Annotated in this window: 48 protein-coding genes (2 of these 48 cut by a window edge); 28 read left to right on the top strand and 20 right to left on the bottom strand. The window is 65.8% G+C overall.

What is annotated here, in order from left to right; genetic code table 11:
* A protein-coding gene (locus DCM79_RS07620) for a feruloyl-CoA synthase (protein ID WP_257179355.1) crosses the window boundary here: on the bottom strand, positions 1 to 1,853 show its 5' portion. The gene continues 1 nt to the left of window position 1, outside the view; 1,853 of the gene's 1,854 nt are visible here — the first part of the coding sequence; it begins with the start codon at positions 1,851 to 1,853; its stop codon straddles the left edge of the window (only 2 of its three bases are visible, at positions 1 to 2).
* Between the two features lie 151 nt (positions 1,854 to 2,004).
* Between DCM79_RS07620 and DCM79_RS07615 the strand changes: the two genes are divergently transcribed.
* Positions 2,005 to 2,499 carry a MarR family winged helix-turn-helix transcriptional regulator gene (locus DCM79_RS07615; RefSeq protein ID WP_257179354.1) on the top strand — a complete coding sequence of 165 codons (495 nt, stop codon included), beginning with the start codon at positions 2,005 to 2,007 and terminating at the stop codon, positions 2,497 to 2,499.
* A gap of 194 nt (positions 2,500 to 2,693) precedes the next feature.
* Positions 2,694 to 4,502: an allophanate hydrolase gene (gene atzF, locus DCM79_RS07610; RefSeq protein ID WP_257179353.1), complete on the top strand. Its 1,809-nt coding sequence runs from the start codon at positions 2,694 to 2,696 to the stop codon at positions 4,500 to 4,502.
* A gap of 118 nt (positions 4,503 to 4,620) precedes the next feature.
* Here the strand turns inward: atzF and DCM79_RS07605 are convergent, their stop codons facing one another.
* The 10 genes from DCM79_RS07605 to ugpB all read right to left on the bottom strand — a co-directional run bounded on the left by DCM79_RS07605 (position 4,621) and on the right by ugpB (position 16,142).
* Entirely contained in the window at positions 4,621 to 5,343 is a 723-nt protein-coding gene (locus DCM79_RS07605; RefSeq protein WP_257179352.1) for a GntR family transcriptional regulator, read from the bottom strand.
* Positions 5,340 to 5,735, bottom strand: a complete 396-nt coding sequence (gene hpxZ / locus DCM79_RS07600; RefSeq protein WP_257179351.1) for an oxalurate catabolism protein HpxZ — start codon at positions 5,733 to 5,735, stop codon at positions 5,340 to 5,342. Before hpxZ ends, DCM79_RS07605 begins: the two co-directional genes overlap by 4 nt.
* A 1-nt stretch (position 5,736) precedes the next feature.
* Positions 5,737 to 7,131 carry an AtzE family amidohydrolase gene (locus DCM79_RS07595; protein WP_257179350.1) on the bottom strand — a complete coding sequence of 465 codons (1,395 nt, stop codon included), beginning with the start codon at positions 7,129 to 7,131 and terminating at the stop codon, positions 5,737 to 5,739.
* 7 nt (positions 7,132 to 7,138) lie between these two features.
* Positions 7,139 to 7,318, bottom strand: coding sequence for a DUF4089 domain-containing protein (locus DCM79_RS07590; RefSeq protein WP_194404923.1), 180 nt, complete (start codon positions 7,316 to 7,318; stop codon positions 7,139 to 7,141).
* A gap of 30 nt (positions 7,319 to 7,348) precedes the next feature.
* Complete coding sequence (locus DCM79_RS07585; protein WP_257179349.1) at positions 7,349 to 9,175, bottom strand: ABC transporter ATP-binding protein; 1,827 nt, start codon at positions 9,173 to 9,175, stop codon at positions 7,349 to 7,351.
* Positions 9,176 to 9,269: 94 nt separating this feature from the next.
* The gene (locus tag DCM79_RS07580) at positions 9,270 to 10,169 is read right to left on the bottom strand and encodes an ABC transporter permease (protein ID WP_257179348.1); all 900 of its coding nucleotides are present in this window, start codon (positions 10,167 to 10,169) and stop codon (positions 9,270 to 9,272) included.
* Positions 10,170 to 10,384: 215 nt separating this feature from the next.
* On the bottom strand, positions 10,385 to 11,398 hold the full coding sequence (locus DCM79_RS07575) for an ABC transporter permease (RefSeq protein ID WP_257179347.1): 1,014 nt from the start codon (positions 11,396 to 11,398) through the stop codon (positions 10,385 to 10,387).
* 209 nt (positions 11,399 to 11,607) lie between these two features.
* The gene (locus tag DCM79_RS07570) at positions 11,608 to 13,230 is read right to left on the bottom strand and encodes an ABC transporter substrate-binding protein (RefSeq protein WP_257179346.1); all 1,623 of its coding nucleotides are present in this window, start codon (positions 13,228 to 13,230) and stop codon (positions 11,608 to 11,610) included.
* Positions 13,231 to 13,636: 406 nt separating this feature from the next.
* Positions 13,637 to 14,596, bottom strand: coding sequence for a phosphotransferase (locus DCM79_RS07565; protein WP_257179345.1), 960 nt, complete (start codon positions 14,594 to 14,596; stop codon positions 13,637 to 13,639).
* Positions 14,597 to 14,819: 223 nt separating this feature from the next.
* A complete protein-coding gene (gene ugpB, locus DCM79_RS07560) occupies positions 14,820 to 16,142 on the bottom strand; it encodes a sn-glycerol-3-phosphate ABC transporter substrate-binding protein UgpB (protein ID WP_257179344.1) in 1,323 nt (440 codons plus the stop codon).
* A 202-nt stretch (positions 16,143 to 16,344) separates the two neighbouring features.
* Here ugpB and DCM79_RS07555 point away from each other — a divergent pair, with 202 nt between their 5' ends.
* From DCM79_RS07555 to DCM79_RS07510, 10 genes are all read left to right on the top strand, one after another.
* Positions 16,345 to 17,340, top strand: a complete 996-nt coding sequence (locus DCM79_RS07555) for a TRAP transporter substrate-binding protein (protein ID WP_257179342.1) — start codon at positions 16,345 to 16,347, stop codon at positions 17,338 to 17,340.
* A 63-nt stretch (positions 17,341 to 17,403) separates the two neighbouring features.
* Positions 17,404 to 19,425 (top strand): ATP-binding protein, encoded by a 2,022-nt coding sequence (locus DCM79_RS07550; RefSeq protein ID WP_257180715.1) that lies wholly within the window; start codon positions 17,404 to 17,406, stop codon positions 19,423 to 19,425.
* A complete protein-coding gene (locus tag DCM79_RS07545) occupies positions 19,395 to 21,140 on the top strand; it encodes a DUF3369 domain-containing protein (protein ID WP_257179341.1) in 1,746 nt (581 codons plus the stop codon). Before DCM79_RS07550 ends, DCM79_RS07545 begins: the two co-directional genes overlap by 31 nt.
* Before the next feature lie 10 nt (positions 21,141 to 21,150).
* Positions 21,151 to 21,888: a response regulator gene (locus DCM79_RS07540; protein ID WP_257179340.1), complete on the top strand. Its 738-nt coding sequence runs from the start codon at positions 21,151 to 21,153 to the stop codon at positions 21,886 to 21,888.
* A 438-nt stretch (positions 21,889 to 22,326) separates the two neighbouring features.
* Complete coding sequence (locus DCM79_RS07535) at positions 22,327 to 22,938, top strand: sigma-70 family RNA polymerase sigma factor (RefSeq protein ID WP_126257197.1); 612 nt, start codon at positions 22,327 to 22,329, stop codon at positions 22,936 to 22,938.
* 489 nt (positions 22,939 to 23,427) lie between these two features.
* Positions 23,428 to 24,126: a cytochrome c biogenesis CcdA family protein gene (locus DCM79_RS07530; protein ID WP_257179339.1), complete on the top strand. Its 699-nt coding sequence runs from the start codon at positions 23,428 to 23,430 to the stop codon at positions 24,124 to 24,126.
* Positions 24,127 to 24,157: 31 nt separating this feature from the next.
* A complete protein-coding gene (locus DCM79_RS07525) occupies positions 24,158 to 24,721 on the top strand; it encodes a thioredoxin family protein (RefSeq protein WP_257179338.1) in 564 nt (187 codons plus the stop codon).
* Between the two features lie 103 nt (positions 24,722 to 24,824).
* On the top strand, positions 24,825 to 25,796 hold the full coding sequence (locus DCM79_RS07520; protein ID WP_257179337.1) for a hypothetical protein: 972 nt from the start codon (positions 24,825 to 24,827) through the stop codon (positions 25,794 to 25,796).
* A gap of 351 nt (positions 25,797 to 26,147) precedes the next feature.
* The gene (locus DCM79_RS07515) at positions 26,148 to 26,741 is read left to right on the top strand and encodes a L,D-transpeptidase (RefSeq protein ID WP_257179336.1); all 594 of its coding nucleotides are present in this window, start codon (positions 26,148 to 26,150) and stop codon (positions 26,739 to 26,741) included.
* A gap of 130 nt (positions 26,742 to 26,871) precedes the next feature.
* Positions 26,872 to 27,909, top strand: coding sequence for an amino acid ABC transporter substrate-binding protein (locus DCM79_RS07510; protein ID WP_028133885.1), 1,038 nt, complete (start codon positions 26,872 to 26,874; stop codon positions 27,907 to 27,909).
* Positions 27,910 to 28,187: 278 nt separating this feature from the next.
* Here DCM79_RS07510 and DCM79_RS07505 read toward each other — a convergent pair whose 3' ends face one another.
* Together DCM79_RS07505 and DCM79_RS07500 are read right to left on the bottom strand one after the other, a co-directional pair.
* On the bottom strand, positions 28,188 to 29,327 hold the full coding sequence (locus DCM79_RS07505) for an acyl-CoA dehydrogenase family protein (RefSeq protein ID WP_257179335.1): 1,140 nt from the start codon (positions 29,325 to 29,327) through the stop codon (positions 28,188 to 28,190).
* Positions 29,328 to 29,478: 151 nt separating this feature from the next.
* Positions 29,479 to 30,678 carry an acyl-CoA dehydrogenase family protein gene (locus DCM79_RS07500; protein ID WP_257179334.1) on the bottom strand — a complete coding sequence of 400 codons (1,200 nt, stop codon included), beginning with the start codon at positions 30,676 to 30,678 and terminating at the stop codon, positions 29,479 to 29,481.
* A gap of 138 nt (positions 30,679 to 30,816) precedes the next feature.
* Here DCM79_RS07500 and DCM79_RS07495 point away from each other — a divergent pair, with 138 nt between their 5' ends.
* Positions 30,817 to 31,362, top strand: coding sequence for a carboxymuconolactone decarboxylase family protein (locus tag DCM79_RS07495; RefSeq protein WP_257179333.1), 546 nt, complete (start codon positions 30,817 to 30,819; stop codon positions 31,360 to 31,362).
* 195 nt (positions 31,363 to 31,557) lie between these two features.
* Here the strand turns inward: DCM79_RS07495 and DCM79_RS07490 are convergent, their stop codons facing one another.
* Together DCM79_RS07490 and DCM79_RS07485 are read right to left on the bottom strand one after the other, a co-directional pair.
* Positions 31,558 to 32,793 carry an MFS transporter gene (locus DCM79_RS07490; RefSeq protein WP_257179331.1) on the bottom strand — a complete coding sequence of 412 codons (1,236 nt, stop codon included), beginning with the start codon at positions 32,791 to 32,793 and terminating at the stop codon, positions 31,558 to 31,560.
* Positions 32,794 to 32,979: 186 nt separating this feature from the next.
* A complete protein-coding gene (locus tag DCM79_RS07485; protein WP_257179330.1) occupies positions 32,980 to 34,227 on the bottom strand; it encodes an MFS transporter in 1,248 nt (415 codons plus the stop codon).
* A 198-nt stretch (positions 34,228 to 34,425) separates the two neighbouring features.
* On the opposite strand from DCM79_RS07485, the gene DCM79_RS07480 reads away from it, so the two are divergent.
* Positions 34,426 to 36,495 (top strand): prolyl oligopeptidase family protein, encoded by a 2,070-nt coding sequence (locus DCM79_RS07480; protein WP_257179329.1) that lies wholly within the window; start codon positions 34,426 to 34,428, stop codon positions 36,493 to 36,495.
* Between the two features lie 207 nt (positions 36,496 to 36,702).
* Here the strand turns inward: DCM79_RS07480 and DCM79_RS07475 are convergent, their stop codons facing one another.
* The gene (locus DCM79_RS07475) at positions 36,703 to 37,374 is read right to left on the bottom strand and encodes a class I SAM-dependent methyltransferase (protein WP_257179328.1); all 672 of its coding nucleotides are present in this window, start codon (positions 37,372 to 37,374) and stop codon (positions 36,703 to 36,705) included.
* Between the two features lie 239 nt (positions 37,375 to 37,613).
* Between DCM79_RS07475 and soxX the strand changes: the two genes are divergently transcribed.
* The 10 genes from soxX to DCM79_RS07425 all read left to right on the top strand — a co-directional run bounded on the left by soxX (position 37,614) and on the right by DCM79_RS07425 (position 45,449).
* Positions 37,614 to 37,964 carry a sulfur oxidation c-type cytochrome SoxX gene (soxX, locus tag DCM79_RS07470; RefSeq protein ID WP_028133876.1) on the top strand — a complete coding sequence of 117 codons (351 nt, stop codon included), beginning with the start codon at positions 37,614 to 37,616 and terminating at the stop codon, positions 37,962 to 37,964.
* A gap of 24 nt (positions 37,965 to 37,988) precedes the next feature.
* Positions 37,989 to 38,471, top strand: a complete 483-nt coding sequence (soxY, locus tag DCM79_RS07465) for a thiosulfate oxidation carrier protein SoxY (protein ID WP_257179327.1) — start codon at positions 37,989 to 37,991, stop codon at positions 38,469 to 38,471.
* 13 nt (positions 38,472 to 38,484) lie between these two features.
* Positions 38,485 to 38,796, top strand: a complete 312-nt coding sequence (gene soxZ / locus DCM79_RS07460) for a thiosulfate oxidation carrier complex protein SoxZ (protein WP_126257185.1) — start codon at positions 38,485 to 38,487, stop codon at positions 38,794 to 38,796.
* Positions 38,796 to 39,659 carry a sulfur oxidation c-type cytochrome SoxA gene (soxA, locus tag DCM79_RS07455; protein WP_257179326.1) on the top strand — a complete coding sequence of 288 codons (864 nt, stop codon included), beginning with the start codon at positions 38,796 to 38,798 and terminating at the stop codon, positions 39,657 to 39,659. Before soxZ ends, soxA begins: the two co-directional genes overlap by 1 nt.
* Positions 39,656 to 39,961, top strand: coding sequence for a hypothetical protein (locus DCM79_RS07450; RefSeq protein WP_257179325.1), 306 nt, complete (start codon positions 39,656 to 39,658; stop codon positions 39,959 to 39,961). Before soxA ends, DCM79_RS07450 begins: the two co-directional genes overlap by 4 nt.
* Positions 39,962 to 40,016: 55 nt before the next feature.
* Positions 40,017 to 41,768, top strand: a complete 1,752-nt coding sequence (soxB, locus tag DCM79_RS07445; protein ID WP_257179324.1) for a thiosulfohydrolase SoxB — start codon at positions 40,017 to 40,019, stop codon at positions 41,766 to 41,768.
* Positions 41,765 to 42,220 (top strand): hypothetical protein, encoded by a 456-nt coding sequence (locus DCM79_RS07440; protein ID WP_257179323.1) that lies wholly within the window; start codon positions 41,765 to 41,767, stop codon positions 42,218 to 42,220. The genes soxB and DCM79_RS07440 overlap by 4 nt, the downstream gene beginning before the upstream one ends.
* A gap of 291 nt (positions 42,221 to 42,511) precedes the next feature.
* Positions 42,512 to 43,549, top strand: coding sequence for an MBL fold metallo-hydrolase (locus tag DCM79_RS07435; protein ID WP_257179322.1), 1,038 nt, complete (start codon positions 42,512 to 42,514; stop codon positions 43,547 to 43,549).
* Between the two features lie 88 nt (positions 43,550 to 43,637).
* Positions 43,638 to 43,808 carry a hypothetical protein gene (locus DCM79_RS07430; RefSeq protein ID WP_257179321.1) on the top strand — a complete coding sequence of 57 codons (171 nt, stop codon included), beginning with the start codon at positions 43,638 to 43,640 and terminating at the stop codon, positions 43,806 to 43,808.
* Between the two features lie 432 nt (positions 43,809 to 44,240).
* Positions 44,241 to 45,449: an MFS transporter gene (locus DCM79_RS07425; RefSeq protein WP_257179320.1), complete on the top strand. Its 1,209-nt coding sequence runs from the start codon at positions 44,241 to 44,243 to the stop codon at positions 45,447 to 45,449.
* A 193-nt stretch (positions 45,450 to 45,642) separates the two neighbouring features.
* On the opposite strand, the gene DCM79_RS07420 is transcribed toward DCM79_RS07425, so the two are convergent.
* Positions 45,643 to 46,992, bottom strand: a complete 1,350-nt coding sequence (locus DCM79_RS07420) for an MFS transporter (protein ID WP_257179319.1) — start codon at positions 46,990 to 46,992, stop codon at positions 45,643 to 45,645.
* Positions 46,993 to 47,134: 142 nt separating this feature from the next.
* On the opposite strand from DCM79_RS07420, the gene DCM79_RS07415 reads away from it, so the two are divergent.
* From DCM79_RS07415 to DCM79_RS07400, 4 genes are read left to right on the top strand one after another with little or no spacing between them, the layout of a single operon-like run.
* Positions 47,135 to 47,788: an ABC transporter ATP-binding protein gene (locus DCM79_RS07415; RefSeq protein WP_257179318.1), complete on the top strand. Its 654-nt coding sequence runs from the start codon at positions 47,135 to 47,137 to the stop codon at positions 47,786 to 47,788.
* Positions 47,785 to 50,247 (top strand): FtsX-like permease family protein, encoded by a 2,463-nt coding sequence (locus DCM79_RS07410; RefSeq protein WP_257179317.1) that lies wholly within the window; start codon positions 47,785 to 47,787, stop codon positions 50,245 to 50,247. Before DCM79_RS07415 ends, DCM79_RS07410 begins: the two co-directional genes overlap by 4 nt.
* Positions 50,237 to 51,319 (top strand): lipocalin-like domain-containing protein, encoded by a 1,083-nt coding sequence (locus tag DCM79_RS07405; protein WP_257179315.1) that lies wholly within the window; start codon positions 50,237 to 50,239, stop codon positions 51,317 to 51,319. Before DCM79_RS07410 ends, DCM79_RS07405 begins: the two co-directional genes overlap by 11 nt.
* Before the next feature lie 27 nt (positions 51,320 to 51,346).
* The gene (locus tag DCM79_RS07400) at positions 51,347 to 51,733 is read left to right on the top strand and encodes an MAPEG family protein (protein ID WP_257179314.1); all 387 of its coding nucleotides are present in this window, start codon (positions 51,347 to 51,349) and stop codon (positions 51,731 to 51,733) included.
* Between the two features lie 213 nt (positions 51,734 to 51,946).
* Here DCM79_RS07400 and DCM79_RS07395 read toward each other — a convergent pair whose 3' ends face one another.
* From DCM79_RS07395 to DCM79_RS07385, 3 genes are all read right to left on the bottom strand, one after another.
* Entirely contained in the window at positions 51,947 to 53,140 is a 1,194-nt protein-coding gene (locus DCM79_RS07395) for an ABC transporter substrate-binding protein (RefSeq protein ID WP_257179313.1), read from the bottom strand.
* 307 nt (positions 53,141 to 53,447) lie between these two features.
* Positions 53,448 to 56,618 carry an efflux RND transporter permease subunit gene (locus DCM79_RS07390; protein ID WP_257179312.1) on the bottom strand — a complete coding sequence of 1,057 codons (3,171 nt, stop codon included), beginning with the start codon at positions 56,616 to 56,618 and terminating at the stop codon, positions 53,448 to 53,450.
* On the bottom strand, positions 56,615 to 57,671 hold the 3' portion of the coding sequence (locus DCM79_RS07385) for an efflux RND transporter periplasmic adaptor subunit (RefSeq protein WP_257179311.1). 149 nt of this gene lie beyond the right edge of the window; only the last 1,057 of its 1,206 coding nucleotides appear in the window; its start codon lies beyond the right edge, outside the window; it ends in the stop codon at positions 56,615 to 56,617. Before DCM79_RS07385 ends, DCM79_RS07390 begins: the two co-directional genes overlap by 4 nt.

Genomic DNA, 57,671 nt, shown 5'->3' with positions numbered 1-57,671 from the left:
CACGACAAGCCGACCCACGCGTCCGACGCATCATCGTTCAACCGCGCCACCGCATCCGCACGCCGCGCCAGCACGGCGCGCTGGTTGATGTAGCCCTTGTCGGTGATCTCGCCGCCGTCGACCGACGGTGGCTCGGCGAGCAGCAGCGCACGCGTGGCGTGACCGGAGGAGTTGGGGCCCTGCTGCTTCAGTCTTGCGAGGCCCTGCGCGATGGCGCGCCTGACCTTGTCATGGGCGAGCACCTCGCTCACATCGGCGGTCTCGCCCAGGCCGGCCTGGGCGCGGCAGGCCGCGATGTTGGGGAACACCAGAAAGCGCACCTCGTCGCCGCCATGGCCTGCGACCACGATGTCCTGCGCCAGCGGCGCCAGGGCAGCGATGCCGGCGACGCGCAGCGTGCCGACATTGACCCAGGTGCCGGAGTTGAGCTTGAAATCCTCGGCGACGCGGCCGTCGAAGAACAGGCCGCGCTCCGGCCGCGCATCGTCGGCAAGCTTGACGGCATCGCCGATCAGGTAGAAACCCTCGTCGTCGAAGGCCTGCCGGGTCAGCTCCGGCGCCTTCCAATAGCCCGGCGTGACGTTGGGACCGCGCACGCGCACCTCCAGCTTGTCGCCGGAGGTGACGAGCTTCAATTCGGTGCCGGGAATGGGCACGCCGATATTGCCGGAGCGCTCGGCGAGGAAATGACAGTCGGTCGCGAGCGGCGAGGTTTCCGTCGAGCCCCAGGCCGAAACCATCGGCAGCGCGCGGCCGACGGTCTTGATCGAGAGCTCCTCGAGCGCGTCCCAGAGATTCTGCGGCAGGGCGGCGCCGGCATAGAAGGCGAACTTCACCTCGCCGAAGAAGCGGCGGCGCAGCTCCTCGTCGCCGCGCAGCGCCGCGATCAGCATGTCGAAGCCGCGCGGCACGTTGAAATAGACCGTCGGCAGCACGCTTTTCAGATTGGCCAGCGAGGTCGCGAAAAGACCGGGCGCAGGCTTGCCGCCGTCGATATAGAGCGAGCCGCCGTTGCGCAGCACGAGATTGAAATTGTGGTTGGCGCCGAAAGTATGGCTCCAGGGCAGCCAGTCCAGGATGACGAGATCGCCGCGCGTCTGCTCGAGAAACGTCCAGGTCTGCGCCTTGGCCTGCTGGCTCGAGGTCAGCATGCGCTGGGTGTTGATGACGGCTTTCGGCGTGCCGGTCGAGCCTGACGTGAACAGGAACTTTGCGATCGTGTCCGGCGTCACCGCGGCGAACGCCGTTGCGACGTCGGGGCTCTCCGGCGTTGCCGCGACGGCGCGGAAAGCGAGCGCGCCGGCGTCATCCTCATTGCCGCTGATGATCTGCGCATCGTGCAGCGGCGCGATGGCGGCCAGCGCGGCCGCGAAGGGCCTGGTCGCAGAGACGTAGATCGCGCCCGGCTCGAGCAGCGCGATCATGCTCTTGAGCTTCTCGAAATCCCTGGACATCAGCGAATAGGCCGGCGAGATCGCGGCCGAGGGCACCCCGACATGCTGGGCGGCGAGCGCGAGCAGCGCGTGATCGATGCTGTTGTCGGAGAGGATCGCGAGTGGGCGTTCCGCGCTGAGGCCCTGCGCCAGGATCCAGGACGCCGCCGCACGCACCTGGCGCAACGCCTGCGCATAGGTGACGGTGATCCACGGCGCTTCGACATTGCCGCGCTCGGCGAGGAAGATCGCATCCGGCGTTTGCCGCGCAAAATGCTCCAGCCAGTCGCCGATGCAGCGCGCGCTTTCGCCGAGCGGATCGGGCGATCGCAACACGATGCTGCCGTCGGAGCGATGCTCTGCGACCGTCCGCGGGCTTGCGAACAGGCCCGCAACGTCACCACGTGGGGCGACTGTCATATGGGTCTCCTCCCTCCGTCCGGATACGGATCGGCCGCAACCTCGTTCGGGCTGCTGTGGCCATAATGTTGGGCATGGCAATTGTTGTCGTCAACAACAATCTTTCGCTTGCCTCTTTGACGCGCTAGGATTGCCTGGCGGGAGACACGATGTGACAGCCAGCGCCCCCCAGACTGCCCCACGCAAACGCGCCGGCAACGGCACGGCGCCTCGCGATGCCGCCGACGACATCGGGCTCGATGCGCTGGTCGGGCACGCCGGCTATGCGGTGCGGCGCTTCCAGATCTGGATTTTCCAGGACTTCATCAAGACGCTCGGCGACGTCGACATCAGGCCGACGCAATATTCGGTGCTGACGCTGATCGGCGCCAATCCGGGCCTGTCGCAGATGGCGGTGGCCAAGCGCCTCGGCATCGAGCGCGCCCGGCTGGTGCACCTGCTCGACAGCCTCGAGCAGCGCAAGTACCTCAAGCGGGTCAAGTCGAAGGCGGACCGCCGATCCCACGCGCTGCACCTCACCGCGCAGGGCGAGACGGCGCTGGCGAAATTCAAGCGGCTCGCGGCCGAGCACGAGCGGCATGTCGAAGAGAAGATCGGCAAGGAAAGCCGGGCGCAGCTGCTCCGGATCCTCGCTGGCTTCACCTGATCTCAGTTGCCTATTATTTGCGCAGATGCCTGTCAGAGGGCGATGACGCCGGCGCCGACGAGCTTGCCGAAATATATCATAACAAGCTGATTATACGATATTTTCCTGATCAATGGCGCCGCCCCTGCATTGTACACAATGGCACACCGCTTGCTTCCCTCGCGGTGAGGACAGATTGCCGGAGTTTTGTCGCCATGGGGGCTGAGCAGCCTGAAACGATTGCCGCGATTGTGGCCGCGCATCGCGCCGGCACGCTGACGCCGGCAGAGACGGTCGCGCGGACCTATCAGCGCATCCGCGATCACGGCGATCCCGCCATCTTCATCGGCCTGCGTGACGAGAAGGATGCGGTCGCGGAGGCCGAGAGGCTCGCCGCGCGCGCGGACGCCGCCGGCCTGCCGCTGTACGGCGTGCCGGTCGCGGTGAAGGACAATATCGACGCGCTGGGATTTCCTACAACCGCAGCCTGCCCGGCTTTCTCCTACACACCCACGCACGACTCGACTGCCGTCGAGCGCCTGCGCGCTGCCGGTGCCATCATCATCGGCAAGACCAATCTCGACCAGTTCGCGACCGGCCTCGTCGGCGTACGCTCGCCTTACGGCATTCCCCGGAATTCGATCCGTAACGATCTCATTCCCGGCGGTTCGAGCTCCGGCTCGGCCGTGGCGGTTGGCGCCGGCCTCGTGCCGCTCGCGCTCGGCACCGACACTGCCGGCTCGGGGCGCGTGCCGGCGATGCTCAACAACATCGTCGGGCTGAAGCCGAGCCTCGGCATGATCTCGAATGCCGGCCTGGTACCGGCCTGCCGCACGCTCGACTGCATCTCGGTGTTCGCGCTGACCGTCGACGACGCGGCGCTGGCGCTGTCCGTGATGGCGGGACCGGACCCGGCCGATCCGTTCTCGCGCGACCGGCCGCTTGGCGCGATGACGCCGCTCCCGGCAGATCTGCGCCTCGGCGTGCCGCGCAACGGACAGCTGATCTTCTTCGGCGACAAGGATGCCGAGACTGCCTACGCCGAGGCGCTGAGGCGCTGGACCGCGCTCGGCGCAACGCTGGTGGAGTTCGACCTCGAGCCGTTCTACGAGACGGCGCGGCTGCTCTATGAGGGCCCTTGGGTCGCCGAGCGCTACCTCGTGATCAAGGATCTGCTCGCCTCGGCGCCCGATGCGATTCATCCCGTGACCCGCGAGATCACCGCGGCCGGCGCGCGGCTGACGGCGGCTGAAACCTTCTCCGCGCTGTACCGCCTGCAAGGCCTGCGCAGGATCGCCGAGCGCACGTTTGCCAATATTGACGCGCTGGTGCTGCCGACGGCGCCGACGGCCTACACGACCGCGCAGGTGCTCGCCAATCCGATCGAGCTCAACAGCCGGCTCGGCACCTACACCAATTTCGTCAATCTGCTCGATCTCTGCGGCCTGGCGCTGCCGGCATCGATGCGCAGCGACGGCATTCCGTTCGGCATCACGCTGCTCGCCCCCGCGGGGCATGACGCGCTGCTCGTGAGCATCGGCCGCGTCTTCCATGCGGATACCAAGCTCGGTCTCGGCGCCAAGGGTGCGGGGCAGGCACCGCTCGCGCCGCTGCCCGCAGGCCGCAGCGACGACATCCCGATCGCCGTGGTCGGCGCGCATCTGTCCGGCATGGTGCTGAATGGCGAGTTGAAAGCGCTGGACGGACGCCTGATCGAGGCAACCAGGACTGCGCCCGATTACAAGCTCTACGCGCTCAAGACCACGCCGCCGAAGCCCGGCATGTTGCGCGTCGCCGCCGGCACGGGCGCGGCGATCGAGCTTGAGATCTGGTCGCTGTCGCCAGCCGCCTTCGGCCAATTCGTCAACGCGATTCCGTCGCCGATGGCGATCGGCACGCTGCGGCTTGCCGATGGCCGCATTGTGAAGGGATTTCTGGTCGAGCCCGAGGTGCTGGGCGATGCGCGCGATATCACGGCGTTTGGAGGATGGCGCGCGTATATGAAGGAGGCCAACAAGGCGTAGGTGTCGTAGGGTGGGCAAAGGCGTGCTCTTTGCGCGCCGTGCCCACCTTCACCAGATCGTGGGCACGCTTCGCTTTGCCCACCCTACGGCACCGCGTCCTACGGCACCGCGCGCGCGCCTACACCGACACCGCGTAGATCTCGTACTCCCCGCGCACCAGCTCGATATGCGCGCGCATCGCGGCGGCCGCGCCCTGCTTGTCGCCGCGCATGATGGCGACGACGACACGGTCGTGCTCGGCATGCGATTTCGCCAACCGGCCGAGGTTGCGGAACTGGGCGCGGCGGAACGGCTGCACGCGGACGCGGGTGGCGAGCGTAATCTCGGCGATGTAGCCGTTCTGCGAACCGGCATAGATCGCGTTGTGGAAGCGTTCGTTCACCTCGTGAAAGCGATCCGGGTTGCCGGTGTAGCTCAGCACCCGCAGCTCTTCGTGGATGGCCTCGAGGCCATGGCGCTCGCTAGCTGCCATGCGCTCGGCGGCAAGGCCGGCGCACAGCGCCTCGAGCTCGGCCATCGCCTCGAACATGCTCGTCAGCCGCTCGATCGAGGGCTGCGCCACCACCGCGCCGCGATGGGCGCGCGCCTCGACGAGACCGCTTGCCACGAGCTGACGCAGCGCCTCGCGCACCGGCGTCCGCGAGACGTTGAAGCGGCGCGCGACGTCGGTCTCGTCCAGCGGCGCACCGGGCGCAAGAGCGCCGCGCACTATCTCGTCGGCGAGCTGCAGTCGCAGCTCCTCGGCGCGCGTGACCTTGTGCACGCTGGGCCGCGCCCGGTCGACGCGAGGCACCACCGGCTCGGCCGGCGCTGTCCCCTGCGGAAGATCGTCGAGCGTCATGCGGTCTCTTTCGGCTCGTCGATGACGCTGACATGGGCGGCGACCACGCGCCAGCCCTCGGGGAAGCGAATCCAGGTCTGCATCTGCCGGCCGACCTTGCCGGGCGCGGTGTCGCGATAGAACAGGGTGGAGGCCACCGCGGTGTCGCGGCCGTAGCTGGTAATGACCGTCCTGGCGGTGCGGCGGTTCAAGCCGACGGGCGAGCGGGCGGCGCGGAAGCCGCTGATCGCCGCATGGCCATAGAGGTTCTCGCCGATGCCGTAGCGCAAGGTGCGGGGATCGTTGCGGAAGAGCTCGCCGAGCACGGCGACGTCGTTGCTGACGAGGGCCTGCTCATAACGATCGAACGCTGCTTTGACTTCCGCGATGACCTCGGGGAGATCGATCTCCATCTCAGATTCCTCTCGGCGACGGCGCGGCGACCACGCCCATCTTTTCCAAGGCGTAGGCGACGCGGAGCGCAATGTCCTCACGCCAGGGCGCGGCGATGATCTGCACGCCGATCGGCAACGGCTCGAGCGGCACCGGGACCGCCACCACCGGGAGGCCGATGAACGAGATCGGCTGGGTGTGAATGCCGATATTGGCGCGCACCGGCAGCTCGACTCCGTCGAGATTGAAGTTCACCTGGCCGAGCTTCGGGGCCGTGCAGGGCGTCGCCGGCGCCAGCAGCACGTCGACCGACTTGAAGATGTCCGCGAGCTGCGCGCGATACCAGCGGCGGAATTTCTGGGCGCGGTCGACCAGCGGCGCCGGCACCATGGCGCCCGCGATCAGCCGGTCGCGCACCGCCGGATCGAAATCGTTCGGGCGCCTGCGCAGGCGATCGAGATGCAGCGATGCGCCTTCGGTCGTGGTGATGACATAGGCCGCCGCGCGGGCACGGGCGGCCTCGGGCACGTCCACGACCTCAGTTGCGCCGAGCGCCTTGGCGACGCGGCTGACCGCTTCGACGACTTCCGGAAACACGTTCTTCTGGAAGTAGCCGCCGGCAATCGCAATGCGCAGATCCGACACCGGATTGGCGATCAGCGGCAGCGTGGGCTCCAGACCGCGCGTGGTGCAGGCGCTGTCCGCCGGATCCGGGCCCTGCATCACGTCATAGGCGAGCGCGAGATCGGTGACGGAGCGTGCGAACGGGCCGAGATGATCGAGGCTCGCGACGAACGGGAACGAGCGCGCCCGCGACAGCCGACCATAGGTCGGCTTTAAGCCGAAGATGCCGCAGAATGACGACGGCACCCGGATCGAGCCGTTGGTGTCCGAGCCGAGCGCGATCGGCACCAGCGCGCCGCCGACGGCGCTGCCCGAGCCGCCGGAGGAGCCACCGGTCATCCGCGTCGTGTCGTGCGGATTGCGCGAGGGACCGTCATGGACGTTCTCGCCGGTGAAATCGTAGGCGTATTCGCCCATGTTGAGCGCGCCGACGAGCACGGCACCGGCCGCTTCCATGCGCTCGATCAGCGTGGCGTCGCGGCTGGCGGGAGCGAGATCGCGGTTGATCTTCGAGCCGGCGCGCGTCGGAAGCCCTGCGACGTCGAACAGATTCTTCACGGCGAAGGGAACGCCGGCGAGCGGGCCGACCTCCTTGCCCGCGGCGATGTCGGCGTCGATCGCGCGTGCCTTGGCGCGGGCGCGATCGGCGGTGACGTCGGTGAAGGAATTGAGGATGCCGTCATGCTGCTTGATCCGCGCGAGCGCGGCTTCGACGGCATCGAGCGCGGACATTTTGCGGGCCGCAACCGCGCCCGCGATCTCGGCGGCCGTCATCTCTGGCTTGCCGGTCATGGCAGCATCACGCGGTGAAGATCGGCGCCGGCTCGGTCTCGTCCGGCAGCGCGAATTCGTCGACCATGCGGCCAAGCCGCAGCGAGACTTCGAGGTTGGCACGCACCGCGGGCCTCCAGGCTTCCTCGACCGGCAGCGCCAGCGCTTTCGATAATGCGTCGATGTAGTCGTCCAGCGGCTCGGCCATCACGCTCCCAAACAATCTCTCAATGCACTCTCAGTGAACTTGCAACGGCGGATGCGGGATCGCCATCAGCAGTTCCTTGGTGTAGTCGTCCTGCGGATCGCTCAGGACCTGCTCGGAAGAGCCCTCTTCGACGATCCGCCCCGTCCGCATCACAATGACACGATCGCACAGCAAGCGCACCACATTCAAATCATGCGAGACGAACAGGTAGCTCATACCTAACCGCTGCTTCAGGTCCTGAAGCAGATTCAGCACAACGGCCTGAACCGAAACGTCCAGCGCCGCGGTCGGCTCGTCCAGGATGACGAGCTTTGGATGCAGCGCGATGGCGCGGGCGATGCCGACGCGGGCCTTCTGGCCGCCGGACAATTGGTGCGGGAAGCGGTCGAGCAGATTGTGCGGCAGGCCGACCATGGTGGCCAGTTCCTCGCAGCGGGCGCGCAGCGCGTCGCGTCCCCTGACGTCGCCGAGTTGCATGATCGGGTCCGCAATGGCGCGGGCGGCGGTGAAGCGCGGGTTGAGGCTGTCGGTCGGATCCTGGAACACCATCTGGATGCGGCTGCGCTGCGGCAGGCGGGCGAAGGCGGATGGTACGATGCCGGAGATGTCCTCGCCGTCGAACTGGATCAGGCCGGAGGTCTGGTCCAGTAGCCGCATCACCATCATCGACGTCGTCGATTTGCCGCAGCCGGATTCGCCGACCAGCCCGACGCTCTCGCCATGGCCGATCGCAAAGCTGATGCCGTCGACGGCGCGGAACATGTCCGGCTCCACAGCAGGCTTGCGGCCGAACAGCTTGCCGAGCACGGCGGTGGCGCCCTGGCGGGGATATTCCTTGACGAGCTTATCGACGAGAAGGAGGGGCGTCTGCTCCCTCGCCCCGCTTGCGGGGAGACGGTCGGGGTGAGGGGGACTCTCCGCGAGCACGGTGCTGGGAGAGCCCCCCTCACCCGCCACGCTCCGGGGCGCAAGTGCGCTCTCGAGCGTGTCGGCCTCTCCCCGCGCGCGGGGAGAGGCGAAGGCGGCGCTCTCCTCTTCCGGCAGCAAGTCCCGCAAGCTCACCCCCAGCCGCGGCGTCGCGCGCATCAGCTTCTTGGTGTAGGGGTGCTGCGGGTTGGCGAAGATGTCGGCGGCCTTGGCGGTCTCGACCACGCGGCCCTTCTCCATCACGACGACGCGGTCGCAATAGGCGGCGGCGAGGCCGAGATCGTGGGTGATCAGGATGGTCGACATCGCGCGGCGTTTGGTCAGCTCGACGATCAGATCCATCACCGCCTTCTGGGTGGTGACGTCAAGGCCGGTGGTCGGCTCGTCCGCGATCAGGAGCTGCGGATTGCAGGCGAGCGCGAGCGCGATGACGACGCGCTGGCACATCCCCCCCGAGAGCTCGAACGGATAGGCGTGATAGCGTTCGCGCGGGCGGGCGATCTTGACCTGCTCCAGCGCCTCGATTGCCTTCTCGCCGCGATCGGCGACTTGGGCCTGCTGCACATGGGTGCGCAGCACGTCCTCGATCTGATCGCCCACTTTCCGGATCGGGTTGAGCGCGGCGCGCGGGTTCTGGAAGATCATCGAGACTTCGCGGCCGCGCAGGTCGCGCATCTGGTCTTCGCTCGCCGCCTTGACGTCGATGCCGGAGAACATCACCGAACCCTCGGCGATCCGCCCGGCACGGTCGAGGATGCGCATCACCGCATAGGACGTCACCGATTTGCCGGAGCCGGACTCGCCGACGATGGCGAGCGTCTCGCCCTTGGCGACGGAAATGTTGACGTGCTGCACGGCTTTGACGATGCCGCGGCGGGTGGTGAATTCGACCGTGAGGTCCTGGACGTCGAGCAGGGGCTGGGCGGTCATGCAGGCCTGCCGTCACTCAAAAAGTGCGAAAACAACCCCATGCACAGTAGAATGGCGTTGGAATCGTTGAGGAATTTCTGGCGGAAATTTGCCATCACGTCCTCCGCTGGGGATCGACGATGTCGCGCAGGCCGTCGCCGAGGAGGTTGAAGCAGAACACGGCGATCATCAGGGCAAGGCCGGGAAAGAGCGCGATCCACCATTCGCCTGACACCATGAAGCCGGCGCCTTCGGCGACCATGATGCCCCATTCGGCGGTCGGCGGGCGCACGCCGAGGCCGATGAAGGATAGGCCGGCGGCGTTGAGGATGGCGTAGCCCATGGTCAGCGACATCTGCACGATCATGATCGGCATGATGTTGGGCAGAATGTGCACCAGCAGGATGCGGAATTCGCCGTTGCCGGAGAGGCGCGCGGCCTGCACGAAGCCGGCGTTGCGGCGGACATTGGCCTCGGCGCGGGCGACGCGGGCATAGAGCGGGAAGTTCACGATGGCGGTCGCCAGGATGATGTTCTGCACGGTGTTGCCGAGCGCGGCGACGATGCCCATGGCGAGCACGAACAGCGGAAAGGCCATGATGGTGTCGGCGATGCGGCCGACGACGCGATCGGTCCAGCCGCCGAAGTAACCGGCCGCGATGCCGGCGAGGCCGCCCATCAGGAACACCAGCGCGACCGAGGCGACCGCGATGAAGGTGTCGAGCCGCGTCGCCACGATGACGCGGCTGAAGATGTCGCGCCCGAGCTGGTCGGTGCCGAACCAATGCGCCGCCGACGGCGGCTTCAGCGCCGCGGCGGTGTCCGAGGCGAGCGGATCGTAGGGCACCACGTAAGGGCCGAAGATCGCGGCCAGGAGGATCAGGATCAGGAGCGCGAAAGCAAAGCCCGTGACCTTGTTCTCGCCGAGAACGTAGCGGGTCTGGTCGAGGATCGCCAACAGCCCGGACGTGCGGGCGGGACCGACAGGTTCGACAGCAGGCGCAACGGAGCTCATGGATTTACTCCTGGAGCTTCATGACTTCGGGTGGCGAGCTTGGAGTTGGCTTCACCTCTCCCGCTTGCGGGAGAGGTCGCGCCGAAGGCGCGGGTGAGGGCTCTCTCCTCTTGGGGGTTCTCGACCGAGGAGACACCCTCTCCCCAACCCTCCCCCGCAAGCGGGGGAGGGAGCGCACCGTCCACACGACTCGCACTGGGCGCGATGGTCATGGTTCAGCCCTCCAACCGCACGCGCGGATCGATCACGCCGTACAAAATGTCGATCACGAGATTGAGCAGCACGTACATCACCGCCATGGTCAGCACGAAGCCTTGGACCGGCGCGAAGTCCGACGCGATCAGGGCTTCCACGGCGTAAGAGCCGATGCCGGGCCAGGCGAACACTTTTTCCACCAGCACGTTGGCGCCGAGCAGGAACGAGAACACCATGCTGAGCGTGGTGATGACGGGCAGCATCGCGTTGCGGAAGGCGTAGGTGACGATCACGGTCGCCGGCGACAGCCCGCTGGCGCGCGCGGTGCGGACGAATTCGGATGCCAGCACCGCCAGCATCGAGGCACGCGTCATGCGCGCGATCGGCGCCAGCGAGAAGATCGCAAGCGTCGTCGCGGGCAGGATGAGCTGGCTCAGCGCCGAACGGAACGCTTCGAGGTCGCGCGCGATCAAGGTGTCGATCAGATAGATGCCGGTCACCGTCGGCGGCGCGCTGTAGAACACGTCGAGACGGCCGAGCGGCGCCGGCGACCAGCCCAGCCGAAAATAGAACACGTAGACCAGCACGAGGCCGGTGAAGAACACCGGCAGCGAGACGCCTGCCGTCGTCGTGACCCGGCAGAGATGATCGATCCAAGATCCCGGCCGCGTCGCTGCCAACACGCCGAGCGGAATCGCGATCACGACCGAGACGATCAGGCCGAGCAGCGTCAGCTCAGCGGAGGCCGGCAGACGGTTGCGGATCTCGGCCGCGACCGGCTGTCCCGTGGTGAGTGAGCTGCCGAAGTCGCCATGGGCGAGATCGTTGGTGTAGCGGAAGAACTGCTCGATCAGCGGCCTGTCGAGACCGAGCTTCTTGCGGATCTGCTCGACGGCCTCCTTGGTCGCGGCGGGGCCGGCGAAGTAGGCGGCGGGATCGCCGGGCAGCGCGCGCGTCAGCAGGAAGGTGACGATGACGACCCCGATCAGCGAGGGAATCGCGAACATCAGGCGCTTGCCGATCATGGTCAGCATGGGATGCTCCTGATGTGGGAATGAGATTTCGCCCCGCACTCCACTGCGCCCCCTCTCCCCTTGTGGGAGAGGGTTGGGGTGAGGGGTAGCCGCAAGCGAGGTCTGAGTTCGTGGCTACCCCTCACCCGTCTCGCCGCTACGCGGCGAGCCACCCTCTCCCACAAGGGGAGAGGGTAAGAGAGAGCTGTGCTCAGCTCACCCATGCCCCCTCACCCCTTCGCCATCGCGCGATAATCGAGCCTGCGGTGGAACCAGTATTGGTAGCCGCTGATGTTCTTCTGCATCGCGACGTTGACGAAGGGCTGATAGAGCGGAATGCGCGGGATGTCGGTGAAGGCCAGATCGACGAAACCCTTCACGTCCTTGTCGTAGGCCGCCTTGTCTCCGGCCGCGGCCGCCGTGCGCGCGCCGTCGATCAGCTTGTCCATCTCCGCCGACTTGTAGCTCATGGTGTTGAAGACGGAATTGTTGCCGTGATAGCACCAGTAGAAGAAGTATTCGGGGTAATCGAGCCAGCCCGAGAACACGTTGGTGAAGAGCGGCATCTCCTTCTTGTTCAATTCGGTGCGCCAGTTGGCGCCGGGCACCTTGTTGATGGTGGTCTTGATGCCGATCTGCGCCAGAGATTCCTGCACCAGCACGCAGAGCGGCTCGTTGACGCCGGCGAAGTTGAGATCGAACGAGATCGTGGTCTCGAAACCGTTGGCGTAGCCGGCTTCCGTCAGCAGCGCCTTCGCCTTCTCCATGTCGGTGTTGAACTTGTGCGGCTGCGGCCAGGCCACTTCGGTCGGCTTGTCCTTGGGCGCCCCGAACATCGGGTTGGCGAGGCCGAACATCACCGCGTCCATGATCTTCTGATAGGGCAGCGCGTAGGCCACGGCCTGGCGCACCTTCGGATTGTCGAAGGGCGGCTTGGTGACGTTCATGCCGATATATTGGATGCCGTTGGAGAACGGCAGCGACACCACGTTGAGCTTGCCGTTGGCCTTCATCTCCTGAAAGTCCTTGTTGGGCAGCTCGTAGGAGATATCGGCATCGCCGCGCTCCAGCAGCGCGCGGCGGTTGCCGGCCTGCGGCACCATGCGCCAGATCACGCGCTTGATCTTCGGCAGCGGACCGCAGACCCAATCGTCGTTGCGCTCCATGATGACTTCGGTGCCGGCGGTCCATTTCGTCACCTTGTAGGCGCCGGAGCCCGCGGTCTGCTGCTTGGTGAATTCCAGACCCCAGGGATCCTTCTCGCTGGCGTGCTTCTTCACCAGCTCGGAATTGACGATGCAGGGCACGATCACGGCGAGATCGGGGATCGTCAGCTTGTCCTTCTTCAGGAAGTCGACCCGCACCGTGTGGTCGTCGATCACGACGAACTGCTCCGGCTTGGTCAGCGAGCCCGCGCTCATCTGGAAGGTGGGGAAGCCGCCGACGCTGACGGCGCGGTCGAGCGACCACTTCACGTCCTTGGCGGTGACGGGCGCGCCGTCGTGGAATTTGGCGTTCTTGCGCAGCTTGAAGGTGACCGACATGTCGTCGATCTTGAAATCCTCGGCGAGCTCGCCCTTGAACTTGTCGCGGTCGTAATAGGGCACGCCGCCGGGGCCGCTCTTCATCTCGTGGCTGATCAGGCGGTCGTAGCAATTCCAGGACACCTCATAGCCGGGCACGTTGGTGCCGACGCCGTGGATGTCGAGATTGTTGGGGCCGCCTTCCGAGACGATCAGCAGCGTCTCCGAGCGGGCGTCGGCATAGGCGGTGGAGATCACGGACGGCATGGCCGGAAGCGCCGCCCCGGCGGCCAACCCGGAAACGGACTTGAGGAAATCGCGGCGCTTCATGAAATGCTCCAACACAAAGGTTTTGGTTGGAACCGGATTCGCAAGGTTCGTGCCAGAGCTTAACGAGGTGTTACAAGCTCATAGTGCATTGATATATCTACATCTTTCCGATCAGGCCAAAACCCGCGAGGCGTGGCGACGCCAGTGATTGCATACAAAGATCCTTATTTGCTTATAAATTAGGCAATAAGGGATGGCCGCTCGTTCGCGAGGCGGCACAGGATAGCCCTTCGTAGAACGATCGCTGCAGCGGCACCATCGCTGTCATTCCGGGGCGATGCGCAGCATCGAGCCCGGAATCCATCGGGCGGCAGCACGCGCCGGACAATGGATCCTCAGGTGCGCAATTGCGCACCATAGCTCGCCGCTTCGCGGCGGCCCGGAATGACGGCAGCGCCCGGAGTGATCAGCCCGGCCAGATCAGCTCCTGCAGCCCGACCAGATCATCCGCCTGCTCCTGCCAGCCCTCGATGCAGATCTGGCTGTTGAGATCGCTGGCCCGGTGCAGCAGCATCAAGGCCATCAGCCGGCGCTTGAATGTGAAATCCGGTTTTGAATAGCCAAAGCCTTCGAGCAGGCTCTTCACCCGGCCCGGCCGGCCCGCCGCCATGAACGCGCTGGGGCCGAGCAGGTCGTAATCGCGCCACCCCGCCAGCACGTCGCCGAAGTCGAACAGACCCTTGAGCGACCATTGATCGTCATGGCAGGCGAGCAGGAAATTTTCCGGGATGTATTCGCCGATCAGGATCACCGGCGGCGCGTCCATCGGGATCAGCTCTGCTGCATCGCGGAGGAGATCGTCGAGCCCGGCGAGAAATTTTGGCGCAAGGCCGAGACGGGTGTGCCTGGCACGGCAGCCCTGCATTTGCCTGCGCATGAAGTCGTCCCAGCGCGGCTCAATCTGTGCGAGCGGTCCGAGCGGGACGCGCTGGACGGCCACGATGGTCTCGCCGATCTGGCGCAGCACGCGCTCCTTCTGGTCTTCCGCCAGCTGCGGCCAGACCTCCGAACCGAGCGTGCCTGATAGCCGCGTGATGATCAGGTAGGGCCAGCCGTCGCGCATCCCCTCCGCGACGATCTCGGGAATCGGCAGCGGGAGGCGGCCGGCGAGTTGCAACAGCGAGCCGCGCTCCGAGACGAACTGGGCACGAAGCAGCGACGGGAAGATTTTCAGGATCAGCGTCTCGCCGAGACCAACGACGAGATTGGTGCCGGTCGCAAACACGTGCGGCGCGCTGGTATCGAGGCCGTGGCTGCGGGCGATGTCGAGCGCGATCGGCAACCATTGCGATGCATCGGAGCGGAAGGCGCGGAAGCTTGCGGCGTCGATGAAGTGAGGAAGTTGTTGCGACGGCGCAAAGCTCATTCGCACTCACTCGCGCGAGGCGGCTTTGTTTGATGCAGTGCCAGCCCAGGAAATGGTGCACCTCTCCCGCTTGCGGGAGAGGTCGCGCCGAAGGCGCGGGTGAGGGTTTTCTCCTCTGGGGGATTGTCCCGTCGCGGAGACACCCTCTCCCCAGCCCTCCCCCGCAGGCGGGGGAGGGAGCGCACCGTGCTCGCGGCGAGGGTCGGGCTCATGCGCAAAGACGCTACCGCTCCGGACTTGCGCGCTCGAACTGGCGGAGCAGCTTGTTGCCGCGCTCGACGGCGGAATCGAGGGCTGATTGCGCGCTCTTGTGGCCGGCAAAGGCCTGCTCCAGCTCGTCCTCGATCGCGCCGCGGATCAGCACGAAGGAGCCGAGCCGGATGCCCTTCGAATTCTCCGTCGGCGGATGCAGCGTGATCTCCTCGAACGAGATCGCCGAGCCCGGATTGCGCTCGTAGAAACCTTGTGACCGCGTCAGCTCGAACGCGGCGCGGGTGATCGGCAGGTAGCCGGTGTTCTGGTGCCAGGCGGCCTGCACGCCGGGCTGCGCCAGATAGGCGAAGAAGCGCGCAACGCCCTTGTATTCCTCGCGCGGCCGGTCGCGCAGCACCCACAGCGTGGCACCGCCGATGATCGAGTTCTGCGGCGCGTCCTTCACGTCGGGCCAATACGGCATCATGCCGTAGCCGATCTCGAACTTGGAATTTGCCTTGATGTCGGCGCGCGTCGCCGAGGAGCCGATGAAGATGCCGCATTCGCCGCTCTGGAAGCGCGGCTCGGCCGCTTGTCCGCGGCCGCCATAGTCGAACACCTTGGTCTTCTGCCATTCCGCAAGCTGGGCAACGTGACGCACGAGGGTGGGATTGTTGATGGTCAATTCCGCATCCAGCCCGGCAAAGCCGTTGGCCCGGCTCGCCACCGGCAGATTGTGGAAGGCGGAGAAGTTCTCGACATGGATCCAGGACGGCCAGGACGTGGTGAAGCCGCATACGGCGCCTTTGTCGCGCAGGCGCTTTGCAGCCAGCCCCAAGGCAGGCCAGGTCTTCGGCGGCGCCTCGGGATCGAGGCCGGCGTCGCGGAACATGGTCTTGTTGTAGTAGAGGATCGGCGTCGAGGAATTGAACGGGAACGACAACAGATTGCCGGCCGCATCGGTGTAATAGCCGGAGACCGCAGGCAGGTAATCGGCGAGCGAGAACGGCTCGTTCTGGTCCCGCATCAGGCTGAACACCGGGTAGATCGCGCCCTTGGCCGCGGTCATGGTGGCGGTGGCGACCTCGTTGACCTGGACGATCGCCGGCTGGCTGCGCGAGCGGAAGGCGAAGATCGCGGCCGTCACCGTCTCGGTGTAATTGCCCTTGTAGACAGGCACGATGCGGTAGTCGGACTGCGAGGCGTTAAAGTCCGTGGCGAGCTTTTCGAGCTGCCGGCCGAGCTCGCCGGACATGGCGTGCCACCAGGCGATGTCGGTGGCGGCGCGCACGGGGGCAGCCCATGACAGCGCCGCAACGGCGGCGGCGATTCGCAAAACGCGCAAGGCTGGCATCACGAAGGCTCTTCCCGGGCCGCGCGACAAGGCGGCTCGTCCTGCTTAAGGCGCGGCATCTCCGGTTTCAACCGGGAATGAACGGCGGCCGCGCCGCACAATCGGTCTGCAGGCTCACGCGGGATGGCCTTCCCTTGACCATCTGCTAGATTGCATTGAACCTTTTCCATCCGCCATAGACTCCACCACTGAGGGGTTGAGTGTGCCAGTGTTGAGCCGTGCCGAACTCTCGCGGACCGGGGTGATCTTCGTCGCGCTGCTGCTTGCCGTCTGGACGACGGGCGCCGTTGCGCGCGAATTTCGCGCCGCCGACACCCAGGCCGAGGATTACCCGACCGTCCAGGCGCTGCGCTACATGGGCGCCCTGATCGCCGAGCGCACCCAGGGTCGCCACGAGATCAAGGTGTTCCACTCCCGCCAGCTCGGCGAGGAAAAGGAGACCATCGAGCAGACCCGGGTCGGTGCGATCGACCTCAACCGGACCAACGTGGCGCTGATCGGCAACTTCGTTCCGGCGATGAACGTGCTCGCCATGCCGTTCCTGTTCCGGTCCATCGAGCACATGCAGAAGGTGCTGGACGGGCCCGTCGGCAGCGAGATCCTCGACAGTTTCGAGCCCTACGGCTTCGTCGGGCTCGCCTTCTACGATTCCGGCGCGCGGTCGATCTATAACGGAGTTCGCCCGGTTAAGACTCTTGCGGACCTCAGGGGATTGCGGATCCGGGTGCAGCAGTCGGAGTTGATGAGCCAGATGGTCCGCGCACTGGGCGCCGAGCCGGTCGAGCTGCCCTATGGGCAGGTGCTGACCGGGCTCGCCAACCATCTGATCGACGGTGCGGAAAACAACTGGCCATCCTTCGTGACGACGGACCATTACAAGCATGCCGGCCACTACACCCTTACCGAGCACACGATGAGCCCCGAGGTCCTCGTGATCTCGCTGAAGGCCTGGCAGAGCCTGTCGCCGGACGACCGGAAGATTTTCCGGGAGGCCGCCCAGCGCTCCAGCCGGTTCATGCGCGAAAAGTGGCGCGATCTCGAGGAGCAGTCGCAGCGCAAGGCGCAGCAAGCCGGCGTCACCATCATCAGGGATATCGACCGCAAGCCGTTCGAGGACGCGATGGCCCCGATCTACGCCAAGGCCGGCCGCGATGCCGCCGCGGCCGCGCTGATCGAACGCATTCGCAAGGTGGAGTGAGCCGCGTTGGCTGCGCTTGGACATCACGAGCACGCGGAACGGTCGCCCGGCCCGATCGGGCGGATGCGCGCGCGCCTGGTCGGGGTGCTGCGGGCGGTGCCGATCCGCTGGCGCATCCTGTCGATCGCCGCGCTGAACTCCGCTGTGGTGGTGGTGCTGGTGGCGATGATCTGGAACGGCGCGCAGGTGCTGGGCTCGGCCTGGGACGATGTTCGCCAGGTGCGCGAATCCGACCGCATCCTGGCGCTGCTCGAAAGCGAGACCGGACGGCTGCACAATCTGATCCACCGCTACATCAACCAGCCGAGCCCGGACCTGTTCGCCGAGATCCTGTTGCTGCGCGAGGCGGTGCTGGGCACGTTGTCCAATCGCGCCGCCAAGGACCCGATGCTGTCGGGCTCGGTCGAGGAGCTGGAGCGCACCACCGACCGCTTCCTCAACGGCTTCGGCGAGCTGCGCGGCCTGCAGGCCACCATCGCGAAGACCTATGAGGAGCAGGTGCAGGGCCCGGCCCGGGACATGGCGGGCCTCTATTCCATCATCGAAGGCGCCACCGGGCATCGCGATGCGCTGATCTGGCCCTCGCTGGGAAAATCCCGCGAGGCCTTCACCGCGATGCTGGTCGCCGCCAATTCCTATTACCTGTCGCTGTCGACGGGCGCGGCCGACGACGCGCGCCGCAACACCGAGACGATCGAGAAGACCATCCCCGTGATGATCGATCTTGCCGACAACGACCTCCAGCGCATGGCGCTGCAGCGGCTCGGGGCCCGCACCGCCGCGCTGCGCGAGGGCTTCGCCAAGCTCTCCGAGCAGCTTGCGAACCGCACCGAGCTGCTGCGCAACAGCATCGACGCCAGCCAGGCCGAGGCGATCGGCGCCATCGACGACCTCTCCACCAAGATGCGCCAGCGCGAGCAGAAGGCGCAGGCGACCTTTGACCGCACGCTGGCGGATATTTCGCGGCGGGTGTTGTCGATCGCGGTGATCTTCCTCGGCATCATCCTCACCGCCGGCGTGATGATCGCGCTGTCGATCCGGCTGCCGCTGCAGCAGATCATGACCGCGATGCGCGCGATCACGCTCGGCGACCTCGACCGCGAGGTGCAGGGCACCAAGGCGCGCGACGAGGTCGGGGCCATGGCGCGCGCGGTGGAGGTGTTCCGCGAGAACGCCATCGCCAAGCGCCGGACCGAGGACGAGCTGCGTGCCTCCAAGGAAAAGGCCGAAAGCGCGCTGCTCGAGCTCAACACCGCGCAGCAGAACCTGATCGACGCCGAACGGCTAGCGGCGCTCGGCGGCCTCGTCGCCGGCGTCGCGCACGAGGTCAACAACCCGATCGGCATCAGCCTGACGGTTGCCTCGAGCTTTGCCCGGCGCACCGAGATCTTCGAGGCCCAGCTCAGGGGCGAGGGCGGCCTGCGCCGCTCGCAGCTGGAAGAATTCGTGCAGTCCTCGCGCGATGCCTCGCAGCAGCTGGTCGCCAATCTCCAGCGCGCCGGCGAGCTGATCCAGTCGTTCAAGCAGGTCGCGGTCGACCGCTCCCATGCCGAGCGGCGGCAATTCTCGCTCGGCGAGGCCACCGACCAGATCATCGCGAGCCTGCGCCCGGTCTTGAAGCGCTCGCCGATCACGCTGGAGGTCGACGTGCCGGAGGGGCTGCTGCTCGACGGCTATCCGGGCTCCTATGGCCAGATCCTGACCAATTTGTTCCTCAATGCCGCCAATCACGCCTTCGCCGACGGGCGCGCCGGCACCATCACGATCTCGGCGCGCCCGCGCGGCACCGACGATGTCGAGCTCATCTTCACCGATGACGGGGCCGGCATGACCCCGGACGTGCAGCGCCAGGCCTTTGACCCTTTCTTTACCACCCGGCGCAATGAAGGCGGCACGGGTCTCGGCCTGCATATCGTCTATAACCTCGTCACCCAGCAGCTCGGCGGCCGCATGATGCTGGAATCCAAGCTGGGACAAGGCACTACTTTTCGCATTATCATGCCCCGCATCGCCAAGGGCGGCGCGCAAAGCACAGAAATTGACGGGACTTCTCAATGGCCGAACAGGACGATGTCCTCCACCTGATCGACGACACCGGTACCGCATCGGAGGATGCCAACGCCCGGAAATGGAAGATCGCCGTCATCGACGACGATCCGGCGGTACATGACGGCACCCGTTTCGCGCTGTCGGATTACAGCCTGAACGGCCAGAGCCTGGAGATCCTGTCGGCCTATTCCGCGGCGGAAGGCCGCAAGCTGATGGCCGAGCACAGCGACATCGCCGCCGTGCTGCTCGACGTCATCATGGAGACCGACGTCGCCGGCCTCGAGCTGGTCGAGTTCATCCGCAACGAGATCAAGAACGAGACCGTCCGCATCATCCTGCGCACCGGCCAGCCCGGCCAGGCGCCCGAGCGGCGCGTGATCGTGCAGTACGACATCAACGACTACAAGGCCAAGACCGAGCTCACCGCCGACAAGCTGTTCACCTCGCTGACCGCGGCGCTGCGCTCCTATCAGCAGCTCGAGCGTATGGTGCAGACAAGGCGCGGGCTGGAGATCATCATCGACGCTGCCTCGACGCTGTACGACTTCAAGTCGATGCAGCGGCTCGCCGAGGGCGTGCTGACCCAGCTCGCCTCGCTGCTCAACGTCGACTGCGCCGGCATCTTGGTGCTGCGCGACAATGGCGGCCTCGACCCCGAGCTCTCGGTGCTCGCCGGCAGCGGCTGCTACAGCCGCTTCATCGGCACCACCACGTCGAAAGCGCTCGACCCCGATCTGCGGGCGATGGTGGAAGCCGCGTTCCAGCGCCGCAAGAACGAATTTGCCGACCATCGCAGCGTGATCTATCTGCGCACGGGCTCAGGCCGCGAGGTGGTGGTGCTGCTGCAGGCCGAGCGCGAGCTGTCCGAGACCGACCGCTCGCTGGTCGAAATCTTCTCGAGCCGGCTCTCGATCGCCTTCGACAACGTGATCCTGTATCAGCAGCTGCAGGACGCCAACACGCAGCTGGAGGACCGCGTCGCCCAGCGCACGCGCGCCTTGATGCAGGCCAACCGCCGCCTCTCGGCGCAATGGCTGCGGCTGCAGCGCGCCAACGGCTTCAAGAACGAGATCCTGGGCACCGTCGCCCACGACCTGAAGAACCCGCTCGGCGTCATCCTCGGCCGCACCGAGATGCTGAAGGAGCTGATCTCGACCGGCGCCTCGCAAAGCGGCGTGGTCGCCCAGGTCGACCACATCCGCGACGCCACCAAGCGCCTGACCACGATGGTCGACCATCTCATTTCGGACGCGATGGCCGACGCCTTCGACATCACCATCCGCCGCGAGCCGGTCGACGTTGCCGCACTGGTCAAGGAGGTCGCCGAGGCCAACCAGCCGCTCGCCGTCAACAAGCAGCAAGCGATCAGCGTCACCGCGCCGGCCAACATCGTCACCATGTGCGACACCGACCGCATCCGCGAGGCGATCGACAACCTCATCAGCAACGCCATCAAATACTCGCCGATCGGCGGCAGGATCGACGTCGCCGTCAGCCATGAGGGCGGCGACACCATCGTGCGCGTCAGCGACGAGGGCGCCGGCCTGTCGCCGGAGGATCTCGGCCGCCTGTTCGGCCGCTTCCAGCGGCTGTCGGCCAAGCCGACCGCCGGCGAGAGCTCGACCGGGCTCGGCCTCTCCATCGTCAAGCGCATCATCGACATGCATGGCGGCGAGGTGACCGCCGACAGCGGCGGGCCCGGCCAGGGCTCGACCTTCACCATCACCCTCCCCGCGACCGAAATGCCGTGATCAAGCCGCCATGACCCAAAGCCAGCACATCATGATCGTCGACGATGAAGCCCCGGCCCGGGAGATGGTCGGCGATTATCTCAAGATGCACGGCTTCACCGTGACGCTGTGCGACGGCGGCAAGAGCTTGCGCGCCGCGATCCAGGGCAGCATGCCCGATCTCGTCGTGCTCGACCTCAACATGCCCGAGGAAGACGGGCTCTCGATCATCCGCGACCTCAAGAGCCGCATCAACGTGCCGGTCATCATGCTGACGGCGACGGCGAGCCCGATCGACCGCGTCGTCGGGCTCGAGCTCGGCGCCGACGATTACGTCGCCAAACCCTGCGAGCTGCGCGAGCTGATGGCGCGGATTCGCTCGGTGCTGCGCCGGAGCGTGCCGGCCAAGGCCGCGGCACCCGACGCGTCGGCGGCGAAATCGGACAAGGAGCAGCTGGTGCGGTTCGGCACCAAATGGCTTGATCTCGAAGCGCAGGCCCTGCGCGACGACGAGGGCAACGAGCATCCGCTGACCGCATCCGAGTTCGGGCTGTTGAAAGTGTTCGCGGCCAATCCGAAGCGCGTGCTGTCGCGCGAACGCCTGCTGGAATTGGCCAATGCGCGCGACGCCGAAGCCTTCGACCGCGCCGTCGACCTGCGCATCATGCGCATCCGCCGCAAGATCGAGCCCGATCCGGCCAAGCCGGCCGTGATCCGCACCATCCGCGGTGGCGGCTACCTGTTCTCGCCGCAGGGCGAGAAGGCGTAGGGACGGGCGGCGGCATACTCCGCTGTCGTCCCGGGGCGCGCGCAGCGCGAGCCCGGGACCCATAATCCCAGGGAGGGGTTATTACGCCGAGCTGGTCACTCCGAATCTTCGCCAAACCACATCCTGTGGTTATGGGTCCCGGGTTCGCTTCGCGCCCCGGGACGACAGCGATGGATGCGGCGCGGCCGAACGCAAATCGCCGGGATTCGTTCCGTGACGCCGCTGTCCGCCCGCGAATCCCCACCCCCGTATTTTCCGTACATTGAAATTCCACGCTTTTTTGCCCTGAATGTTTCGTCGCACCCCTTCTGACGAAACAATTTGGCGGCGCACGAAACCATTTTCCGCTTTTGGTGCAGACGTCCCGAAACGTTGGCTGATTAACACTTTGGTCCAAGGAAACGCCGCTCGGTTGCGGCGCTACGGGGAGCCAAGTCCATGCCGAACGTCATCGCCATCAACGCCCAAGCCAGCCAGAGCATCATCGCCGCTCAGGCGACCTCGGACGACATGCTCCTCGAGAGCATTGCCGACGGCAACCGGACGGCCATGCACATCCTTTATTGCCGGCACAATGTGCGTGTGTACCGCTTCATCCTGCGCATCGTGCGCGACGCCACCGCGGCGGAAGACCTCGTCAGCCAGGTGTTCCTGGACGTGTGGCGGACCGCCGGCCAGTTCCAGGGCCGCTCGCAGGTCTCGACCTGGCTGCTCTCGATCGCCCGCTTCAAGGCGCTGACCGCGATGCGCCAGCGCCGCTTCGAGGACATCGACCAGGAGGACGTGCGCCAGATTCCCGACGGCAACGATACGCCCGAGACCTCGCTCGACCGCAGTGACACCAGCGCTATCCTGCGCGCCTGCGTGCAGAAGCTGTCGCCCGCCCATCGCGAGATTATCAACCTCATCTACTACCACGAGAAGTCGGTGGAGGAGGTCGGGCAGATCATCGGCATTCCCCAGAGCACGGTGAAGACGCGGATGTTCTACGCCCGCAAGCAATTGGCCGAATTGCTTAAAGGCTGCGGCGTCGAGCGCTTCGCCGCCTGAAGCTCAGGTATTTCAATGGGATAGGGCCTTAAATTTGGTCCTGTCCGGACACGGAAGTGTTACCGCCCGCGAAACAATTGAAACAAAGCACAACATCAGGCGGAAAAACTTCCCCCCTATAAAGCTCACATACGGTTTTGCTTAAACCTCCCAAGGACCTCCAACGACCCGGACGGGATGCCCCCCTCCGGGTCGTTTTGTATTTAGGGCTGAGCTAGCCCCACGGGCTCCCGCCTCTCCCGCTTGCGGGAGAGGCCGACGCGCGCTGCGCGATGCGAAGCATCGTCCCCGCGCGGCGGGTGAGGGTTCTCTCCTCTGGGGGAACGTCCCGTTGCGGAGAAACCCTCTCCCCAGCCCTCCCCCGCAAGCGGGGGAGGGAGCGCACCATTCGCGCGGCAAGCAACATCGCACGTCACGAAGCTGTGACGCTGCGTAACGACCGCCTTCTCCATCCCGAACTGCCCTCGTGACCTCCCCCGCGAGTGCGCCATGCTCGAGCTAGTCTTCGCCTTTCTTGCCGGCATTCTCACCATTGCCGCGCCGTGCACGCTGCCGATGCTGCCGATCCTGTTCGGCGCCTCGATCGGGCGCGCGGGGTATTGGCGTCCCGCGATGATCGCGCTCGGCTTCGTCGTCTCTTTCTCGGTCGTCGCGCTGCTGTTGGGCGCGCTGACGCGGCTGCTCGATTTCGATCCGAGCGTGCTGCGCGAGGCCGCCTCGATCCTGCTGCTCGGCTTTGGCCTTTTGATGCTGTGGCCGGCGCCGTTCGAATGGCTGTCGAGCCGGCTCAATGGCTGGCTCGATCTCGGCAGCGCAGGCGGCGCGCAGCGCGAGGGCGCGCTCGGCGGGCTGATCCTCGGCACCACGCTCGGTCTGGTCTGGACGCCCTGCGCAGGGCCGGTGCTCGGCTCGATCCTGACGCTGGTTGCGACGTCGACGAATCTCGGCTGGGCCGGCACGCTGTTGATCGTCTACGCCATTGGCGCGGCGATCCCGATGCTGGCGATCGCTTATGGCGGACAGGCCGCGACCACGCGCGTGCGCAGCCTCGCGCGGATCAGCCCGCGCCTTCAGCAGGGCTTTGGTATCGTCGTGATCGGCTTCGCGGTCGCCGCCTATTTCCAATACGACACGCTGATCGTGGCGTGGCTCACCGGCTTCTACCCGACCGGCCAGATCGGCCTGTAATCATCCAAGATTTCACCTGGAGGACGCTTCCATGACTTTCAAACTGCTCGCTGTGACCGCCGCCATGATCGGCATGGCCGTAACAGGTGCCGTCATCCCCGGCCTCTGCGGCGAGGCTGCGCGCGCAACGCCGATCACCGTCGCCGCAGCAAGCCAGCAGGCCGCGCCGGACTTCACCGGCATCAACACTTGGTTCAATTCCAAGCCGCTCAGCCTCGCCGAGCTGCGCGGCAAGGTCGTGCTGGTCGACTTCTGGACCTATGGCTGCGTCAACTGCGTCAACACGCTGCCGCATGTCACCGAGCTCTACGCCAAATACCGGGACAAGGGGCTCGTCGTGGTCGGCGTGCACACGCCGGAATTCCCGTTCGAGCGCTCGGCTTCCAACGTACAAGCCGCGCTGAAGCGTCACGGCATCACCTATCCGGTGGCGCAGGACAATGATTCCAGGACCTGGAACGCTTACCGCAACCAATATTGGCCGGCACAGTACATCATCGACCAGAGCGGCAAGATCGTGTTCCAGCACGCCGGCGAAGGGGCTTACGACCAGATCGACCGCACCGTGGCAAAGCTGCTCAACGCCGGCAGCTGACGCCGCACGGGCCTCGCGCGGCGGTTTTCAGTTGCCGACCTTGTTGCTTGACTCCGCGGACCCGTCCGTGGAGTTTCGCGAGCGACGGAATCAGCCGCCCGCAATGGACGCGAACACCAGCACCGATATTCGCCTTCGTGAAGGCTCTTCGATCGCGCAGCGGCTGGTGATGTCCGCCTTTGCGGCGGCCGTTGCGCTGTGCTTCACGCCCGGCCTGTTCACGCACGACACGCTGGAGATCGTCATCTCCGTGGTTGCGCTGCTCGTCGGCGCGGGATTCGTGGTCGGCATCATGATGGCGCCGGCGGTTGTGTGGATCATCACGGCGAACGAGATCCTGATCGGGCGGCAAAGTCCGTTCGGCAAGCTCCGCACGCGGGTCGTCGGAAAAGACGACATCACGGCGTTGCAGGTTCCCGGCAGCAAGCGGATCAAGGCGCGCTTCCAACTCGTGTTCACGCTGGCTTCGGGAGAGCGACTGACGTCTCCACCGATCTCGGACGTCACCCACGTTCGCGACACCGTGGCGCGGATCGCGGCGCAGTTCGAGGTCCCCAATGTCGAGGAGCCCGTCAATCCGCTCGACGCCAGCAATCCCGAGATGCATCTCGGCGAGCCGCTCGAGGCGTTTTCCGCGCGGGACATCAGGATCGTGTCGCTGATCGCCGTCGCCTTGTTCGCCCTGCCCTACGCCTACAAGCTGTGGCGCGGATGGCCGCCCAGCCATGTCGACATCCTGCTACTGCCGCTCGGCGCGCTCGCCGCGTTCGCGGTCTACAGATATGCCAACCTCCTGACTGGCGCGTTTTGGGTGATCCGGCAGGGCGATATACGCGTCGAGCGGCTGTGGGGCGACGGCACCCCGCGCGCCGATCATATCGAGGGACCCGACGTGAAGACGATCACCGTCGAGCGCCGCGGCCGCTCCGAGGACGAACATTGCATCGTCACGATCCGTTTGCGCTCGGGGCGGAGGTTTCGCAGCCCCCGAATCGGCTCGCGGATCGAGGCCCGCGCGGTGGCAACCGAGATCGTGCGGCGGCTGGGAATCGCGCCGGAGAGCAATAAGATCTGACTGCCAGTTGGATCGAGCGATTTGTCCCCGGGCTCGGTCTGGGCCTCTCCCGCTTGCGGGAGAGGTTGGCGCGTAGCGCCGGGTGAGGGTTCTCTCCTCTGGGGGCCTCCCTGGAGGAGACACCCTCTCCCCAACCCTCCCCCGCTTGCGGCGGAGGGAGCGCATTACCGCTGCGGCGACGATCTATGCTTTTCGCGCCATCCCCTGATTGTGGCATTGCCGGGCACGGTCAAGAAACCGTAGGTATTCTCGTGACATATCGGGGCGGCACGCCATCAACTTGCCATGAACTTGCCCCTCAGGTTTGATGGCTTTGAATGATTTGCGCTGTGGCAGCGGGGAGAGCTTCACATGACCGATTTTCGTCGCCTGACAGGGATGTTCATGGCTGCAGTGGGGCTCATCCTATCCGCACCGCAAGGCTTCGCCCAGCAGCCCGACCGCGGCGACGAGCCGGGCCTGATCGCCGATGATGGTTACCAGCTCGAGCCGGAATGGCAGAAGCAGGTGGTCTACTTCCGCACCACCGAGCCGCCGGGCACGATCATCGTCTCGACCGCCGAACGTCACCTCTATCTGGTGCAGCCCGGCGGGCGCGCGATCCGCTACGGCATCGGCGTCGGCCGCGACGGCTTCCAGTGGCAGGGGCTGGTGACCATCACCAACAAGAAGGAGTGGCCGGACTGGACGCCGCCGCCGGAGATGATCCAGCGCCAGCCCTATCTGCCGCGCTTCATGGCCGGCGGCCCCGGCAATCCCTTGGGGGCCCGCGCCATGTATCTCGGCACCACCGTCTACCGCATCCACGGCACCAACCGCCCCGACACGATCGGCACCAAGGTATCCTCGGGCTGCTTCCGCCTCGTCAACAACGACGTCGCCGATCTCTACGACCGCGTCCCTGTCGGCACCAAGGTGGTCATCCGGCAGAAGCCTGAGCTCTGAGAGACACGATTCGAGCATGATCTCTTCGGACGACCGCGTCGCGCCTTGCCGGCGCGGCCTGTCCGGATCAGGATCACGCTCTCCCGCCCTCGCCTGATTCCTTTTCCCGATTTTTCGAGAGAACAACATGATGCGCACTTTTCGTGGCGGCCTGCTGATCGGGCTCGCGGTCGCCGTGCTGGTCGCCGTCCTGGCCATCATCTATGAATTCTACGACACCCGCACGCTGAAGCGCACCGTGCGCCGCGGCGAGGTGCTGTGCGGCGTCAACAAGGGCCTGCCGGGCTTCTCGATCCCCGACGACAAGGGCAACTGGACCGGCTTCGACGTCGACTTCTGCCGCGCGGTCGCCGCCGCGATCTTCAACGATCCGGGCAAGGCGAAGTTCGTTCCGCTCGACGCCAACGAGCGCTTCAAGGAGCTGCAGAGCCGCAAGGTGGACATCCTCTCGCGCAACACGACCTGGAGCATGGCGCGCGAGCTCGACTACGACCTGTATTTTCCGGCGGTGGCCTATTACGACGGCGTCGGCTTCATGGTGCCGCGCGCGCGCAACAAGGAGACTTCGCTGGAGCTGGCCGACAGCAAGATCTGCGTGCAGAACGGAACCACGACGACGCTCAACGTCGCCGATTACTTCCGCGTCAACAACATGAAGTATGAAGAGGTGAAGTTCGACAAGCTCGACGACGTCGTGAAAGCCTACGACACCGGCAAATGCGACACCTTCTCCGCCGACGTTTCCCAGCTTTATGCGCTGCGGCTGAACCTCTCGAAACCCGGCGACCACATGATCCTGCCGGACATGATCTCCAAGGAGCCGCTCGCCCCCGTCGTGCGCCAGCGCGACGACGATTGGATGATGATCGTGAAGTGGACATTGTATGCCATGATCAACGCCGAGGAACTGGGCGTGACCTCGGAGAACATCGACGAGGCCTTGAAGTCGAAGAAGCCGGAAGTGATGCGCCTCGTCGGCACCGAAGGCCGTTACGGTGAGCAGCTCGGCCTCACCAAGGACTGGGCCGCCCGCATCATCCGCCACGTCGGCAATTACGGCGAGATGTACGACCGCAACATCGGCGAGAAATCGAAGCTAAAGATTCCGCGTGGCATGAACCAGCTGTGGAATGCGGGCGGCGTGCAGTACGCGCCGCCGATGCGGTAAGCGGAGGTCTATCGACCGTCATTGCGAGCGAAGCGAAGCAATCCAGACTGCCTCCGCAGAAAGACTCTGGATTGCTTCGTCGCAAGAGCTCCTCGCAATGACGAATTTGGGGCAGGCATCATCTCCCGGCTCAACTGTCATCGCCCGGCTTGACCGGGCGATCCAGTATTCCGAGACGTCAATCGTGTGCCGAGGGGCCGCGGCGTACTGGATCGCCCGCCTTCGCGGGCGATGACACCGAGGGTGAGGCACGCGGCTCGCGCCTCACCCCCAACGCCTCAATACCCCCGCGCCCGTGCCAGCTGCTCCGTTTGGTAATTGGCGTCGCCAAACAATTCCTCGCACACCCTTGCGCGCTTCATGAAGAAGCCGATGTCGAACTGGTCGGTCATGCCCATGCCGCCGTGCATCTGCACGCCTTCCTGCACCGCGCGCGTGGCGGTGGTGCCGGCGCGGGCCTTCGCCACTGCGACGCTCGATGCGGCCTTGGCGACGTCGGCGTCCAGCGCCTGGAGCGCCTTCATGGTGGCGGCGCGGGTGATCTCGATGTCGACATAGAGCTCGGCGGCGCGGTGCTGCAGCGCCTGGAATTCGCCGATCAGCTTGCCGAACTGCTTCCTGTTCTTGAGGTACTCGACGGTGCGACCAAAGACTTCGTCGCTGAGGCCGACCATCTCGGCGGCGACCGCGCCGCGGCCGATGTCGAGCACGCCGTCGAGCAGAGCGGCGCCCTGGTCGACCTCGCCGAGCACGCCGTCGGCATTGATTTCGACATTGGCAAGCTCGATCCGCGCAGCATTGTGGGCGTCGACCATGATGGTGCGCTCGATCGCAACGCCCTTGGCCTTGGGGTTGACCAGGAACAGCGTCAGGCCGTCACGCTCGCCGGCGGAGCCCGCGGTGCGGGCGGCGAGGATGAAGAGATCGGCGACGTGACCGTCGATCACCAGCGCCTTGGCACCGGAAAGCTTGAAGCCGTTGCCGGCGCGCACGGCCTGCAGGCTGGTCTGCAGCGGACGATGCTTGGCGCCCTCGTCGATCGCCAGCGTCGCGAGCAGCGAGCCGTTCGCGATCTTCGGCAGGTAGTCCGATTTCTGCGCGGCATTGCCGCCGCGGTTCAGGGCCGAGGCCGCAACCACTGAAGTGGCGAGGAAGGGCGACGGCATCAGGGTTCGGCCGATCTCCTCCATCACGATTCCAGCTTCCATGAAGCCAAGCCCGCTGCCGCCGAATTCCTCCGGCACCAGGAGGCCGGCAAAACCCATCTCGGCGAAGGAATGCCAAAGCTCCTTGGAGAAGCCGGTGGGGTCCTTGCTGTCGCGCAGATGCCGCAGGTGCGACACCGGCGCCTTGTCGCTGATCAGCCCGCGCGCGGAGTCGCGGAGCATCGATTGTTCTTCGGTGAGGACGAGAGCCATGTGCGTGTTTCCGATTCGAAATCTATCTGGTTCGTCATTCCGGGATGCGCCGCAGGCGCAGGCCCGGAATCCATACTCCCGACTGGTGGTTATGGATTCCGGGCTCGCCGCTATCGCGGCGCCCCGGAATGACGGGTGGTGAGAGCGTGTTTCACGCCCCCGGCAGATCCAGGATGCGCTTGGCGACGATGCCGAGCATGACCTCGGAGGTGCCGCCTTCGATCGAATTCGCCTTGGTGCGCAGCCAGGCGCGTGGACGGGCGCCCTGCCGGGAGCGCTCGCTCTCCCATTCCAGCGCGTCGACGCCGCCCGCCGACATCAGGATCTCGTGGCGGCGCTTGTTGAGCTCGGTGCCGTAATATTTCATCGCCGATGAGAACGCCGGATGCGCCTGCCCGGCCTTGGCGAGATCGACGGCGCGCTCGGCGCAGGCGGCAAGGGCGGCCTCATCGACGTCGAACGTCGCGATCCTGCCGCGCAGCATGGCATCGTCGAGCCGCCCCAGCGCATCGGTGCCGACGGTATCGGCCGCGATCTGGCCGAGCGGACGGCCGACGCCGCGCTCGCCCATGCCTGAGATCATCGCACGCTCGTGCTGCAGCAGGTATTTCGCGACGTCCCAGCCGCGGTTGATCTGTCCGACCACGTGCGATTTCGGCACGCGGACACCGTCGAAGAAGGTTTCGCAGAACGGCGAATAGCCGGAGATCAAGAGGATCGGCTTGGTCGAGACGCCCTTGGACGTCATGTCGAACAGGATGAAGCTGATGCCGTCGTGCTTCTTGGCCGCGGGATCGGTGCGGACCAGGCAGAAGATCCAGTCGGCGTAATTGGCGTAGGAGGTCCAGATTTTCTGGCCGGTGATGATGAAATCGTCGCCGTCGCTCTCGGCGCGGGTCTGCAGCGAAGCGAGATCGGAGCCGGCGTTCGGCTCGGAATAGCCCTGACACCAGCGGATCTCGCCCGCGGCGATCTTCGGCAGATGCTCCTTCTTCTGGGCCTCGTTGCCGTACTTCAAGAGCGCCGGCCCGAGCATCCAGATGCCGAAGCTCGACAGCGGCGGCCGCGCGCCGATCCGCGCCATCTCTGCGCGCAGCACCTTGTGCTCGGCCGCGCTGAGGCCGCCGCCGCCATATTCCTTCGGCCAGTCCGGCACGGTCCAGCCCTTGTCGCGCATGCGCTCGAACCAGATGCGCTGCGGCTCGGAGGAGAACTTTGCGTTGCGGCCGCCCCAGAACACGTCGGCGTCCGAGGTCGCGGGCTTGCGCATCTCCGGCGGACAATTGGCTTCCAGCCAGGCGCGCGTCTCGGCGCGGAATGTTTCGAGCTCGGCGGATTCAGTGTCGCTCATGGTCGTTTCCATCAATCGCAATCGACTTGTTGGCGAGGACTCTGGGCCAAGCTCCCGCGGAATTCAACCACTTCCGCGCGCCGCATTCCGCTATAGTCCGCGGCGAGGACGGTGCTTGAAAACAAAGAGGAAACGACCATGCGCCTGAGACTTCTTTCGCCTGGCGAAATGAACGAGAGCCAGCGGCAGACCTACGACGAGTCGATTGCCGGCAAGCGCGGCAAGCCGCCGGCGCCGATGATGGCCTGGCTCAACAGCCCGGAGATGGCGCGCCACGCCACGCGGCTCGGCGAGGTCTTGCGCTTCGACACGATCTTCCCGGCAAAGCTCTCGGAGATCGCGATCCTGGTGACGGCGCGGCACTGGACCGCGCATTACGAATGGTACGCACACAAGCGGCTCGCGCTCGCCGGCGGCATGGATCCTGGCGTCATCGATGCCATCCGCGACCGCCGCACGCCCGACTTCGACGATCCCAAGGCCAAGATGATCTACGATCTCGCGAAATCGCTGCACGAGGGCCACGGCGTCGAGAAAGGCCTCTACGACGAGGCAGTCAAGCTGCTCGGCGAGCGCGGCGTCGTCGAGGTGATCGGCCTGTGCGGCTATTACACGATGGTGTCGATGACGCTGAATACGTTCGAGTTCGAGCTGCCCGAGGGCGAGGTGAGGGAGCTGAGCTAGAGCGAGTGACGTCGCGACGTTGCTGAAACCGCGGGGCGCGTGAACTTCGATCTCTCCCCGTCATTGCGAGCGTAGCGAAGCAATCCAGAGCCTTCGTACAGGTGCCGTAGGGTGGGCAAAGCGAAGCGTGCCCACGGACTTCTGCCGACTCATCCGAAGATCGTGGGCACGGCGCATTCTGCGCCTTTGCCCACCCTACGCAATCTTCGCTTTTGGCTTTCCCCGCACCATGATCAGCGCCGCGGCAACAACCTCCAGCGCGACGCAGAGATAGAACGGCAGCGAATAGTCGCCGGACCAATCGCGCAGGGCTCCGACGACGCCCGGGCCGAACGCGTAGGTGACCTGGTTGATCGCGGTATTGAGGCTGATCAGCACGCCGAACGCGGCACTGTCGAACTCTCGCTGCACGATCAGCGACGGCAGCGTGATGAGGTTGCCGACGGAGAAGCCGAACAAGGCGCAGGCCGCGATCAGCACATAGTCGTCGTGCAGGTTGATGACGACGAGGAGCGCCGCGGCCTGGCTGAGGAACGACAGCGCGGACGCCAGGCGCTGGTTGAGACGATCGATCACCAGCGAGAACAGCACGCGGCCGACCACCGCCATCGCGGTCAATACCGCGACCGCGACGGCGGCACGCTCGCGGCCGATCACGGGATCGAGGAACGAGATCAGGTGCACGATGAAGCCGACCTGTGCGAACAGCACCAGGGCGAAGGCGATCGTCACCGTGAGGAAGCCGACGTCACGCAGCGCCCAGGCGCGGATCTGCGTCGATGATTGCGGCCTGGAATTCGCCGCCGCGTGCCGGCGGTGGTGATCGGGCGGGCGGCCGACGAGAACCAGGATCACCGGCAGCAGCAGCACCAGCATGCCCCCGGCGGCGATGTACATCGCGCTGGCGAAACCGACATGGCCGATCAACATGACCAGCAGCGGCACGCCGGCAATGCCGCCGAAGCTGGCGCCGTTGAGCGCGAGGCTGATCGCCATGCCGCGCTTGTGGTCGAACCACAGGCTGATCGTGTTGGTGATCATGGCCAAGCTGGTGCCGGCCCAGCCGAAGGCGAGCACGGCATTGGCGAGATAGAGTTGCCAGGGCTCGCGCACCGCGCCGATCGCGACGCTGGCTGCCGCCATCGCCAGCGTGCCGGCGATGAGGCTGAGGCGCGGACCGTATGTCCGCACGGCTTCGCCGACGAACACGACGAGCAGCGCGCCGAACAGATAGAAGAACGTCGTGCCGGAGGAGATCAGCGTGGTCGGCCAGCCCCGCGCGCGCTGCAGCTCGGCGACATAGACGCTCTGGCCGTAGAAGCCGAGCCCCCAGCCGAAGGTCGCGAGCAGGAAGCAGACCGCGACGATGCGCCAGCCTTCGTAACGGAGCGAAGATTCGTCAAGCGTGGGATGTCGAGAATTGTCGAGCATTTCATCTGCCGTTCGTTTCGCTCCGTCATGCCCGGACTTGTTCCGGGCATCCACGTTCTTCTTCCGACGTGGCTAGACGTGGATGGCCGGGACAAGCCCGGCCATGACGACATCTAAATTGCCTTCTTCAGAAAATCACTTCGACCGCGATCGAAGCATCAACGCTGCTGACAGCCTCCTGCCAACCTAGACCGCGTCCGGAAACTCGCCCATCGCCGCGTCCAGCCGCGCCTTGCGACGACGGGCCCAGGAGACCAGCGAGAGCACGATGAGGCCCAGCACGACCGGCGGAAACACCACGAGGTTCACCGCAGACCAGCCGTAATTGGCGAGCAGCTGCCCGGAAGCGAACGAGCCGAGCGCCATCATGCCGAATACAAGGAAGTCGTTGAAGGCCTGCACCTTGTTGCGCTCGTGCGGACGGTGCGTCTCCAGCACCAGTGCCGAGGCGCCGATGAAGGAGAAGTTCCAGCCCACGCCGAGCACGACGAGCGTGGCCCAGAAATGCATGGCCGTGAGGCCCGAAAGGCCGATACCGGCAGCGCCCGCTTCCAGCAGCAGGCCGACGGCCACGATCTTCGGGGCGCCGAAGCGGGCGATCAGCGCGCCCGTGAAAAAGCTCGGCCCGTACATGGCGACAATGTGCCATTGAATGCCGAAATTGGAATCTGACACGGACAGGCCGCACATCTGCATGGCGAGCGGCGCCGAGGTCATCACCAGATTCATCATGGGATAGGAGATGACGCCGCACAGCGCCGCCGCGATGAAGCGCGGCTGAGTCACGATCGTGAGCAGGGGCCGGCCGCCGTGCAGGTCGGCCGGCCCGGGCTTCGGAATGTCGACGCCGGCGACGATGCCCATCGCGATCAGCGCCACGGCCGCCTGCACCAGGAAGCTGAAGGCGAACAGATAGGGCTGCCAGACGTCCATGGTCCATTGCACGAGCTGTGGACCGAGCACGCCGGCGAACACGCCGCCCGCCATCACCCAGGACAGCGCCTTGGGCCGGTAGGCCGCGCTGGCGCCGTCGGCCGCGGCGAAGCGATAGGATTGTGCGACGGAGCCGTAGAGGCCGCCGAGGAAGGTCGCGACGCAGAACAGCGCGAACGAGCCGTGCAGAATCGCGAATGAGCCGAGCAGGCCGGTCAGCGTGCCCAAGCCCGTGCCGATGACGAAGGCGACGCGGCGACCGAAACGGCGCGAGATCGCGCCGGTCGGCAGCGTGCCGGCGGCAAGCCCGAGCACGTACATCGACAGCGGCACGGTCGCGAGCGACATGTCGGGTGCGAGGGTGGCGCCGACGATCGAGCCGGTGGCGAAGATCACGGCCGAGTTGGCACCGGTCAGCGCCTGGGCTGCGGCGAGGCGCACCACATTGGCGCGCGCGCGGGCGTCGTCGGCGATCTCGTGGGCTGCGGTCACGTCAAGCATCGGCTTTTCCGCCCCAATGGGCTCTCAGGGCTCTGTTGATTCCCGGCACTATGGAGGGACGCAGGAGGGCGGGCAACCGGCGCAAACGGGCGCAGGCCATGCCTCTGACGCAATCGGCGCAATGATAGCGGCTCGCGCCCTTGACGGCTTGCGCTCGATCAAATCTGATCCGCCGCGATTTTTCCGGGAGTTTCCTTCATGTCCGTCGACGACAGGCCAACGCTTCAAGCTCCCGACGACGATCCCTTCCTGTGGCTGGAGGAGATCGAAGGCAAGCAGGCGCTCGATTTCGTCGAGCGGCAGAACCAGCTCACGCTGCAGGCGTTCGGCGGCAAGGCCTACGAGCACGACCGTGACGTCCTGGCCGCGATCTACGACCGGCCCGACAACATTCCCTATGTCACCCGGCGCGGCTCCGACCTGCACAATCTCTGGAAGGATGCCGCCAACCCGCGCGGCCTGTGGCGGCGGACGACGCTTGCGGAGTTTCGCAAAACCACCCCTGCGTGGGAGACCATGCTGGATATCGACAAGCTCGCCGCGAGCGAAGGCGAGGACTGGCTGCTGAGCGGGATCGCCACCATGCCGGGAAGCTCGCGCGCGGTGCTGAGCCTGTCGCGCGGCGGCAGCGACGCCGTGACGCTGCGGGAATTCGACATGGCGACGAAGAGCTTCGTGGCGGACGGCTTCACGCTGCCGGAGGCGAAGGGCGGTCTCGACTGGCTAGATGCCGATACGCTGCTGCTGTCGAGCGCGCATGGCGAGGGCATGGCGACGAGCTCGGGCTATGCTCGAACGGTCCGGTTGTGGCGGCGCGGCCAGCCCGTCGATCAAGCTGAGGTGATCATCGAGACCGTTGCCGCTCACATGATGATTCATGGCATGGTCGACGACACCGGCCCTGAGCCGCGGGCCTGGATCGTCGACCAGATCGATTTCTTCAATCACGCGATCTGGCTGCGCGACGCAGCCGGCAGCCTGACGAAGCTCGATCTGCCGACCGGCATCTGGCTGCAGGCCCATGGCGAGTGGTTCGCGATGAAGCTGCGCAAGGACTGGACGGCCGGGGGCCGGACCTACGCCACCGACACCGTGCTCGGCATCTCGCTCTCGGCGTTCCTCGCCGGCAGCCGCGATTTTGCGGTGCTGTTCGAGCCGGCGCCGCGGCGCGCGCTGCAGGGCCTGTTCTGGGCGGCGGGCAGGCTCGTGCTGTCGATCCTCGACGAGTTGCGTCCGCGCTTCGAGATCCACACGCCGTCCGCGACCGGCTGGAGCCGCGAAACGCTTGCCGGCCTGCCTGAGATCGGCGTCGTCGACGTCTGGCCGCTCGATCGTCACCCCTCCGAGAGCAACGGCGATCTGCTCGCCAACGTGCAGGATCCGCTCACGCCGCCGTCGCTGCTGTTGCTCGAACGCGGCGTCGCCAGCCCGATCGTGCTCAAGCAGGCGCCGAAGACCTTCACCGCCGACGGGCTCGTGGTGACGCAGCACGAGGCGGTCTCGATCGACGGTGAGCGCATTCCCTATGTGCAGACCGGCCCCGCCAAGGAGACCGGCGATGCACCGGTCTATATGAGCGCCTATGGCGGCTTCGGGCTGGCCGTGAAGCCGTACTACAATTCCTCGCTCGGCAAGCTGTGGCTGGAGCGCGGCGGCACGACGGTGCAGGCAAACTTGCGCGGCGGCGGCGAGTTCGGCACGCGCTGGCACGATGCCGGGCGGCTCGCGGGCAAGAAGCTGTCGCACGACGATTTCGCGGCGGTCGCCGCCGATCTCGTGCGCCGTGGCGTGACGCAGCCGAAGCGCATCGCCGCGCAGGGCGGCTCGAACGGCGGCATCCTCATCACCAACATGCTGGTGCGCTATCCCGAGCGCTTCGGCGCGCTGTTCTGCACCATCCCGCTGGTCGACATGCGCCGCTACACCAAGCTGCTCGCGGGCGCGAGCTGGATCGCGGAATATGGCGATCCTGACAAGCCCGAGGAATGGGACTGGCTGAAGACCTACTCGGCCTACCATAACGTGAGGGCCGGTCAGTCCTATCCGCCGATCCTGATCGCCACCACGCGACGCGACGACCGCGTCCATCCCGGCCACGCGCGCAAGATGGCGGCGAAGCTGCAGGCGATGGGCTATGAAGCCTGGTTCTACGAGCCGGCCGCCGGCGGCCACGGCTACGGCAAGGACAACAAGGAGCGCGCGGGATTCGAGGTGCTCGGCTATCGGTTCCTGAAGGAGAAGATCGGGTGGCGGGACGGGGAGGCGTGAGGTGTCTTGTGAAAGGTGATAGCTCACGGGCGGCCCTTGCCTCTCCCGCGTGCGGGAGAGGCCGACGCGCTCGCGGAGCGCGGCGGGTGAGGGCTTTATCCTCTTAGGGAGTGTCCCGTTGCGGAGACACCCTCTCCCCAACCCTCTCAGCGCGAGCGAAGCTCGTCGCGGCCCGCAAACCGGCGAGGGAGCGCACTGGCTGCGTAGCTACCGCGCAAACACCAGCGTGAGATTGTTCGCGGGCATGTCGATGGAATCGACGAGGCGAAGGCCCACGGCGGTCGCGAGCGTCTCGACATCGCCGATGTCGCGCACGCCCCATTCGGGATTGCCTTCGCGCAAGGAGGTGTCGAACACCGCGTTGCTGAGCGCGGTGTGCTTGCCGTCGCGCTTGAAGGGGCCGTAGAGGAACAGCTTGCCGTCGGCGCGCAGATAGCGGCCGGCGCCGGCGAACAGGCCCTCGGCCACGGCCCAGGGCGCGATGTGGATGACATTGGCGCAGAACACGGCGGCAAGGCTCGTCGGCGCCTGCCCGCTCTTCATCTCGGGACACCAGTCGGGATCGGTGAGATCGATCCGCAGCGGTGAGCGGACGTTCGGCAGGCCGGCATAGAGGCGCCAGGCCTCGATGCTCCTGAGATGGCGCTGATTGAGGTCGCTCGGCCACCAGACCAGGCCGGGCGTGTGGCGGGCGAAATGGACCACGTGCTGCCCCGTTCCGCTGCCGAGCTCGACCACGTTGCCGGTCAGGCCAGCGAGTTGCTGTTCCAGCGCCGCCCAGATCGGCACGTGATTGCGATGAAACGCCGGCGCGTCGAGCCGCCCATCCGGCTCGACCCGTCCACCATCCCTGCCAAACTCGACGACATATTCAGCCAAGCGAGATCCCCAAAATATGCGAACAGAAAAGGAAAGGCCCGAGGGCCAAACGCCCTAGAATAATTTGCTAGTGCCGCCCTATTGGATGAACGAACTATCTCATGGGTTGCAATGCGGAGGATATTAACTCCATTTTGCCGCGTGCATAGTCTTGATTGTCAGGCGATGCCCTTTGTGCTTTGGAACACGCTATATATTTCCACAAATGAGATCATCGACATAACGCTCGGGACGATGCCTTGACCGCTTTTCCTTGCAAGCCTGCCATCCTGGTGGCGCTGGTCCTCTGCGCCGGCACGGCTGCGGCACGGGCGCAATCCAGTGTGGCCGACGGCCAAAAGCTCGCGTTCGACCGCGGCAAAGGCAATTGCCTGACCTGCCACGTCATCAAAGGCGGCGACCTACCGGGAACGATCGGTCCGGAGCTGAAGGACCTCAAGGCCAAGTATCCCGACCGCAACGAGCTGACCGCGATCATCTTCGACGAAACCAAGCGCAATCCGCAGACCATGATGCCGCCGTTCGGCCGCAACCGGATTTTGACCGAGCAGGAGATCAGCGCGATCGTTGATTTCCTGCAGACCCTGTAACGGCCGGCTGCCAGGAGACCAGAGATGACCATGACCACCGGCCCCCTTGCGACACGACGCCTGATCCTTCAGGGCGCGGCCTCCGTCGCATTGCTCGGCCTTGGCAATCTGCCGTTCGCCGCGCGCGCCGCGGCCAACGACAAATATCCGGAAAAGGCCTTCAAGCAGAAGCACGAGGCCGACGCGATCAAGGCGCTTTACGGCAAGACCGCCGAGCCCTCCGACAAGGTCAAGCTGGATGCGCCCGAGATCGCCGAGAACGGCGGCGTCGTGCCGGTGTCGGTGACGACGACGCTCGACAAGGTGAGCTCGATCTCGTTCCTGGTGGCCGAGAACCCCTACGCGCTCGCGGCGTCCTACAAGATCGCCGAGGGCACGATTCCGGCCGTCGCCAACCGGCTGAAGATGGCCAAGACCACCAAACTGGTCGCCATCGTCGAGGCCGACGGCAAGCTCTACAGCGCGACCAAGGAAGTGAAGGTCACCGTCGGCGGCTGCGGCGGCTAGGAGGATCGGTCCGATGGCATCAAGCATTCGCGTGCGCGCAACATCCAACGGCGACATCACCGAGGTGCAGGCGCTGATCCAGCATCCCATGGATACCGGCCTGGTGAAGGATCCCAAGGGCGAGCTGATCCCGGCGCACTACATCCAGCAGCTGAAATTCGAATGGAACGGCAAGGACGTCTTCGTCGCCGATTGGGGCACCGCGGTCTCCAAGGATCCCTATGTGAAGTTCAGCTTCAAGGGCGCCAAGAAGGGCGACGAGCTCAAGATCTCCTGGACCGATAACAAGGGTGGCTCGGATACGACCACCGCGAAGATCGCGTGATGAAGACCCGGTCTGCCCTGTTGCTTGGCTCGCTCAGCGCCGCGCTCGTTGCGTTCGCCCTCGCCGCTCCGCGCGTCGTCGCGGCCGACAAGGTCGATCCCGTGGCAGCCGCCAAGGCGTTCCGGAACTTCTTCTTCCAGAAGTTTCCCGACGTGAAACACGAGGACTTCGTCAACGGCCCGTACTCCATGAACGCCGATTTGAAGCGGCAGTGGCAGGAGAAGGAGGAATTCCCGCCTTACGAGTTCGCGCTCGAGGCCGGCAAGGAGATGTTTGCGACGCCGTTCAAGAACGGCAAGACCTATGCCGACTGCTTCCCGAACGGCGGTATCGGCGTCCGCCAGAACTATCCTTATTTCGACACGAAGGAAGGCAAGGTCATCACGCTGGAGCTCGCGCTCAACCGCTGCCGCGAGGCCAATGGGGAGGCGCCCTATTCCTACGTCAAGGACGAGATGGCCTCGCTGACCGCGTACATGGCCTACACCTCGCGCGGCAAGCCGATGGACATCAAGATCCCCGACGATCCGCGCGCGCTCGCAGCCTTCGAGAACGGCAAGCGCTATTTCTACACCCGCCGCGGCCAGATGAACTTCTCCTGCGCAAGCTGCCATGTGCAGAGCCCGGGCGAGCGCATCCGCGCCGAGATCCTGGCGCCGGCGCTCGGCATCGTGAACGCGATGCCGATCTACCGCTCCGAATGGAGCGGCATGGGCACGACCAGCCGCCGCTTCGTCACCTGCAACAGCCAGACCCGCGCGGTTCCGCTGGAGCCGCAGGCGGACGAATACCGCGACGTCGAATATTTCCTGTCCTACGTCGCCAACGGCCTGCCGATATCGGGCCCGGGAGCGCGGCCATGAAGCGGACACTTGCTCTCGCCATGCTGCTCGCGCTCGGCCTCGCCGCCACGGCGCGCGCGGCGAGCGAAGCGGACTACAAGGCGGCGTACAGCGCCGCCGAAGCCGCATCGAAGGAGGCTGCCGGCTTGCGCAACCAATGGACCGTGACCGTCTCGATGCTGGCCGCGGCCAGGAAAGCGGCCGATGGCGGCGACTTCGACCGCGCCACCGCCGCAGCCAGGGAGGCCGAGGCGCTGGCAAAAGCGTCGATCTTCCAGGCGACGTCTGAAAAAGAAGCCTGGAAGGCGATGGAAATCCGCTAGACTGGCCTCAACTGGACCAGTCTTGCGACCATTGAGGGGTGCGGAGAATTTTTGGATGGCGATCCGCCGCCGCGATTTCCTGAAGTCCGCAGGCCTTGCCGCCGCATCGCTCGGTCTGCCGCGGCTCGCGCGTGGCGCCGAGACCGGGAGCATCTACGACCTCGAGCGGTTCGGCAATGCGCGCATCTTGCACATCACCGACACGCATGCGCAGTTGAACCCGGTTTATTTCCGCGAGCCCAGCGTCAATATCGGCATCGGCGAGATGGCCGGACGGCCGCCGCATCTGGTCGGCCGCGCCTTCCTCGAGCGGTTCGGCATCCGCTCCGGCAGCGCCGATGCCTATGCCTTCACCTGTGTCGAATTCGAGAAGTCGGCAGGCCGCTTCGGCAAGCTCGGCGGCTTTGCCCATCTGAAGACGCTGGTCGACCGCTTGCGCGGTGACGCCGGCGAGCAACGTTCGATGCTCGTCGACGGCGGCGATCTCTGGCAAGGCACCGGGCTCGCCAATGTCACGCAGGGCCGCGACATGGTCGAGGTCGCCAACCTGCTCGGGATCGAAGCGATGACCGGCCATTGGGAATTCACCTATGGCGAGCAGGCGCTCCGCGACAATCTCGAGCGCTTCAAGGGCGAGTTCCTGGCGCAGAACGTCTTCCTGACCGAGGAAGCCGCGTTCAACGACGCCCCCGCCTTCGACAAGGCCACAGGGCGCGTGTTCAAGCCGTCGATGATCAAGGAGATCGGCGGCCATCGGGTCGCGATCGTCGGCCAGGCCTTCCCCTACGTGCCGATCGCGCATCCGAAGCGGTTCACGCCGGATTGGACCTTCGGCATCCGCGAGGAGGAACTGCAGAAGCACGTCGATTCCTTGCGCGGCACCGACAAGGTCGATGCCGTGATCCTGCTGTCGCACAACGGCATGGATGTCGACCTCAAGCTGGCAAGCCGCGTCACCGGCATCGACGTCATCCTCGGCGGCCACACCCATGATGCCGTGCCGCAGCCGATCGCGGTGAAGAACGCCGGCGGCACCACGCTCGTCACCAATGCCGGGTCCAACGGAAAATTCCTCGGCGTGCTCGATCTCGCCATCGACAAGGGCAAGGTCAGCGACGTTCATTATCATCTGCTGCCGGTCTATTCCGAGCTGCTGAAGCCCGATCCGGCCATGGCCGAGCTGATCGGCCGGCTGCGCGCGCCGCGTGTGACCGATTGGTCGGAGAAGATCGCAACGCCCGACCGCCTGCTCTATCGCCGCGGCAATTTCTCCGGACCGGTCGACGAGCTGATCTGCACCGCGCTCCGCACCGAGCTCGACGCCGAGATTGCGCTGTCGCCGGGCTTCCGCTGGGGCGTCACCGCGCTGTCCGGCCAGGCGCTGACCATGGAGGATCTGCTCGCGGAGACCGCGATCACCTATCCCGAGACCTATGTGCAGGAGATGACGGGCGCCCAGATCAAGGACGTGCTGGAGGACATCTGCGACAACCTCTTCAACGCCGATCCCTACTACCAGCAGGGCGGCGACATGGTGCGCGCCGGCGGGCTCAGCTACACCTGCACACCGACTGCCGCGATCGGCAGCCGCATCTCGGATTTGAGGATCCACAATGGCAAGGCGATCAGCGCCGGCCATCGCTACAAGGTCGCAGGCTGGGCTTCGGTCAACGAACAGCAAGGCGCGCCGGTGTGGGACGTCGTCGGCAAATATCTGCGCTCGGGCCGGATGTTTCAGGAGCGGCTCGGCTCCGGGGTCACGCTCAAGGGGGTCGACGACAATCCAGGCATCGCGGGGCAGGGATGAGGGGCGCGCAGATCCTGTCCGCACTGATGCTGGCGCTGCTCGCCTTCGCCGTCCCGCCGGCCTCGGCGCAACAAGTGCCGCTCCAGGACAAGCCATTCGCCGAGCACAGAATCGTGCTGCAGCTCTCCGATGGCGATGCGAAGAAGCAAACCCTGGTGCTCAGCGTCGCCAACAACCTGCTGAAGGCCTACGCCCCCGACAAGATCGCGCTCGAAGTGGTGGCGTTCGGCCCCGGCATCGACCTCCTGCTGTCGGGCAACGAGCGCCGCAAGCAGGTCGAAAGCCTGATCGCGCAGGGCGTGCGGTTCGACATCTGCCTCAACACGGTGGACACGATCGAACGCGAGACCGGCAAGCGGCCGGAATTCATCCCCGCGGCCACGCCCGTGCAAGTCGGCGTCGGGCAGATCCTGTTTCTGGCGGAGAACGGGTATACGCTGGTGCGGCCCTGATTTCATTGGGCACAGCGCCGCTCAGACGCGATGTCATTCCCCGCGAAAGCGGGGAATCCAGTACGCCGCGACCCCTCCGTATCCCCCACGACGGCCTCTGGAATACTGGATCGCCCGCCTTCGCGGGCGATGACAGCTGTGGACGGGACGACGGCATGGCCAACCACTCTCACACTTGCACCGCAACAAAAATCTTCCAAATTTTCCTACGCGGACAGTGAATTACTTCTCTTTTCGAGCCGAAACGTAGTAGAATCCTCGAAAACCAGTTCCACTGCCGGGCTTCCTGCCATGATCTTCCGCCAGCTCTTCGACAGTGTTTCGGGCACCTACAGCTATCTCCTTGCCAGCCGCACCGGCGGCGAGGCGCTGATCCTGGATCCGGTGCTGGAGAAGGTCGACCGCTATTGCCAATTGCTGCGCGAGCTCGACCTCAAGCTGGTCAAGGCGGTCGATACCCATCTGCATGCCGACCACGTCACCGGCCTCGGCGAGCTGCGAGACCGCACCCATTGCATGACCGTGATGGGCGACCAGACCAAGGCCGACGTCGTCGCCATGCGGGTCGCCGACGGCGACAAGGTGACGATCGAGGGCCTGTCGCTCGACGTGATGTACACGCCCGGCCACACCGACGATTCCTATTCCTATCTGATGGGCGATCGCGTCTTCACCGGCGACACGCTCCTGATCCGAGGCACCGGCCGCACCGACTTCCAGAACGGATCCTCGCGCGCGCAGTACGATTCGATCTTCAACCGGCTGCTGAAGCTGCCGGACGAGACGATGGTGTTCCCGGCGCACGACTACAAGGGCGACACCGTCTCCACCATCGGCGAGGAGAAGCGCTACAATCCCCGGCTCCAGGTGCGCTCGGTCGACGAATATATCGAGCTGATGGCCAATCTGAAGCTGCCGAATCCGAAGATGATGGACGTGGCGGTGCCGGCCAACATGCATGTCGGCCTGCATCAGGAGGAGCTGGAGAAGGAGGGCCGCGCGCTCAGCGCGACTGAAGCGATCCGCAGTCTCGGCCGGCCGGATATCCTGCTGGTCGATCTGCGCGAGGGCAACGAGCGCGCCAAGCACGGCATGCTCGAAGGCGCACTGCACGCGCCGTATCAATCGGTGGAGGAGAGCCTCAAGCCCGGCGGCATGCTGCGCGAGGTCGCAGCCGCCACCGGCCGCCGCATCGTGTTCTTCTGCGCCTTCGGCGAACGCTCGGCGATGGCGGTGGCGGCGGCGAAGGAGGCCGGCCTTGCCAATACGGCGCACATCGCCGGCGGCCTGGATGCCTGGAAGAAGGCCGGCGGGCCGCTCGTGCACTGACGGCCCCACGGGGCTTCTTGAGATAAGTCAGCAACCCCCCACATATTCGGACTAGGATCGGATGCAGCATCACCATCCGGGACCAGCCATGAGCAAGACTGCCAAGCCGAGCGCGCCGCCCAAGCCTGCCGACGAGAAGCCGGCGGACAGCAAGGCCAAGAAGCCGCTGCCACGCGACATCGACGACGACGATTACGAAGACGGCGACATCGCAACACCGAAGCGTGACCGCTACGGGCCGGATGACGACCCGTTGTGAGGGTGTGAAGCTTCCCCACGAACAGTGCGTTCCCTCCCCTTGCGGGTATGGCTATCGCATATGAATGACACGGGGGCTGTCTGGGCTTGCTCCGCCTCTCCCGCTTGCGGGACGCGCTCGCAGAGCGCGGCGGGTGAGGGTTCTCGCCGCGCTGGGACGCCCTCGGTTAGTCTCAATAGTCCCCGCACGGAGACACCCTCTCCCCAGCCCTCCCCCGCAAGCGGGGGAGGGAGCCGACTGCCGATGCCGCTGCATTCCGCACATCATAAGCGATAGCCCTGCCCCGCAAGGGGGGAGGGAGCGCAGTGTGTCCAACAGCATCATCAAGATTGCAGCAGCCGCGCCCGCCCTACCTGCCATGCGCTTGCGTTCATGGACAAATAACCGCCCTTCGATAGTTTCCGCATCCCGAAGGAGCAAAACGGAACTGCAATGGTCGACGTTCTCGCCGCACCGCAGCAAGGCAAGGCGGACAGCGCGCTGCGCACGCTGACGGGAATCTCGATCGCGCATTGGGTCAGCCATTTTCATCTGCTGGTCCTGCCGATGCTGTTCCCGTTTCTCAAGGCGCAGCTCGGCGTCGGCTATATCGAGCTCGGCTTCGCGCTCACCGTGTTCGCGGTGGTGTCCGGACTGACGCAGGCGCCGACCGGCTATCTCGTCGATCATTTTGGCGCACGCAGGATCCTGCTGATCGGCCTCACGCTGGGCGGCTTCGCGCTGATCCTGCTCGGCCTGCATCTCAGCTATGTCTCGCTGATTGCCTGCGCCGTGCTGCTGGGCCTCGCCAACAGCGTCTATCATCCCGCGGACTACGCGATCCTGGCCGCGCACATGGACGAGGCGCGGATGGGCCGCGCCTTCTCGATCCACACCTTTGCCGGCTTTCTCGGCGGCGCGGTGGCGCCTGCGATCGTGGCGGCGCTCGTCGCCCTGTCCGGCGGGGTCGGCGCGCTGATCGCATCGGGCGCGATCGGCATTCTGGTGGCGCTGCTGCTGCTCGTCATGAACATTCCCGACGCCGGTGCCAGCAAGGCAAAGCCGGGCGCGGAAAACGCGCCGAAGCAGGCGGTCATCACCCCGGCGCTGATCACGCTGACGGCGCTGTTCATGCTGCTCAGCCTGTCGGTCGCCGGCATCAACAATTTCGGCGTCGTCGCGCTGATGAGCGGCTACGGCACGTCCTATTCGGCAGCCAACGTCATGCTGACGGCGTTCCTCGGCGCCAGCGCCGCCGGCGTGCTCGCCGGCGGCTTCCTCGCCGACCACACCGAACGCCACGGCTTTGTCGCAGCGGCCTGCTTTGCCGTGAACGCGGCCATCGTGCTGCTGATCGCGCTGGTGACGCTGCCCGGCTGGGCCTTGACCGCGGCGATGACGGTCGCGGGCTTCCTCTCCGGCGTGATCGCCCCCTCGCGCGACATGCTGGTGCGTAACGCCGCGCCCCCTGGCGCAGCGGGGCGGGCCTTCGGCATCGTCTCCACCGGCTTCAATCTCGGCGGCATCGTCTCACCGCTGCTGTTCGGATGGATCATGGACCAGGGCGCGCCGCACTGGGTGTTCGGCGCGTCCGTGATCTTCATGGTGGCGACGGTGGTGCTGTCGCCGTTCACGGAACGCCGGCCGGCGAAACCGAATTGAGTGGCGCGGCGGCCGCTTACCCTCCCCTGGAGGGGGAGGGTCGATCGCGCGCAGCGCGAGCGGGGTGGGGTGATCTCTCCACTCGGGCACTGTTCGTCGCGGAGAGACCGTCACCCCACCCCGCTACGCATTGCGCTATGCTTCATGCGTAGCGACCCTCCCCCTCCAGGGGAGGGTAAGAAAGCGGCCTCCCTTACGTCGGCGACACCGCGCCCTTCAGCGCGCTGGCCCGTGCCGCGGCACCACGGGTCAACCTCGCCCTCTCCGTGTTCGGCCACAGCAGCAGCAGGCCGAGCAGACCGGAGCCGACCATGATCACGGCGTTGATGGTGAAGCCGGTCATGTAGCCGTCGAGCGTGCTGCCGGCACGCTGGATCGTCGCGCCCATCACGGCCGGCGCGATGATGCCGGCCAGCGTGTACAGCGCACCGTAGATCGCGAGGATGGCGCCGCGCTGCGAGGTCGGCGTGAACTCGCCGAGCATCGGTGGGCAGACGACATAGATCGCGCCGCACAGGCCCGAGCCGACCACCAGCAGCGCGATCTGCAGGCCCGCATCCTGAACATGCGGCATCATCGCCAGGATCAGTCCACCGATCACCAAAGGCACCGAGCCGAGCACGCCGCGCGCGACGCGGGTGTTGTAGCCGCGCGCCACCATCACCTGCGAGATCCAGCCGGTGAGAATGACGATGGTGGCGCCGAACACCCAGGGCAGGATCGAGACGAAGCCGGCCTGGCTCTGCGAGAAGCCCAGCCCCTTGACGATGAACGGCGTGAACCAGGTCAGGCCGAGCGACAGCGCCCAATAGGCACCGAAGGTCGCGGCAACGCAGCCGATGAAGGTGCGCGAGGTGAGAAGCTGCAAGTAGGGAATTTTCTGCTCTGTCTCGGCAAGGACCTGCGTGTCCTCCAGCGGCCCTTCCTTGCCGAGCACGAGCCAGGCCGCAACCCAGATCAGGCCGACGATTCCGAGCGCGCCGAAGGCGTAGTGCCAGGAATGATTGACGATGACCCAGTTCAGCGCCGGCACGGCCAGGATGACGCCGAAGGCCGAGCCCTGCGACAGGATCGCGGTCGGCAGCGTGCGCTTCTCGTCGGGGAACCATTTGTAGATCGCGTGCGCGGCGACCGAGAAGGCCGGGCCTTCGCCGGCGCCTAGCACGATGCGGCAGATCAGGAGCGTGGTGAAGGAGACGGTGCCGACCATCGGAAACTGCGCCAGCGCCCAGATCACCGCGAGCGTCAGCAGCACCCAGCGCGTCGGCACCTTGTTGACGATGAAGCCGACCACGATGGCGGCGATCGAGAACAGGAAGAAGAACGAGGAGCCGAGCAGGCCGAACTGCTCCGGCGAGAGCTTCAGATCGGTCATGATCGGCACGCCGGCGAGGCCGACGACGATCTTGTCCGCAAAATTCACGACCATGAAGAGAAAGAGGAGAAAGGTGATGGTCCAGGCGCCCTTCGGCGTTGGCTTCGCCGAATCCCTGGACTGCCCTGCCGTCCTGCCCGCCGCATCGGGCGTTCCCTGAGCGCTCATCGTTCTCCCCGCATGTGTTTTTGGCACCTTTTTGATTTGGCCGTCTTGGAAGCTAACAACGGGTTCGAGACCAACGCAACCCGGCATTTCCACAGCAAGTGTGCTACGCAACAAGTCCTCATTCCGTCCGGCGCCATTCATCGTGCTGAGCATCCGAAATCTTTCCAAGACCTTCTCCTCGGCCGGCGAACCGGTCCATGTGCTGCGCGGTGTCGATCTCGACCTCAAGGCCGGCGAACGCGTCGCACTGACCGGCGAGTCCGGCAGCGGCAAGAGCACGCTGCTGCATCTGATCGCGGGATTGGACGCCGCCGACGGCGGCTCGATCCAACTGGAGGACGTCGAGGTCACCAAGCTCTCCGATGCCGGTCGCGCCAGCTTGCGGCGCGACCGGATCGGCCTGGTTTTTCAGCAGTTCAACCTGATCCCGAGTCTTTCGGTCGCGGACAATCTGGTGTTTCAGGCGCGGATCGCCGGCCGTCACGATGCAGCCTGGACCAACGAGCTGACCGAACGGCTCGGGCTTGGATCACTCCTGAAGCGCTATCCCGAGCAATTGTCCGGCGGTCAGCAGCAACGGGTCGCGATTGGCCGGGCCTTGGCGACAAAGCCCTCGCTGCTACTGGCGGACGAGCCGACCGGCAATCTGGATGAAGACACCGCCGAGGACGTGCTGGCGCTGGCGCGCGACCTCGTCGCGCGCACTGGCTGCGGCTTCCTGATGGTGACGCACAGCCTGCATCTGGCCGCAACACTCGACCGCCACCTCACCCTGCATGCGGGGCGGATCGCATGAGACGCGCGCTCTGGATCCTCGCGGTGCTGCTCAGCCATTGGCGTCGTCACAAGATGCAGTTCGCGACGCTTCTGGTCGGGCTGATTGCGGCGACCGCGCTGTGGAGCGGCGTGCAGGCCATCAACCAGCAGGCCCGCACCGCCTATGACCGCGCCGCGGCGACGTTCGGCGGCACCCGCACCGCAATGCTGGTCGCGCGCAACGCGGCGACGTTTCCGCAGGAGCTGTTCATCAAGCTGCGCCGCGCCGGCTGGCCGGTGTCACCGACACTGGAAGGCCGGGTCCAGATCAACGGCCGCTCGGTGCGGCTGCTCGGGATCGAGCCGGTGACGCTGCCGGCCGAAATCGGCGATGCGCCGCGCCTCGGTGCCGCCGATTTGAGCAGCTTCGTGGCGCCGCCGGGCCAGACATTGGCGGCACGCGAGACGCTGAGCGACTTGCAGGAAGCTGAAGGCGCGGCACCTGCGATCAGCAACGGCGCAACATTGCCGCCGCTGCGCGTGCTGCCGCAGCTCGCGCCCGGCGTGCTGGTGGTCGATATCGGCGTGGCGCAGCGCCTGCTGAACAAGCCGGATCAGCTGTCGCGGCTGCTGATCGGCAAGCCGAAGAGCAAGCCCGCCCCGCTGGCCAGCGTCGTCGGCGATCAATTGCAGCTGGTCGAGCCGAATGCGGAGACCGAGCTGGAGCGCCTCACCGACAGCTTCCATCTCAACCTCACGGCGTTCGGCCTGCTGTCGTTCTTCGTCGGGCTCTTCATCGTCAATTCAGCCGTCGGCCTCGCCTTCGAGCAGCGGCTGCCGATGCTGCGGACGCTGCGCGCCTGCGGCGCCTCGGCGCGGCTCGTCAATTCCGTGCTGGTGGTCGAGCTCGTCGCGTTGGCGCTGGTCGCAGGATTGATCGGGCTCGTGTGCGGCTATTTCATTGCCGCGGTGCTGCTGCCTGACGTCGCGGCGTCGCTGCGCGGGCTCTATGGCGCGCAGATCCCGGGGCAGCTCAGCTTGCGGCCCGAATGGTGGCTCGCCGGCATCGGCATCAGCATTGCGGGCGCGCTGGTCGCGGCGGCCACCAGCTTGGTCAAGGCGGTCACGATGCCGGTGCTGGCGACGGCGCAGCCGCGCGCCTGGCAGCAGCGGCAGCGCCGCTGGCTGGTTCTGCAAAGCTGTGCGGCCGGCGCCGTGTTCGCGGTCGCGCTGCTGCTGCTGCGCTACGGCGAATCGCTGATCGCGGGCTTTGGCTTGCTGGCGGCCTTGATGCTCGGCGCGGCCCTGATCCTGCCGGCGTTGCTCGAGCTCCTCCTGCTCACAGGCCAACGTGCCGCGCGAAGACCGCTGGCGCTGTGGTTCTGGGCGGACAGCCGGCAGCAGCTCTCCGGCCTGTCGCTGGCGCTGATGGCGCTGCTGCTGGCGCTTGCCGTCAATGTCGGGGTGTCCACCATGGTGGAGACGTTCAGCCGCACCTTCCTCGGCTGGCTGAACGGACGGCTCGCCGCCGACGTCTACATCAGCGCCTCCGACAATGCGCAAGGTGTCGCGATCCGCAACTGGCTGAAGGAACGCAGCGACGTGCAGGCGATCCTGTCGGGCGGCCGCGCCGAAGCGCAGCTTCAGGGCCAGCCGGTGGAGCTGCTCGGCCTGCCCGATCACGCGCTCTATCGCGAGCGCTGGCCGCTGCTGGACGCCGCGCCGCGGGCCTGGACCCGGCTGGTCCCCGGCAACGCCGCTTTCATCAGCGAGCAGCTCAGCCGCCGCCTGAATGTCCGCATCGGCGACGTCGTCGCGGTGCCGGCGCCTGGCGGGACCTGGGAGCTCGACATCGTCGGCATCTATGCCGATTACGGCAATCCAAGGGGACAGCTGACCGTGAACGTCGCGGCGCTGATCCGGCAATTTCCGCAGACGCCGCAGACGCGGATCGGCCTCATCGTCGCGAAGGAAAGCATCCCGGGCCTGATCGCGGCGTTGCAGAAGCAGTTCGCGCTCGACGACCGCAGCGTCGCCGACCAGGCGACGGTGAAGGCGGAATCGATCCGCATCTTCAACCGTACCTTTGCGGTGACCTCCGCGCTGAATGCCTTCACGCTCGGTGTCGCCGGGATCGCGCTGTTCACGAGCCTGCTCACGCTGGCGAATTCCCGCCTGCCGCAGCTCGCGCCGCTGTGGGCGATCGGCATCACGCGGCCGCGCCTTGCCGCAATCGAGCTGGCCAAGACGCTGTCGGTGGCGCTGTTCACGGCGCTGCTGGCGGTGCCGCTCGGCCTTCTGGTGGCATGGTGCCTGATCGCGATCGTGAACGTGAAGGCGTTCGGCTGGCGGCTGCCGTTCCACGTGTTTCCGGAGCAATTGATCGTGCTGGTCGCGGTGGCGCTGCTGGCCTCGCTGCTGGCGGCCCTCCTGCCGGTGGTGCGGCTGGCGCGGATGCAGCCGGCGAGCCTCGTCAAGGTGTTTGCCAATGAGCGCTGATCGCATCTCGCGCCGCGCCTTCGGCGGCGGCATTGCCGCGCTGGCGCTCGCGCGCCGCGCCGCTGCGCAAGGCTATGCCGGGCTCGGCGAGACCGCGGACGGCTTTGCGAAGGTGACGCCGGGACGACCATTTGCCTTTCCGGCCGATCACGGGCCGCATCCGGAGTTTCGCATCGAGTGGTGGTATCTCACAGCCAACCTCGTCGATGTCAGCGGTGCGGCTTGCGGCCTGCAATGGACGCTGTTCCGCCAGGCGGCGCAGCCGGGCCCGCAAGGCGAAGGCTGGGCCAATCAGCAGGTCTGGATGGCCCATGCCGCGGTGACGCGCGCCGACACTCATCGCTTCAACGAAACATTTTCGCGCGGCGGCGTCGGGCAGGCCGGAGTCATGGAAAAGCCGTTCGATGCCTGGATCGACGATTGGCAAATGAAGGGCATCGAGCCCGCCGACGATCGCAATCTGGCGCCGCTGACGCTGAAGGCGTCCAGCACCGACTTCAGCTACGCGCTGACGCTCGAGGCCGACCGTCCGGTCGTGCTGCAGGGCGATCGCGGCTACAGCCGTAAATCGGAGCGCGGTCAGGCGTCCTATTATTACAGCCAGCCGTTCTACCGCGCCCGCGGCACGATCACCATCGACGACAAGGCGGCCAGTGTCTCGGGCCAGGCCTGGATGGACAGGGAATGGAGCAGCCAGCCGCTCGACAAGGATCAGACCGGCTGGGACTGGCTGTCGCTGCATCTGTCGTCGGGCGACAAGCTGATGCTGTACCGGCTGCGGCAGAAGGACGGCAAGAATCATCCGTTCGGCAATTGGATCGACGCCTCCGGCAACACGCAGATGATCGCGGGGGACGACATCCAGATGATTCCGAAAGCGACGGTGGAGGTCGCAGGACGCAAGGTGCCGGTGGAATGGCACATCGCGATCCCGTCGCGATCGTTCTCGATCCTGTGCAAGCCGCTCAATCCGAAAGCCTGGATGGGGACCGGCTTTCCCTATTGGGAAGGGCCGATCGGCTTTGCCGGAAGCCATGACGGTGTTGGTTATCTCGAGATGACCGGCTATTGAAGCCGCGACCTCTAAAGGGACCTCGCGATGTATCACCTCACCGCCCTCGTCACCCTGCTGGCGATCGCATTTTACTTCTTCACCATCATCAACGTCTCGCGCGCGCGCACCAAGACCGGCGTCAAGGTGCCCGCGACGTCAGGCCATCCGGATTTCGACCGTGCCTTCCGCATCCAGATGAACACGCTGGAATGGATGCCGATCGTCCTGCCGGCGCTGTGGCTGTTCGCAGTCTACATCAGCGACGCCATCGCCGCGGGGCTCGGCGCGGTCTGGATCATCGGCCGCGTCGTCTATTTCATCGGCTATTCGAAGGCGGCGGTCAAGCGCGGCCCGGGTTTCGCGATCCAGATACTCGCGGCGTTTGCGCTGTGGGTGGGAGCGCTGGGGGCGGTGGTGTTGCGGCTGGTGTGAGGCCATCCGGGACTGCACATTCCGCTGTCGTCCCGGACGAGCGCAGCGAAGATCCGGGACCCATATCCACAGGGAGATGTCGTGACGCGAGTCGGCAACTCCGAGTCCCCGTAACCACGTCTGCCTGTGGTTATGGGTCCCGGATCGGCGCGCGCTTGAGGCGCGCTTGTCCGGGACGACACCGAGTGTGTGGGGCGCGCTGTGCCTATTCTCTCACTTCGTCAGCGGGCAGCCGCTTTCCTTGGCGGTGAAGAAGGCCTTGTCGCCGGGGACGGTGGCGAGCAGCTTGTAATAGTCCCAGGGCTTCTTCGACTCCGCGGGCTTCTTGACCTCGAACAGATACATGTCGTGGACCATGCGGCCGTTCTCGAGCACCTTGCCGCCTTGCGCGAAGTCGTCGTCGACCGGAAGCTCCTTCAGCTTCCTGGCGACGGCATCCGGATCCTTGGTGCCCGCGGCCTTGACCGCCTTCAGATAGCTCAGCGTCGCCGAGTAGGTGCCGGCCTGGATCATGTTCGGCATCCGCCCGGTGCGCTTGAGGAAGCGCTCGCCGAGATTGCGGCTCTTGTCGTTGACGTCCCAGTAAAAGCCTTCCGTCAGCACCAGGCCCTGCGCGGCCTGCAGGCCGAGGCCGTGCACTTCGGCAAGCGTCATCAGGAGGCCGGCGAGCTTCTGACCACTTGCGACGATGCCGAACTCGGACGCCTGCTTGATCGAGTTGGTGGTGTCGAGGCCGGCATTGGCGAGGCCCACGATCTTCGCCTTCGAGCTCTGCGCCTGGAGCAGGAAGGAGGAGAAGTCCGAGGAGTTGAGCGGCACGCGCACCGAGCCGACCACCTTGCCGCCGTTGGCGGCGACGATCTCGCTGGTGTCCTTCTCCAACGCATAGCCGAAGGCGTAATCCGCGGTGAGGAAGAACCAGGTGTCGCCGCCGGCCTTGGTCAACGCGCCGCCGGTGCCGACGCCGAGCGCACGGGTGTCATAGGCCCAGTGGAAGCCATAGGGCTGGCAGGCATCGCCTGTCAGCCGCGAGGTCGCGGCGCCGACGACGATGTCGATCTTCTTCTTTTCCTTGGAGAGCTCGTGGATCGCGAGCGCGACCGAGGAGGTCGTCAGCTCGGTGATCATGTCGACGTTCTCGACGTCGTACCAGCGCCGCGCGATCGAGGCTGCAAGGTCCGGCTTGTTCTGGTGGTCCGCGGTGACGAGCTCGATCTTCTGGCCGAGCACCTCGCCGCCGAAATCCTCGATCGCCATCCTGGCCGCCTCGACCGACCATTTGCCGCCGTAATCGGCATAGACGCCGGACTGGTCGTTGAGGATGCCGATCTTGACGCCTTGGGCGGAGGCCGGCGCCGCCAGCACCAGAGCGGAGGTTACGACGGCGGCCAAAAGTGCTGATTTCATCCATTATCTCCCAGCAGTTTCTGTTTTGAAATCGCGCGGATATTAGGGAAGAACCCCGCGCCTGCCCATCCGTTTCAAGTTGGTCGTTAGTATGAAGGGCTCGCCGCACAACAACTGGTGTCGTCCGGACGAGCGAAGCGCAGATCCGGGATCCATAGCCACAGGAAGTAGTTTGACGAAGACTCGGAGTGACCGTGTCGCACCAAACTCCTCCCTGTGGTTATGGATCCCCGCGCCCCGTGCGCAATTGCGCACTAGGCGGGGATGACACCGTGAATGAGGGGACGCGAGTGGCCGCTACCGACACTTACGAGGCCGCCAGCTCCGGCTTCTTGCCTTCGTTCCGCCCCTCCGCCAGGTTCCGCACCACCACATAGAAGATCGGCGTGAACAGCAGGCCGAACAGGGTGACGCCGATCATGCCGAAGAACACGGCAACGCCCACCGCCTGCCGCATCTCGGAACCGGAGCCGGTCGAGATCACCAACGGCAGCACGCCGAGGATGAAGGCGAAGGAGGTCATCAGGATCGGCCGCAGGCGCAGACGGCAGGCCTCGATCACGGCTTCCAGCCGCGGCCTGCCTTCATTCTCGATGTCGCGGGCGAACTCGACGATCAGGATCGCGTTCTTTGCGGCTAGCCCCACCAGCACGACGAAGCCGATCTGGGTGAGGATGTTGACGTCCTGGCCCATGAGGCGCACGCCGATGGTGGCAGCCAGCAGGCACATCGGCACGATCAGGATCACCGCGAACGGCAGGGTCCAGCTGCCATATTGCGCGGCCAGCACGAGATAGACGAACAGCACGCAGATCGGGAACACGTAGAGGCCGGCATTGCCGCCGGTGACCTGCTGATAGGACAGATCCGTCCATTCAAAGGTGAAGCCGCTCGGCAAGGTGTCGTTCGCCAGCTGCTTGATGGCGTTGAGCGCGGTGGTCGAGCTGGTGCCTGGTGCGGGCTCGCCCTGGAGCTCGGACGCGGCATAGAGATTGTAGCGCGCGACGCGATCGGGGCCCGAGACGTCCTTGAACTCGACCACGCTGCCGAGCATCACCATGTCGCCGGAGGCATTGCGCGTGCGCAGGCGTGCGAGATCGCTCGGCTCCTTGCGGAACGGGAAGTCGGCCTGCGCGGTGACGTGATAGGTGCGGCCGAACAGGTTGAAGTCGTTGACATAGGTCGATCCGAAATAGCTCTGGATCGTGTCGTTGATGTTCGAGATGGGAACGCCGAGCTTCTGCGCCTTGGTGCGGTCGATATCGACGAAAAGCTGCGGCGTGTTGGCCGTGAACGGCGAAAACACGGAGGGGCCGAGCAGGAGGGGCGATTTGCGCGCTGCGGCGACGAGTTCATCGGTGGCCGCGGCGAGCATTTCAGGCCCGCGGCCCTGGCGGTCCTGGATGCGGATGGTGAAGCCGCCGCCGGTGCCGATGCCGGGCACGGCCGGCGGCGGAATCACGATGATGAAGGCGCCCTGGATCGCGGACAGGCGCTTGCGCAGTTCGACCGTAATGGCGGTTGCGGACAGCCCCTTCTTGATCCGCGCCTCGGGCTCGTCGAACACCGGGAACAGCGCCGCCGCATTGCCGGCCTGCGTGCGGGTGGCGCCTGAGAAGCCGGCAAAGGCGGCGACGCGGACTATGCCCGGCGTATCGAGCGCGATCCGCTCGATCTCGCGCACCACCTCGGTGGTGCGCGCCAGCGAGGCCGCACCGGGCAATTGCACGGACACGATGACGTAGCCGCGATCCTGCGCCGGAATGAAGCCCTGCGGCGTGGTCACGATCAGCCAGCCGGCGCTGCCGATCAGCACGACGTAGATCAGGAGCATCAGCACCGAATGCCGGATCACAAAGTTGGCGAGGCCGGCATAACCGTGCGCGAGGCGGTCGAACACGCGGTTGAACACGCCGGTGAAGGCACCCCAGGCCCGCGCGACGACGTTCCAGCTCGCCGGCGGGCGCTTCGCCTCGTGCGGGGTGAGGATCAGCGATGCCAATGCCGGCGACAGCGTCAGCGAGCAGAAGCAGGAGATCGCGGTCGCAACCGCGATGGTGACCGCAAACTGCTGGAAGAACTGCCCGGAAATGCCGCCGAGAAACGCCGTCGGCACGAACACCGCACACAGCACCAAGGCGATCGAGACCAGCGCGCTGCCGACTTCCTCCATGGTTTTCAGCGCGGCGTCGCGCCGGCTCATGCCGTGCTCGAGATGTCGCTCGACATTCTCGACCACCACGATCGCGTCGTCGACCACGATGCCGACGGCGAGGACGAGGCCGAACAGCGTGAGATTGTTGATGGAGAAGCCCAGCGCCGCCATCACCGCGAAGGTGCCGACCAGCGACACCGGGATGGCGATGATCGGAATGATCGCGGGACGCCATCCCTGCAGGAACACCAGCACCACGATCACCACGAGCAGCATGGCCTCGTAGATGGTCTTGATCAGCTCGTGCACCGACTGGGCGATGAACTCGGTGGGATTGTAGCCGATATTGTAATCGAGGCCCTTCGGGAAACTCTCCTTCAGCCTCGTCATGGTGTCGTTGATGTTCTTTGCCGTGGCGAGAGCGTTCGACCCCGGCCGCTGCGTCACCAGCATGGCGACCGCGGATTTGCGCAGCAGGAAGCTGTTGGTGGAATAAGCCAGCGCCCCGAGCTCGACGCGGGCGACGTCGCGCAACCGCACGACGCGGCCGTCGGACCCGGCCTTGATCAGGATGTCCTCGAACTGCTTCTGGTCCTTCAGCCGGCCGGTGAAGGTGAGATTCGGCTGGAAGGCGCGGTCGGCGATCGGCGGCTCGGCGATCTGGCCGCCGGCGATCTGCACGTTCTGGGCCCGGATCGCAGCCAGCACCTCGGCCGAGGTCAGGCCGAGATTGGCGATCCGGTCGGGGTCGAGCCACAGCCGCATCGAATAGTCGCGCGCGCCGAAGATCTGGATGTCGCCGACGCCGTCGAGGCGCAGCAGCTGGTCGCGGACCTGGAGCAGTGCGTAATTGGAGATGTAGAGCTGATCGAAGGTGTCGTCAGGCGACAACATGAACACGACCATCAGGATGTCGGGCGAGTTCTTGCGCGTGGTGACGCCGTTGCGCTGGACTTCCTCGGGCAGCCGCGGCTGCGCGATGGCGACGCGGTTCTGCACCAGCACCTGGGCCTTGTCGAGGTCGGTGCCGAGCTTGAAGGTGACGGTGATGGTGAGCTGGCCGTTCGAGGTGGCCTGGCTGTAGAGATACAGCATGTCCTCGACGCCGTTGATCTCCTGCTCGATCGGAGCTGCGACCGTATCGGACACGGTCTGCGCGGAGGCGCCGGGATATTGCGTCGTGACCACCACGGTCGGCGGCACCACTTGCGGATATTCCGAGACCGGCAGCGTGGTGTAGGCGAGCGCGCCGACGATCAGGAGCACGATCGACAGCACCATCGCCAGGATGGGCTGGTTGATGGAGAGACGGCCGAGATTCATGACTTGTTACCGGCTGGGGCTGGCGCGGTCTGCGGTGCGACCTTGGCGCCGACCCGGGCGCGCTGGATGCCGTTGACGATGACGCGGTCCTCCGCCTTCAAGCCCTCGCGGATCACGCGCAGGCCGTCGTCCAGCGGACCGAGCACGACGGGACGCGCCTCGACGGTGTCATCGGGCTTGACCACGAAAACGATCTTGCGGGACTGGTCGGTCGCGACGGCGGCATCGGGGATCAGCAGAGCCTCATAGGGCGCGCTGCCGATCAGCCTGACACGGCCGAACTGGCCGGGCAGGATCGAAAGGTCGGTGTTCTTGACGACCGCGCGGCTCCGCAGCGTGCCGGTCGAGACGTCGAGGCGGTTGTCGAGAAAGTTGATGGTGCCTTCATGCGACGGTTTGGTCTCGCCGGCGAGCGTCACCTGCACCGGGTTCGCCGTGTCGCGCGAGCTCGGGCGCCGGCCTTCGAACCACAGCTTGCTATATTTGATGAAGGTCGCCTCATCCATGTCGAAATAGATGTAGATCGGATCAAGCGTGACGATGGACGTCAGCAATGTCGACGTGCCGCTGTCGCTGCCCTGCACGAGATTTCCGGGACTGACGAGATGGCGGCTGACGCGTCCCGTCAGCGGCGCCGTCACATGCGTGAACTCGATGTTGAGCTTGGCGGCCTTCAGCGCGCCTTCGGCCTGCATCTCGGCGGCATGCGCGGCCTGCAGGGCTTGGCGGCGCTGATCGACGACTTGCTCGGAGACCGCGCTGGTCTGCACCAGACTGAGGCCGCGGTCGAGCTCGCGCTTGGCAAGCTCCACCTTGGCCCGTGCATCGGACAGCTGGCCTTCCGCCTGTATCGCCACCGCCTCGAACGGGCGCGGGTCGATCACGTAGAGCAGATCGCCCTGTCGCACGATCGCGCCGTCCTGGAAGTCCACCGAGTTGACGAAGCCGCCGACGCGCGGGCGCACCTGCACCTCCTCGACCGCCTCGAAGCGTCCGGTGAACTCGTCCCAATCGGTGACGGTGCGCTTGACCGGCTGGGCCACCGTCACCGCC

Source organism: Bradyrhizobium sp. WBOS07 (assembly GCF_024585165.1).
Classification (GTDB): Bacteria; Pseudomonadota; Alphaproteobacteria; order Rhizobiales; family Xanthobacteraceae; genus Bradyrhizobium; species Bradyrhizobium japonicum_B.
The sequence above is the reverse complement of the archived record's forward strand: the minus strand, read 5'-3'. Positions and strand labels throughout refer to the sequence as shown.

Coding starts and splice junctions, on each gene's coding strand:
- atzF (WP_257179353.1), top strand. CDS start 2,694: ATGGGGGCTGAGCAGCCTGAAACGATTGCCGCGATTGTGGCCGCGCAT.
- DCM79_RS07605 (WP_257179352.1), bottom strand. CDS start 5,343: ATGACGCTCGACGATCTTCCGCAGGGGACAGCGCCGGCCGAGCCGGTG.
- hpxZ (WP_257179351.1), bottom strand. CDS start 5,735: ATGGAGATCGATCTCCCCGAGGTCATCGCGGAAGTCAAAGCAGCGTTC.
- DCM79_RS07595 (WP_257179350.1), bottom strand. CDS start 7,131: ATGACCGGCAAGCCAGAGATGACGGCCGCCGAGATCGCGGGCGCGGTT.
- DCM79_RS07590 (WP_194404923.1), bottom strand. CDS start 7,318: ATGGCCGAGCCGCTGGACGACTACATCGACGCATTATCGAAAGCGCTG.
- DCM79_RS07585 (WP_257179349.1), bottom strand. CDS start 9,175: ATGACCGCCCAGCCCCTGCTCGACGTCCAGGACCTCACGGTCGAATTC.
- DCM79_RS07580 (WP_257179348.1), bottom strand. CDS start 10,169: ATGAGCTCCGTTGCGCCTGCTGTCGAACCTGTCGGTCCCGCCCGCACG.
- DCM79_RS07575 (WP_257179347.1), bottom strand. CDS start 11,398: ATGCTGACCATGATCGGCAAGCGCCTGATGTTCGCGATTCCCTCGCTG.
- DCM79_RS07570 (WP_257179346.1), bottom strand. CDS start 13,230: ATGAAGCGCCGCGATTTCCTCAAGTCCGTTTCCGGGTTGGCCGCCGGG.
- DCM79_RS07565 (WP_257179345.1), bottom strand. CDS start 14,596: ATGAGCTTTGCGCCGTCGCAACAACTTCCTCACTTCATCGACGCCGCA.
- ugpB (WP_257179344.1), bottom strand. CDS start 16,142: ATGCCAGCCTTGCGCGTTTTGCGAATCGCCGCCGCCGTTGCGGCGCTG.
- DCM79_RS07550 (WP_257180715.1), top strand. CDS start 17,404: ATGCGCGCGCGCCTGGTCGGGGTGCTGCGGGCGGTGCCGATCCGCTGG.
- DCM79_RS07545 (WP_257179341.1), top strand. CDS start 19,395: ATGGCCGAACAGGACGATGTCCTCCACCTGATCGACGACACCGGTACC.
- DCM79_RS07540 (WP_257179340.1), top strand. CDS start 21,151: ATGACCCAAAGCCAGCACATCATGATCGTCGACGATGAAGCCCCGGCC.
- DCM79_RS07535 (WP_126257197.1), top strand. CDS start 22,327: ATGCCGAACGTCATCGCCATCAACGCCCAAGCCAGCCAGAGCATCATC.
- DCM79_RS07530 (WP_257179339.1), top strand. CDS start 23,428: ATGCTCGAGCTAGTCTTCGCCTTTCTTGCCGGCATTCTCACCATTGCC.
- DCM79_RS07525 (WP_257179338.1), top strand. CDS start 24,158: ATGACTTTCAAACTGCTCGCTGTGACCGCCGCCATGATCGGCATGGCC.
- DCM79_RS07520 (WP_257179337.1), top strand. CDS start 24,825: ATGGACGCGAACACCAGCACCGATATTCGCCTTCGTGAAGGCTCTTCG.
- DCM79_RS07515 (WP_257179336.1), top strand. CDS start 26,148: ATGACCGATTTTCGTCGCCTGACAGGGATGTTCATGGCTGCAGTGGGG.
- DCM79_RS07510 (WP_028133885.1), top strand. CDS start 26,872: ATGCGCACTTTTCGTGGCGGCCTGCTGATCGGGCTCGCGGTCGCCGTG.
- DCM79_RS07505 (WP_257179335.1), bottom strand. CDS start 29,327: ATGGCTCTCGTCCTCACCGAAGAACAATCGATGCTCCGCGACTCCGCG.
- DCM79_RS07500 (WP_257179334.1), bottom strand. CDS start 30,678: ATGAGCGACACTGAATCCGCCGAGCTCGAAACATTCCGCGCCGAGACG.
- DCM79_RS07495 (WP_257179333.1), top strand. CDS start 30,817: ATGCGCCTGAGACTTCTTTCGCCTGGCGAAATGAACGAGAGCCAGCGG.
- DCM79_RS07490 (WP_257179331.1), bottom strand. CDS start 32,793: ATGCTCGACAATTCTCGACATCCCACGCTTGACGAATCTTCGCTCCGT.
- DCM79_RS07485 (WP_257179330.1), bottom strand. CDS start 34,227: ATGCTTGACGTGACCGCAGCCCACGAGATCGCCGACGACGCCCGCGCG.
- DCM79_RS07480 (WP_257179329.1), top strand. CDS start 34,426: ATGTCCGTCGACGACAGGCCAACGCTTCAAGCTCCCGACGACGATCCC.
- soxY (WP_257179327.1), top strand. CDS start 37,989: ATGACCATGACCACCGGCCCCCTTGCGACACGACGCCTGATCCTTCAG.
- soxZ (WP_126257185.1), top strand. CDS start 38,485: ATGGCATCAAGCATTCGCGTGCGCGCAACATCCAACGGCGACATCACC.
- soxA (WP_257179326.1), top strand. CDS start 38,796: ATGAAGACCCGGTCTGCCCTGTTGCTTGGCTCGCTCAGCGCCGCGCTC.
- DCM79_RS07450 (WP_257179325.1), top strand. CDS start 39,656: ATGAAGCGGACACTTGCTCTCGCCATGCTGCTCGCGCTCGGCCTCGCC.
- soxB (WP_257179324.1), top strand. CDS start 40,017: ATGGCGATCCGCCGCCGCGATTTCCTGAAGTCCGCAGGCCTTGCCGCC.
- DCM79_RS07440 (WP_257179323.1), top strand. CDS start 41,765: ATGAGGGGCGCGCAGATCCTGTCCGCACTGATGCTGGCGCTGCTCGCC.
- DCM79_RS07435 (WP_257179322.1), top strand. CDS start 42,512: ATGATCTTCCGCCAGCTCTTCGACAGTGTTTCGGGCACCTACAGCTAT.
- DCM79_RS07430 (WP_257179321.1), top strand. CDS start 43,638: ATGAGCAAGACTGCCAAGCCGAGCGCGCCGCCCAAGCCTGCCGACGAG.
- DCM79_RS07425 (WP_257179320.1), top strand. CDS start 44,241: ATGGTCGACGTTCTCGCCGCACCGCAGCAAGGCAAGGCGGACAGCGCG.
- DCM79_RS07420 (WP_257179319.1), bottom strand. CDS start 46,992: ATGAGCGCTCAGGGAACGCCCGATGCGGCGGGCAGGACGGCAGGGCAG.
- DCM79_RS07410 (WP_257179317.1), top strand. CDS start 47,785: ATGAGACGCGCGCTCTGGATCCTCGCGGTGCTGCTCAGCCATTGGCGT.
- DCM79_RS07405 (WP_257179315.1), top strand. CDS start 50,237: ATGAGCGCTGATCGCATCTCGCGCCGCGCCTTCGGCGGCGGCATTGCC.
- DCM79_RS07400 (WP_257179314.1), top strand. CDS start 51,347: ATGTATCACCTCACCGCCCTCGTCACCCTGCTGGCGATCGCATTTTAC.
- DCM79_RS07395 (WP_257179313.1), bottom strand. CDS start 53,140: ATGAAATCAGCACTTTTGGCCGCCGTCGTAACCTCCGCTCTGGTGCTG.
- DCM79_RS07390 (WP_257179312.1), bottom strand. CDS start 56,618: ATGAATCTCGGCCGTCTCTCCATCAACCAGCCCATCCTGGCGATGGTG.